At 57.7% G+C, this 56,360-nt stretch carries 54 protein-coding genes and 1 other RNA gene (2 of these 55 only partly in view); 26 read left to right on the top strand and 29 right to left on the bottom strand.

Annotated features, from left to right (window positions below; translation table 11 throughout):
- Nucleotides 1-22 carry the 5' end (the start) of a type 1 glutamine amidotransferase domain-containing protein gene (locus NWV12_RS19320; protein WP_048981198.1) on the bottom strand. It extends 497 nt beyond the left edge of the window, so only the first 22 of its 519 coding nucleotides appear in the window; the start codon lies at nt 20-22; the stop codon falls past the left edge of the window.
- A 128-nt stretch (nt 23-150) separates the two neighbouring features.
- On the opposite strand from NWV12_RS19320, the gene NWV12_RS19315 reads away from it, so the two are divergent.
- Both NWV12_RS19315 and NWV12_RS19310 read left to right on the top strand, forming a co-directional pair.
- On the top strand, nt 151-795 hold the full coding sequence (locus NWV12_RS19315; protein WP_033146736.1) for an NAD(P)H-binding protein: 645 nt from the start codon (nt 151-153) through the stop codon (nt 793-795).
- Between the two features lie 40 nt (nt 796-835).
- Nucleotides 836-1,873, top strand: a complete 1,038-nt coding sequence (locus tag NWV12_RS19310; RefSeq protein ID WP_048981199.1) for a permease — start codon at nt 836-838, stop codon at nt 1,871-1,873.
- Nucleotides 1,874-1,940: 67 nt separating this feature from the next.
- Here the strand turns inward: NWV12_RS19310 and dolP are convergent, their stop codons facing one another.
- Genes dolP through NWV12_RS19290 form a run of 4 tightly spaced genes read right to left on the bottom strand, consistent with a single transcriptional unit; the run spans nt 1,941 to nt 5,668 of the window.
- On the bottom strand, nt 1,941-2,516 hold the full coding sequence (gene dolP, locus NWV12_RS19305) for a division/outer membrane stress-associated lipid-binding lipoprotein (protein WP_029739641.1): 576 nt from the start codon (nt 2,514-2,516) through the stop codon (nt 1,941-1,943).
- Between the two features lie 9 nt (nt 2,517-2,525).
- Nucleotides 2,526-3,116 (bottom strand): DnaA initiator-associating protein DiaA, encoded by a 591-nt coding sequence (diaA, locus tag NWV12_RS19300; RefSeq protein WP_003861754.1) that lies wholly within the window; start codon nt 3,114-3,116, stop codon nt 2,526-2,528.
- A 21-nt stretch (nt 3,117-3,137) separates the two neighbouring features.
- Entirely contained in the window at nt 3,138-3,533 is a 396-nt protein-coding gene (locus NWV12_RS19295; RefSeq protein WP_025756731.1) for a YraN family protein, read from the bottom strand.
- Nucleotides 3,491-5,668 carry a penicillin-binding protein activator gene (locus NWV12_RS19290; protein WP_048981200.1) on the bottom strand — a complete coding sequence of 726 codons (2,178 nt, stop codon included), beginning with the start codon at nt 5,666-5,668 and terminating at the stop codon, nt 3,491-3,493. The genes NWV12_RS19295 and NWV12_RS19290 overlap by 43 nt, the downstream gene beginning before the upstream one ends.
- Nucleotides 5,669-5,730: 62 nt before the next feature.
- On the opposite strand from NWV12_RS19290, the gene rsmI reads away from it, so the two are divergent.
- On the top strand, nt 5,731-6,594 hold the full coding sequence (rsmI, locus tag NWV12_RS19285; protein WP_023309315.1) for a 16S rRNA (cytidine(1402)-2'-O)-methyltransferase: 864 nt from the start codon (nt 5,731-5,733) through the stop codon (nt 6,592-6,594).
- Nucleotides 6,595-6,747: 153 nt separating this feature from the next.
- Here the strand turns inward: rsmI and garD are convergent, their stop codons facing one another.
- Nucleotides 6,748-8,319 (bottom strand): galactarate dehydratase, encoded by a 1,572-nt coding sequence (gene garD / locus NWV12_RS19280; RefSeq protein WP_048981203.1) that lies wholly within the window; start codon nt 8,317-8,319, stop codon nt 6,748-6,750.
- Between the two features lie 373 nt (nt 8,320-8,692).
- On the opposite strand from garD, the gene garL reads away from it, so the two are divergent.
- The 9 genes from garL (at nt 8,693) to NWV12_RS19235 (ending at nt 18,950) form a co-directional block, all read left to right on the top strand.
- The gene (garL, locus tag NWV12_RS19275; protein WP_048974676.1) at nt 8,693-9,463 is read left to right on the top strand and encodes a 2-dehydro-3-deoxyglucarate aldolase; all 771 of its coding nucleotides are present in this window, start codon (nt 8,693-8,695) and stop codon (nt 9,461-9,463) included.
- Nucleotides 9,464-9,484: 21 nt separating this feature from the next.
- Complete coding sequence (gene garR, locus NWV12_RS19270; protein ID WP_048981205.1) at nt 9,485-10,375, top strand: 2-hydroxy-3-oxopropionate reductase; 891 nt, start codon at nt 9,485-9,487, stop codon at nt 10,373-10,375.
- A 59-nt stretch (nt 10,376-10,434) separates the two neighbouring features.
- Nucleotides 10,435-10,811, top strand: an RNA gene (gene rnpB, locus NWV12_RS19265) — RNase P RNA component class A.
- Nucleotides 10,812-11,487: 676 nt separating this feature from the next.
- Nucleotides 11,488-12,408: a transcriptional regulator TdcA gene (gene tdcA, locus NWV12_RS19260; RefSeq protein WP_008501504.1), complete on the top strand. Its 921-nt coding sequence runs from the start codon at nt 11,488-11,490 to the stop codon at nt 12,406-12,408.
- A gap of 100 nt (nt 12,409-12,508) precedes the next feature.
- Nucleotides 12,509-13,498: a bifunctional threonine ammonia-lyase/L-serine ammonia-lyase TdcB gene (gene tdcB, locus NWV12_RS19255; RefSeq protein ID WP_032640996.1), complete on the top strand. Its 990-nt coding sequence runs from the start codon at nt 12,509-12,511 to the stop codon at nt 13,496-13,498.
- A 9-nt stretch (nt 13,499-13,507) separates the two neighbouring features.
- Nucleotides 13,508-14,839, top strand: a complete 1,332-nt coding sequence (gene tdcC, locus NWV12_RS19250; protein ID WP_033146729.1) for a threonine/serine transporter TdcC — start codon at nt 13,508-13,510, stop codon at nt 14,837-14,839.
- Nucleotides 14,840-14,869: 30 nt separating this feature from the next.
- A complete protein-coding gene (gene tdcD, locus NWV12_RS19245; RefSeq protein WP_048981252.1) occupies nt 14,870-16,078 on the top strand; it encodes a propionate kinase in 1,209 nt (402 codons plus the stop codon).
- A gap of 15 nt (nt 16,079-16,093) precedes the next feature.
- The gene (gene pflB, locus NWV12_RS19240) at nt 16,094-18,388 is read left to right on the top strand and encodes a formate C-acetyltransferase (RefSeq protein ID WP_101744687.1); all 2,295 of its coding nucleotides are present in this window, start codon (nt 16,094-16,096) and stop codon (nt 18,386-18,388) included.
- Nucleotides 18,389-18,539: 151 nt separating this feature from the next.
- Nucleotides 18,540-18,950, top strand: coding sequence for a Spy/CpxP family protein refolding chaperone (locus NWV12_RS19235; RefSeq protein ID WP_047060283.1), 411 nt, complete (start codon nt 18,540-18,542; stop codon nt 18,948-18,950).
- An 81-nt stretch (nt 18,951-19,031) separates the two neighbouring features.
- Here the strand turns inward: NWV12_RS19235 and NWV12_RS19230 are convergent, their stop codons facing one another.
- Entirely contained in the window at nt 19,032-19,733 is a 702-nt protein-coding gene (locus NWV12_RS19230) for a pirin family protein (protein WP_048981207.1), read from the bottom strand.
- A 104-nt stretch (nt 19,734-19,837) separates the two neighbouring features.
- Here NWV12_RS19230 and NWV12_RS19225 point away from each other — a divergent pair, with 104 nt between their 5' ends.
- Nucleotides 19,838-20,740, top strand: a complete 903-nt coding sequence (locus NWV12_RS19225; RefSeq protein WP_029739659.1) for a LysR family transcriptional regulator — start codon at nt 19,838-19,840, stop codon at nt 20,738-20,740.
- A gap of 46 nt (nt 20,741-20,786) precedes the next feature.
- On the opposite strand, the gene NWV12_RS19220 is transcribed toward NWV12_RS19225, so the two are convergent.
- The 11 genes from NWV12_RS19220 to NWV12_RS19170 all read right to left on the bottom strand — a co-directional run bounded on the left by NWV12_RS19220 (nt 20,787) and on the right by NWV12_RS19170 (nt 28,087).
- Nucleotides 20,787-21,152 carry a DUF805 domain-containing protein gene (locus NWV12_RS19220; protein ID WP_048981208.1) on the bottom strand — a complete coding sequence of 122 codons (366 nt, stop codon included), beginning with the start codon at nt 21,150-21,152 and terminating at the stop codon, nt 20,787-20,789.
- A 106-nt stretch (nt 21,153-21,258) separates the two neighbouring features.
- Nucleotides 21,259-22,245 carry a glutathione S-transferase family protein gene (locus NWV12_RS19215; RefSeq protein WP_048981210.1) on the bottom strand — a complete coding sequence of 329 codons (987 nt, stop codon included), beginning with the start codon at nt 22,243-22,245 and terminating at the stop codon, nt 21,259-21,261.
- 71 nt (nt 22,246-22,316) lie between these two features.
- The gene (locus tag NWV12_RS19210; protein WP_023309292.1) at nt 22,317-22,709 is read right to left on the bottom strand and encodes a DoxX family protein; all 393 of its coding nucleotides are present in this window, start codon (nt 22,707-22,709) and stop codon (nt 22,317-22,319) included.
- A 253-nt stretch (nt 22,710-22,962) separates the two neighbouring features.
- A complete protein-coding gene (locus tag NWV12_RS19205) occupies nt 22,963-23,259 on the bottom strand; it encodes a YqjK-like family protein (protein WP_033146723.1) in 297 nt (98 codons plus the stop codon).
- Between the two features lie 2 nt (nt 23,260-23,261).
- Complete coding sequence (locus tag NWV12_RS19200; RefSeq protein WP_023333540.1) at nt 23,262-23,654, bottom strand: phage holin family protein; 393 nt, start codon at nt 23,652-23,654, stop codon at nt 23,262-23,264.
- A gap of 1 nt (nt 23,655) precedes the next feature.
- A complete protein-coding gene (locus tag NWV12_RS19195; RefSeq protein ID WP_008503141.1) occupies nt 23,656-23,961 on the bottom strand; it encodes a YqjD family protein in 306 nt (101 codons plus the stop codon).
- Nucleotides 23,962-23,992: 31 nt separating this feature from the next.
- On the bottom strand, nt 23,993-24,361 hold the full coding sequence (locus tag NWV12_RS19190) for a DUF1090 domain-containing protein (RefSeq protein WP_023309291.1): 369 nt from the start codon (nt 24,359-24,361) through the stop codon (nt 23,993-23,995).
- Nucleotides 24,362-24,503: 142 nt separating this feature from the next.
- Entirely contained in the window at nt 24,504-24,887 is a 384-nt protein-coding gene (gene mzrA / locus NWV12_RS19185) for an EnvZ/OmpR regulon moderator MzrA (protein ID WP_048981211.1), read from the bottom strand.
- A gap of 2 nt (nt 24,888-24,889) precedes the next feature.
- Nucleotides 24,890-25,552, bottom strand: a complete 663-nt coding sequence (gene yqjA / locus NWV12_RS19180; RefSeq protein WP_024906405.1) for a DedA family general envelope maintenance protein YqjA — start codon at nt 25,550-25,552, stop codon at nt 24,890-24,892.
- A 344-nt stretch (nt 25,553-25,896) separates the two neighbouring features.
- Complete coding sequence (exuR, locus tag NWV12_RS19175; RefSeq protein WP_023309288.1) at nt 25,897-26,673, bottom strand: transcriptional regulator ExuR; 777 nt, start codon at nt 26,671-26,673, stop codon at nt 25,897-25,899.
- A gap of 115 nt (nt 26,674-26,788) precedes the next feature.
- Complete coding sequence (locus NWV12_RS19170) at nt 26,789-28,087, bottom strand: MFS transporter (RefSeq protein ID WP_023309287.1); 1,299 nt, start codon at nt 28,085-28,087, stop codon at nt 26,789-26,791.
- A gap of 475 nt (nt 28,088-28,562) precedes the next feature.
- Between NWV12_RS19170 and uxaC the strand changes: the two genes are divergently transcribed.
- The gene (uxaC, locus tag NWV12_RS19165; protein WP_048981213.1) at nt 28,563-29,975 is read left to right on the top strand and encodes a glucuronate isomerase; all 1,413 of its coding nucleotides are present in this window, start codon (nt 28,563-28,565) and stop codon (nt 29,973-29,975) included.
- A 17-nt stretch (nt 29,976-29,992) separates the two neighbouring features.
- Nucleotides 29,993-31,480 (top strand): UxaA family hydrolase, encoded by a 1,488-nt coding sequence (locus NWV12_RS19160; protein ID WP_048981215.1) that lies wholly within the window; start codon nt 29,993-29,995, stop codon nt 31,478-31,480.
- A 135-nt stretch (nt 31,481-31,615) separates the two neighbouring features.
- Here NWV12_RS19160 and sstT read toward each other — a convergent pair whose 3' ends face one another.
- The 4 genes from sstT to NWV12_RS19140 form a co-directional block, all read right to left on the bottom strand.
- Nucleotides 31,616-32,857: a serine/threonine transporter SstT gene (gene sstT / locus NWV12_RS19155; protein WP_029739668.1), complete on the bottom strand. Its 1,242-nt coding sequence runs from the start codon at nt 32,855-32,857 to the stop codon at nt 31,616-31,618.
- 219 nt (nt 32,858-33,076) lie between these two features.
- Nucleotides 33,077-34,045 (bottom strand): TerC family protein, encoded by a 969-nt coding sequence (locus tag NWV12_RS19150; protein WP_029739669.1) that lies wholly within the window; start codon nt 34,043-34,045, stop codon nt 33,077-33,079.
- A 251-nt stretch (nt 34,046-34,296) separates the two neighbouring features.
- Nucleotides 34,297-35,295, bottom strand: a complete 999-nt coding sequence (locus NWV12_RS19145) for a Gfo/Idh/MocA family protein (protein WP_048981216.1) — start codon at nt 35,293-35,295, stop codon at nt 34,297-34,299.
- 70 nt (nt 35,296-35,365) lie between these two features.
- Complete coding sequence (locus NWV12_RS19140; protein ID WP_023333531.1) at nt 35,366-35,869, bottom strand: YgjP-like metallopeptidase domain-containing protein; 504 nt, start codon at nt 35,867-35,869, stop codon at nt 35,366-35,368.
- An 83-nt stretch (nt 35,870-35,952) separates the two neighbouring features.
- Here NWV12_RS19140 and rlmG point away from each other — a divergent pair, with 83 nt between their 5' ends.
- Nucleotides 35,953-37,089 carry a 23S rRNA (guanine(1835)-N(2))-methyltransferase RlmG gene (gene rlmG / locus NWV12_RS19135; RefSeq protein ID WP_048981218.1) on the top strand — a complete coding sequence of 379 codons (1,137 nt, stop codon included), beginning with the start codon at nt 35,953-35,955 and terminating at the stop codon, nt 37,087-37,089.
- Nucleotides 37,090-37,209: 120 nt separating this feature from the next.
- Here rlmG and NWV12_RS19130 read toward each other — a convergent pair whose 3' ends face one another.
- The 3 genes from NWV12_RS19130 to lsrR form a co-directional block, all read right to left on the bottom strand.
- Nucleotides 37,210-39,231, bottom strand: a complete 2,022-nt coding sequence (locus NWV12_RS19130; RefSeq protein WP_048981220.1) for an NADPH-dependent 2,4-dienoyl-CoA reductase — start codon at nt 39,229-39,231, stop codon at nt 37,210-37,212.
- Nucleotides 39,232-39,437: 206 nt separating this feature from the next.
- Entirely contained in the window at nt 39,438-41,036 is a 1,599-nt protein-coding gene (gene lsrK, locus NWV12_RS19125; RefSeq protein WP_069303331.1) for an autoinducer-2 kinase, read from the bottom strand.
- Between the two features lie 32 nt (nt 41,037-41,068).
- On the bottom strand, nt 41,069-42,040 hold the full coding sequence (gene lsrR, locus NWV12_RS19120) for a transcriptional regulator LsrR (RefSeq protein ID WP_039260477.1): 972 nt from the start codon (nt 42,038-42,040) through the stop codon (nt 41,069-41,071).
- Between the two features lie 215 nt (nt 42,041-42,255).
- Between lsrR and lsrA the strand changes: the two genes are divergently transcribed.
- The 6 genes from lsrA to lsrG are packed head-to-tail and all read left to right on the top strand — an operon-like array spanning nt 42,256 to nt 47,941.
- Nucleotides 42,256-43,743, top strand: coding sequence for an autoinducer 2 ABC transporter ATP-binding protein LsrA (gene lsrA, locus NWV12_RS19115; protein WP_048981224.1), 1,488 nt, complete (start codon nt 42,256-42,258; stop codon nt 43,741-43,743).
- Nucleotides 43,740-44,771: an autoinducer 2 ABC transporter permease LsrC gene (lsrC, locus tag NWV12_RS19110; RefSeq protein ID WP_048981226.1), complete on the top strand. Its 1,032-nt coding sequence runs from the start codon at nt 43,740-43,742 to the stop codon at nt 44,769-44,771. The genes lsrA and lsrC overlap by 4 nt, the downstream gene beginning before the upstream one ends.
- Entirely contained in the window at nt 44,772-45,749 is a 978-nt protein-coding gene (gene lsrD, locus NWV12_RS19105) for an autoinducer 2 ABC transporter permease LsrD (RefSeq protein ID WP_048981228.1), read from the top strand. It begins immediately after the preceding gene.
- Between the two features lies 1 nt (nt 45,750).
- Nucleotides 45,751-46,752 (top strand): autoinducer 2 ABC transporter substrate-binding protein LsrB, encoded by a 1,002-nt coding sequence (gene lsrB, locus NWV12_RS19100; protein WP_033146708.1) that lies wholly within the window; start codon nt 45,751-45,753, stop codon nt 46,750-46,752.
- Between the two features lie 11 nt (nt 46,753-46,763).
- Entirely contained in the window at nt 46,764-47,651 is an 888-nt protein-coding gene (gene lsrF, locus NWV12_RS19095; protein WP_048981229.1) for a 3-hydroxy-5-phosphonooxypentane-2,4-dione thiolase, read from the top strand.
- Nucleotides 47,648-47,941, top strand: a complete 294-nt coding sequence (gene lsrG, locus NWV12_RS19090; RefSeq protein ID WP_033146706.1) for a (4S)-4-hydroxy-5-phosphonooxypentane-2,3-dione isomerase — start codon at nt 47,648-47,650, stop codon at nt 47,939-47,941. The genes lsrF and lsrG overlap by 4 nt, the downstream gene beginning before the upstream one ends.
- A gap of 55 nt (nt 47,942-47,996) precedes the next feature.
- Here the strand turns inward: lsrG and NWV12_RS19085 are convergent, their stop codons facing one another.
- Both NWV12_RS19085 and NWV12_RS19080 read right to left on the bottom strand, forming a co-directional pair.
- The gene (locus tag NWV12_RS19085; RefSeq protein WP_048981231.1) at nt 47,997-48,845 is read right to left on the bottom strand and encodes a dihydrodipicolinate synthase family protein; all 849 of its coding nucleotides are present in this window, start codon (nt 48,843-48,845) and stop codon (nt 47,997-47,999) included.
- Between the two features lie 12 nt (nt 48,846-48,857).
- Nucleotides 48,858-49,544 carry a B3/4 domain-containing protein gene (locus tag NWV12_RS19080; RefSeq protein ID WP_033146704.1) on the bottom strand — a complete coding sequence of 229 codons (687 nt, stop codon included), beginning with the start codon at nt 49,542-49,544 and terminating at the stop codon, nt 48,858-48,860.
- A gap of 42 nt (nt 49,545-49,586) precedes the next feature.
- Here NWV12_RS19080 and NWV12_RS19075 point away from each other — a divergent pair, with 42 nt between their 5' ends.
- Nucleotides 49,587-50,189, top strand: coding sequence for a helix-turn-helix domain-containing protein (locus tag NWV12_RS19075; protein ID WP_039260488.1), 603 nt, complete (start codon nt 49,587-49,589; stop codon nt 50,187-50,189).
- Nucleotides 50,190-50,272: 83 nt separating this feature from the next.
- Here NWV12_RS19075 and ygjG read toward each other — a convergent pair whose 3' ends face one another.
- Nucleotides 50,273-51,652 (bottom strand): putrescine aminotransferase, encoded by a 1,380-nt coding sequence (ygjG, locus tag NWV12_RS19070; protein WP_048981233.1) that lies wholly within the window; start codon nt 51,650-51,652, stop codon nt 50,273-50,275.
- A 435-nt stretch (nt 51,653-52,087) separates the two neighbouring features.
- On the opposite strand from ygjG, the gene NWV12_RS19065 reads away from it, so the two are divergent.
- Both NWV12_RS19065 and NWV12_RS19060 read left to right on the top strand, forming a co-directional pair.
- Nucleotides 52,088-53,608, top strand: a complete 1,521-nt coding sequence (locus tag NWV12_RS19065) for a PAS domain-containing methyl-accepting chemotaxis protein (protein ID WP_048981235.1) — start codon at nt 52,088-52,090, stop codon at nt 53,606-53,608.
- 336 nt (nt 53,609-53,944) lie between these two features.
- Nucleotides 53,945-55,504, top strand: coding sequence for a methyl-accepting chemotaxis protein (locus NWV12_RS19060; RefSeq protein ID WP_101744686.1), 1,560 nt, complete (start codon nt 53,945-53,947; stop codon nt 55,502-55,504).
- On the opposite strand, the gene NWV12_RS19055 is transcribed toward NWV12_RS19060, so the two are convergent.
- Nucleotides 55,501-55,995 (bottom strand): PadR family transcriptional regulator, encoded by a 495-nt coding sequence (locus NWV12_RS19055; protein ID WP_029741394.1) that lies wholly within the window; start codon nt 55,993-55,995, stop codon nt 55,501-55,503. The two genes, NWV12_RS19060 and NWV12_RS19055, sit on opposite strands and share 4 nt — an antisense overlap.
- 146 nt (nt 55,996-56,141) lie before the next feature.
- Here NWV12_RS19055 and NWV12_RS19050 point away from each other — a divergent pair, with 146 nt between their 5' ends.
- Nucleotides 56,142-56,360 carry the start of a siderophore-interacting protein gene (locus NWV12_RS19050; RefSeq protein ID WP_048981239.1) on the top strand. The gene runs 546 nt beyond the window's last position, so the window shows 219 of its 765 coding nt (coding positions 1-219); its start codon is at nt 56,142-56,144; its stop codon lies beyond the right edge, outside the window.

Here is a 56,360-nt window from a genome sequence, read left to right as displayed (position 1 = left end):
AGACTGCGATTTTCTTGCCCATGCTTCCTCCGTTGTTTTGGCTTCAGACTGATTTTTCTCCGCTTGTGGTAAATACTTACCTGTAACAGACTTCTAAGTGTGGTCGACGACGCTGAGTTCGCAAACGGACAATTCTGTAAAGGGGAAAAGATGAGTCAGGTATTGATTACGGGTGCTACCGGGTTAGTGGGCGATCATCTGCTGCGGCTGCTGATTCAGGATCGCCGCGTGAACTATATCGCCGCCCCGACGCGTCGACCGCTGGCGGACTTATCCGGCGTCTTTAATCCGCACGATCCTCAGCTGACCGACGCGCTGGCGCAGGTGCAGGATCCCATTGATATCGCCTTTTGCTGTCTGGGCACCACGCGGCGGGAGGCGGGCAGCAAAGAGGCCTTTATCCACGCCGACTACACGCTGGTGGTGGATACCGCACTCACGGCGAAAAAGCTGGGGGCCAAACATTTTCTGGTGGTCAGCGCGCTGGGCGCCAGTGCCGGGTCGCCTTTCTTCTACAACAAGGTAAAGGGCAAGATGGAGGATGCGCTGATTGCGCAGAAATGGGAGCAGCTGACGATAGTGCGCCCTTCGATGCTGATCGGCCACCGGGATGAACGCCGGTTTAACGAGTCGATATTTGCCCCGCTGTTTCGCATTCTTCCCGGCAACTGGAAATCCATCGAGGCGCGGGACGTCGCGCGCGCGATGCTAAAAGAGGGGCTGGCCCCGTCGAAAGCGGGTGTTAACATTATCCCTTCGGCAAAACTGCGTGAAATCGCGCAGGGCGAGGCGTAAACTCCCCCGGCTAATAACCTAATACTCTCCGGGGAATGCTATGACTGGTCAGTCTTCATCTCAGGCGGCAACACCTGTCCAATGGTGGAAGCCCGCACTCTTCTTTCTCGTGGTCATTGTTGGCCTCTGGTACGTGAAATGGCAGCCGTACTACGGCAAAGCCTTCACCGCCGCCGAAACGCACAGCATCGGTAAATCTATTCTCGCACAGGCTGATTCCAGCCCGCTGCAGGCGGCGTGGGACTATGCCATGGTCTACTTCCTTGCCGTCTGGAAGGCCGCCGTTTTAGGCGTCATTCTGGGCTCGCTGATTCAGGTGCTTATCCCCCGTAACTGGCTGGTGAAAACCCTTGGGCAGCCGCGCTTTCAGGGCACGCTGCTGGGGACGATTTTCTCCCTGCCGGGGATGATGTGTTCCTGCTGCGCCGCGCCCGTGGCCGCAGGGATGCGGCGTCAGCACGTGTCGATGGGCGGCGCGCTGGCGTTCTGGATGGGGAACCCGCTGCTCAACCCGGCGACGCTGGTGTTTATGGGCTTTGTGCTGGGATGGCATTTTGCGTTCATCCGCCTGGTCGCCGGGCTGCTGACCGTGCTGGTGGTGGCGACGCTGGTGCAAAAACTGGTCAAGGATTCTGCCGCAGAACCCGCAGCCGTTGAGCTGGACGTCAGCGAACCGCAGGGTGGCTTCTTTGCGCGCTGGGGCAGGGCGCTATGGCAGCTTTTCTGGAGCACCATCCCGGTCTATATCCTGGCGGTACTGGTGCTGGGGGCGGCGCGCGTCTGGCTCTTCCCGCATGCGGATGGCGCTATCGACAACACGCTGATGTGGGTCATTGCGATGGCCGTTGCGGGCTGCCTGTTTGTGATCCCAACGGCGGCGGAAATCCCGATTGTTCAGACCATGATGCTGGCCGGTATGGGCACCGCGCCGGCGCTGGCGCTGCTGATTACGCTGCCGGCGATAAGCCTGCCGTCGCTTATCATGCTGCGTAAGTCGTTCCCGGCGAAAGCGCTGTGGCTGACCGCAGGGCTGGTGGCGTTGAGCGGGGTGATGGTGGGCAGTATTGCGTTGATGTAAAAAAAGCCCGGTGGCGCTGGCGCTTACCGGGCCTACAAAAAAATCCCCTCAAGCGAGGGGATTTTTTTTATTTGATGTAAGTAAACGCGGTGGTGACGTGCTTCACGCCGCTCACCCGGCTGGCGATATCCGCCGCCGCTTTCCCTTCACGGTCGGTCACCAGACCCAGCAGGAACACTTCGCCGTTTTCAGTCGTCACTTTCACGTTGGAGGATTTCACCTGGTCCGAGCCCAGCAGCTGGGAACGCACTTTGGTGGTGATCCAGGTATCGGAAGAGGCGTCACCCAGGCCAATTGGCTTGCCCTGGCGCACTTCGTTAAACACCTCTGTGGTCCCTTCGACGCCCATCGCAATCTGTTTCGCGCGAGAGGCGAGCTCCAGATTTGGCGCCTGGCCTGCCAGCAGCACTTTGCCCTGATAAGCCGTCACGTTGATACGCGCTTCTTTCTTGATTTGTTCGTCTTTCGACAGCGCACTGTTGACGCGCAGCTCCAGCGTACCGTCATCCACCTGTGTCCCCACGGTGCGTGGATCGGTTGCCGCTTTGGTGCCTACCGCGGCGGTACCCACAACGGCCGCAGCGATACATCCCTGAAGCAGTAATGCAGACATAAGGACTGCGAGGGTCGATAAAGCCTTCATAAGAACTCCTTAATCATCCTGGTGAGGGAAAAGCGTGTTATCGATCAAATCACATAAGCAGTTCACCGTAAGCATATGCATCTCCTGAATACGCGCGCTTCGGTGAGAAGGAATGCGGATTTCCACATCCTGCGGCCCAAGCAGACCCGCCAGCTCACCCCCGTCATAGCCGGTTAAGGCCACGATGGTCATGTCGCGGGTGACGGCGGCTTCAACGGCTTTGACAATGTCCCGGCTATTGCCGCGCGTGGAGATGGCCAGCAGCACATCTCCCGCATGACCCAGGGCTCGCACCTGCTTTGCGTAAATTTCGTCATGCAGACGATCGTTAGCAATTGCCGTTAAGACCACATTATCGGTATTAAGTGCAATGGCGGGTAAACTCGGGCGTTCTGTTTCAAAGCGATTGATCATGCTGGCAGCAAAATGCTGTGCGTTGGCGGCTGACGTGCCGTTGCCACAACAGAGGATTTTGTTGCCATTAAGCAGGGATTGCACCAGCGTCATTGCGGCACGCGAGATAGCATCCGGAAGGGCTTCCGCCGCGGCAATCTGAGTCTGGATGCTTTCTGTGAAGCACACTTTAATTCTTTCGAGCACGTTATCCCTTTTAAATCTTAATTATGCGTCTTCGCCAAAAGCGTTTTTAAGCCATTCGATCTCATTTCCGGTGAAGGCTATCACATCGAACCGGCAATCCACAGTATCAAAGCTCCCATTATGGCGGGCAAGCCACAAGTGGGCAGTCTGTAATAATTTATGTTGTTTGGCGAGCGTCACGCTGGCGGCAGCACCGCCAAAACGGGAGGACTGTCGAAAACGGACTTCTACAAACACGATGACCTGACCCTCTTTCATGATCAGATCAATTTCGCCGCCGCGCCCGCGGACGTTAGCGGCGATAAAGCGCAGTCCTTTGCCTTCAAGCCAGCGACGCGCCTTTAACTCCCACGCATCGCCGGTCTCTTTACGGCTTAACTGGCCGGGACGATTTGCCCCTGCTGGTATTTGAGCCATGATAACTTCCTGTTGATCACGCAGTCCTGAGTCGCGGTCAGATCGCCGGTGTTGCCGTTAAGCTCAAAGCCCGGCACCTGACGCATCTGGGTAAAGTGGTTCGCCAGCGCCCATGCATCGACACCCATCGCATACAGACGCGCCAGCGAATAATCGTTACGTACGGTACTCAGCGCCTGCTGCATCAGCGCCGGGTTGCTGCCTGCCAGCATCGGGATTTCGCTGTACTGCAGACCGTCCATTTCCAGACGGAAATCCGGGCCTGCGGTGCCCTGCGCGCTGCGCGAGCTGGCGTAGAGCGTTGCGCCGCTCTGGCTGCCGTTACGCATTGCGATCATCGGTTTGATAAAGGCGATCTCCTGAGGCGTGGCAACGATATAGGCCGCATCCACTTTACCGCCACCGCTAATCTGCGCGTCGGTAGGCGGGGCAGGGATCGTCAGGCCGCCAATCGTCACGCCCTGCTGCGGCGGCAGACTCGCGGTGACAGGGCTGCCGTTGAGCGCGATACCCGCTCCACCGTTTACGCCCGCGCGCAGTTCAGAGACGGAACCGAATTTCTGCTGCAGCACCACGCCGCCGCCCAGCTTCTGCCACTCATCGGCAAAGGCGTTAGCCACGCGATCGCCCAGCGCGCTGCGTGGGATGAGCAGCAGCGGAGCCTGCTTACCCTGCTCGTGAATATGGCGCGCCGCATCGCGGGCTTCATCTTCAGGGGAAAGCGCGAAGTAGCAAATATTGGCCCGGTTCTGAACCTGCTCAGGCTGGTTGAGCGCCAGCACGTTCAGCGTGGTATTGCTCTTCATCAGCTCTTCCACGTTGTTTTTCAGCAGCGGACCGACAACGATGCTGGCCCCGTCCTGCTGAACCTGCGCCAGAACCTGGTCAAGCGGCTGCGAGCTGGTGTCGTAAATTTTTACCTCAGCGCCCGGGTTGGCGCTGGTGGTTGCCACGGCCTGCGGCTGAGCGGCAGGCTGGGCTGCGGGTTGCGCAGGCTGCTGTTGAGGCTGTTCTGCTGTCGCTTCAGGTGCTGGTGCCACTTGCGTCTCGGCCGGAGCCTGAGTCGCTGGTGCTGTAGTAGCCGGGGCTGCCGCAGCAGGTGCTGCTGTAGCCGGAGGCGTCGTCGGGGCCGTCACCGGGTTTTGCATCGTACCCTGCGCCGGCGCTTGCGCCGTGGTCAGATCGCTGGTCTCCGCTGCGGACGGGCTGACCACATCATTCACGTTAGCCGCCTGGGCCGCCTGCGCGGGAACCGCGCTGCCGGTTACCGAAGTGGTACCGTTTTTCGCGGCTTCAAAGCCCTGCTGAATGGTACGGCCAAACACCGCCGCCTGGCCGTTGAGCGGCAGAAGCAGGGCGATTTTGCTGGTGGACGCTGGCTTAAAGTTCTGCACGTTTACCAGCTGGGTTGGCAGCATTTTCGCCCCCGGGTTTTGCGGGTAGCGCGTCTGCCAGTCCGTAATACCGGCTTTCAGCATCTTTGGATCGCTGCGGTTGTTAAACCACATCTGCTGCAGATCCAGCCAGCCCTGAAGGACGTTTTCATCGGCGTTGATGACCAGAGCCTGCGCCTGTTCCTGAGTCATCGAGGCAAGCGCTTGCCAGGTGGCATCAATATTTTTCTGCTTATCGGCACCGCCGAGCAGCGGCTCTTGCGCGACGAGGGCACGGAGCAGCGTGAGAGAAGGACGTCCCTGCTCAGCGGTAATGCCCGCCTGCCAGAAGCGAGCCTGCTGATTTTTATCCAGCGCGCTCACGTCAATGTCACCGAGGGTCTTCTTCGCGGCGGCGTAATCTTTCAGCGCGACCTTCTGCTCGGCAGAGAGCAGGCTCTGCTCACGACGCTGGGCGTCGTTAAGATCTTTTGGCAACTGGTTAAACAGTTCGGCTGCCTGCTGGGTTTTACCCTCTTTCAGCAGTGCACGAATGGCGAGTAATTGCCAGTTGGTCTTGGTATCATTTGAACTCTGCGACATTTGTTGCAGATAAAAGCCAGAATCAGCCTGAGCAGATCCCTGAAGATGGGCGGTGCTCTGGTCAGGTGCCTGGGTGCCACAGCCTGCAAAGATCAGGGCTGCCAGCAGAAGTGGCACGCTGCGCGTGGCTTTTTTTCGAAGAAACGTTAACGGTACCATACTGTATCCAGTGATTTTTTTTACGCAATGCTCAATATTAAATCGGCAATACGGACGAAACAATGAAACAACACGAAACGGCAGATAATTCTCAAGGCCAGCTTTATATTGTACCTACTCCTATCGGGAATTTGTCTGATATTACCCAACGTGCGCTCACCGTACTGCAGGCTGTTGATTTAATTGCTGCTGAAGATACCCGCCACACCGGTCTGCTGCTGCAACATTTCGCGATTAACGCCCGTCTGTTTGCTCTGCACGATCACAATGAGCAACAAAAAGCCGAAACGCTGGTGGCGAAGCTGAAAGAGGGGCAGAACATTGCCCTGGTCTCCGACGCCGGTACGCCGCTGATCAACGATCCCGGCTATCACCTGGTGCGTACCTGTCGTGAAGCCGGTATTCGCGTTGTGCCGCTGCCGGGTCCGTGCGCCGCCATTGCTGCGCTGAGCGCCGCAGGTCTGCCGTCTGACCGTTTCTGCTATGAAGGCTTCCTGCCTGCTAAATCCAAAGGCCGCCGTGACGTGTTAAAAGATCTGGAAGCGGAACCGCGCACCCTGATTTTCTACGAATCCACGCACCGCCTGCTGGAGAGCCTGGAAGATATGGTGACCGTCTGGGGAGAAGCCCGCTACGTGGTGCTGGCGCGCGAGCTGACCAAAACCTGGGAAACCATTCACGGTGCGCCAGTGGGTGAACTGCTGGCGTGGGTGAAGGAAGACGAAAACCGCCGCAAGGGCGAAATGGTGCTGATTGTCGAAGGGCATAAAGCGCAGGAAGACGCGCTCCCTGCCGACGCGCTGCGCACGCTGGCATTGCTGCAGGCGGAACTGCCGCTGAAGAAGGCCGCTGCGCTGGCGGCGGAAATTCACGGCGTGAAGAAAAATGCGCTGTATAAGCATGCGCTGGAGCAGCAGGGGGAGTAAGCCCCTGCCGCCTGTTTTGCCGGGTGGCGGCTGCGCCTGACCCGGCCTGCAGATCGCTATGCGTCTTTTAGTCAACAGGTATCGCCTCAACCTGGACGGTTTGCGGCGTGTCCGGCGAGTTACCTGAATGCGGGATAGATGTGGTGCGAAAAATCACGTCACCGGTGCCGGGTTAAACACCGCCAGCTGATTATGTAATCCCCATTGATCCGAGAAGGTTTTCTTCCGCCCGCTGGCGACATCCAGAATGAAGTGGAACAGTTTCCAGCCCACGTCCTCAATGCTCTCTTCTCCGGTGGCGATGGTGCCCGCGTTGATGTCCATTAAGTCATACCAGCGGTTTGCCAGCTCGGTGCGGGTCGCCATCTTGATCACCGGCACCGCCATCAGGCCGTACGGCGTGCCGCGCCCGGTGGTAAAGACCTGTACCGTAATGCCGGACGCTACCTGCTGAGTACCGCAGACGAAATCGCTGGCCGGCGTTGCCGCGTAGATCAGGCCGCGCCTCGTCGGGCGCTGGCCCGGAGAGAGCACTTCCACAATCGCGCTCTGGCCGGATTTGGCAATGGAGCCGAGCGCTTTTTCCACTACGTTTGCCAGGCCGCCTTTTTTGTTCCCCGGAGACGGGTTGGCGCTGCGGTCGGTTTTGCCCATATCGAGATAGCTATCGTACCAGGCCATCTCCTCAAGCAGGCGCTTGCCGACCTCTTCATTAACGGCGCGCGGCGTAAGCAGATGGATGGCGTCACGCACTTCGGTTACCTCGGAGAACATCACCGTGGCGCCGCAGCCAACAAGCAGGTCGGACGCATAGCCCACCGCCGGGTTGGCCGTTACGCCGGAGAAGGCATCGCTGCCGCCGCACTGGGTTCCCACCACCAAATCAGACGCTGGGCAGGTTTCGCGCTGGCGCTTGTTGAGCTTATCCAGATGGCGTTCAGCCACCTGCAGGATATCGTCGACCATTGAGCGGAAACCCACGTGGCGTTCGTCCTGCAGACGCACGATGCTGGCCTCGTCTGCCGGAATGGCTTTGACATCTTCGGTGCCCTGCAGCAGGCGCTCTGGCTGCAATTTTTCACACCCCAGACCGATGATCATCACCTCGCCGCCAAAGTTCGGGTTGAGGGCGATATTGTGGATGGTACGGATAGGCACCACGGCAGCGGGGGCGTTAATCGCCACGCCGCAGCCGTAGAGGTGGTTCAGGCCCACCACGCCGTCGACGTTCGGGTATTTCGGCAGCAGATCGCGTTCGATGATTTTCACCACGTAATCCACTACGCCCGCCACGCAGTGCACGCTGGTGGTAATGCCGAGCAGATTCTTGGTGCCGACGCTGCCGTCCGCGTTGCGGTAGCCTTCGAAGGTATAGCCCTCCAGCGGAGGAAGCGGTTCCGGCACGCGGGTCGCCAGCGGAAGCGTGTTCAGCGGCGGCGCTTCCGGCAGCGCCACCAGCGACTCCTCAACCCAGCTGCCCTGCGGTATAGAGCGAACGGCATAGCCGATGACTTCACCGTAACGTACGATTTCGCTGTTAGCAGGGATATCCACCAGGGCGACTTTATGTCCCTGCGGAATATGCTCAATCAGTTCCAGCCCGTCCGGGAAGCGGGTGCCTGCTTTTAAGCCATTGTCGTTGACAATTATCGCCACATTATCGGTGTCGTGGACTTTTATATAAAACGCCGTCGGCGATGCCTGTCGAATTTCAATGTCGGCCATTGTTCAGTATTCTCCAGCAAAGTGTCTGATAATAAATTCAGCCAATTTTCTAATGGTAGAAATAAATACGCGGCTTTCAGAAATAAAGCATGTCAGCATAGGGGATATGAAAATGTGATCGCGATCGCTCCAGAACCAGTAATGCCTGATTCTGTGCATTAGCGCCCAGCGCCTTGTGCATATGCAAAAAAATTTATCGAAGTGTAACGCAATACTTGAGCATTAAAACAATGTGCGGTCGTGGATTGCGTCTTATACTGAATGACGATTTTATAACGCCAAAATACGTCGGAATAATAAATATAATGCTGGTGCGGTGTCTGAATAAATAAAATGATGCTGATATAGGCTGCGAATTAAAAAGGTAAATATGATGAGTAACGATATCTTCCCGAATAAATTTAAAGCGGCCCTCGCGGCACACCAGATTCAGATTGGCTGCTGGTCCGCGCTGGCAAACCCAATCAGCACCGAAGTGCTGGGCCTGGCAGGTTTTGACTGGCTGGTGCTGGACGGCGAACATGCGCCGAACGATATCAGCACCTTTATTCCGCAGCTGATGGCGCTGAAAGGCAGTCCCAGCGCCCCGGTAGTGCGCGTGCCAACTAACGAGCCGGTAATTATCAAGCGCCTGCTGGATATCGGTTTCTACAACTTCCTGATCCCGTTTGTGGAGACGGAAGAACAAGCGGCCCTGGCCGTAGCCTCAACGCGCTATCCGCCAGAAGGGATCCGCGGCGTTTCCGTTTCGCATCGCGCCAATATGTTTGGCACCGTGCCGGACTACTTCACGCAGTCGAATAACAACATCACCATTCTGGTTCAGATCGAGAGCCAGCAGGGCGTTGATAACGTTGACGCGATTGCAGCCACAAACGGCGTGGACGGTATCTTCGTCGGCCCAAGCGATCTGGCGGCCGCTTTTGGCCATCTGGGTAACGCCAGCCACCCTGACGTGCAGCGCGCGATCCAGCACATCTTTGCCCGCGCTAAAGCACACGGCAAACCGTGCGGCATTCTGGCACCGGTTGAGGCTGACGCCCGTCGCTATCTGGAGTGGGGAGCCACGTTTGTTGCCGTCGGCAGCGACCTCGGGGTATTCCGCTCGGCCACGCAGAAATTAGCCGACGCTTTTAAAAAATAACCATCATTGAGGAAACAGATTATGACGCTAAAAGTGGGTTTTATTGGCCTGGGGATCATGGGTAAACCAATGAGTAAGAACCTCATCAAAGCGGGTTACTCACTGGTGGTATCCGATCACAATCCGCAGGCCGTGGCAGAGGTGATAGCGGCGGGCGCTGAAACGGCCACCACCGCGAAGGCCATTGCCGAGCAGTGCGATGTCATCATCACCATGCTGCCCAACTCCCCGCATGTTAAAGAGGTTGCGCTGGGTGAGAACGGCATTATCTACGGTGCGAAGCCGGGCCTGGTGCTGATTGATATGAGTTCTATTGCGCCGCTTGCAAGCCGTGAAATCAGCGAGGCGTTAAAAGCGAAGGGCGTCGATATGCTGGATGCGCCGGTCAGCGGCGGTGAGCCGAAAGCGATCGACGGCACGCTGTCGGTGATGGTCGGCGGTGATAAAGCCATTTTCGATAGATACTACGACCTGATGAAAGCCATGGCGGGCTCGGTGGTGCATACCGGGGACATCGGGGCGGGTAATGTGACCAAGCTGGCAAACCAGGTGATTGTGGCGCTGAACATTGCCGCCATGTCCGAAGCGCTGACGCTGGCAACCAAAGCGGGCGTTAATCCGGACCTGGTTTATCAGGCCATTCGCGGCGGTCTGGCGGGCAGTACCGTGCTGGATGCCAAAGCGCCGATGGTGATGGATCGTAATTTCAAGCCGGGATTCCGCATTGACCTGCACATTAAAGATCTGGCGAACGCGCTGGATACGTCACATGGCGTGGGCGCACAGCTGCCGCTGACCGCGGCGGTCATGGAGATGATGCAGGCGCTGCGTGCGGATGGCCTGGGCACGGCCGACCACAGCGCGATTGCGTGCTACTACGAAAAACTGGCGAAGGTGGAAGTGGCGCGTTAATCACGCCTTGCCCACACCTTAGGGTGACAGCGGCGCGCAAACCCTCTATACTGCGCGCCGAAGCTGACCAGACAGTCGCCGCTTCGTCGTCGTCCCTTTCGGGGGAGACGGGCGGAGGGGAGGAAAGTCCGGGCTCCATAGGGCAGGGTGCCAGGTAACGCCTGGGGGGGAAACCCACGACCAGTGCAACAGAGAGCAAACCGCCGATGGCCCGCGCAAGCGGGATCAGGTAAGGGTGAAAGGGTGCGGTAAGAGCGCACCGCGCGGCTGGTAACAGTCCGTGGCACGGTAAACTCCACCCGGAGCAAGGCCAAATAGGGGTTCACATGGTACGGCCCGTACTGAACCCGGGTAGGCTGCTTGAGCCAGTGAGCGATTGCTGGCCTAGATGAATGACTGTCCACGACAGAACCCGGCTTATCGGTCAGCTTCAACTTCTTAAAAAACCCCGCTTCGGCGGGGTTTTTGCTTTCCGGGTGTTGCTGACCGGGTAAGCGCAGCGCCGGACAAACGACATCAATTCTCATATTTGCGACATTAAGCACATTTCACTGTTTTTATCCCTTCAGTATCGCTTCTGCATCTATAGACGATCGCCATCACAAAATTTCACGCTAAAAAACAGGTGATTTTCAGTATTGATAATTTGTTATTTTTGTTACCTATATGATCGAGAATCTTTTCTCGTTTGATATGCATATATTGAAATCAAATACATTTCTCCCGTGAATATGTGACGAATTCCACTCTTTTCCGCAAACCTGAAAATTCGCATCGGAAAAATTTAATAAACTGAAAGAATGTTTCAAGCAAATAGCGGTTATTTATTGGTCTTTAATTGCCTGAAAGATCGTCTTTATTGATTTTTTTAACGCTGAAAAATTTATCAAGGTTATCGCCATAAAATAAATTTATTACTACTGCTTTTATTGATCGATATCAGCGTAATGGTGTGGCTGTATTTATTCATGTTATTGATAATAAATGCATTTTTTGGTTGTCGTTGTTCCTGTGAAGCGTGCGAAAAAGCAAATTGTGAGTGACAGCACATACCCCCTTAAACACTATTAGGTAGAATTCGCTCCGTCATAGGGAAATAAGCGCAGAATATTATGAACACTATTATTCTACCGAAAACACAGCACCTCGTGGTATTTCAGGAAGTCATTAAAAGTGGCTCCATAGGTTCTGCAGCAAGACAGCTTGGCCTGACGCAACCCGCCGTCAGCAAAATCATCAGCGATATTGAGTCCTACTTCGGCGTGGAAGTGATGGTGCGTAAAAACACCGGCGTAAAACTCACTGCCGCGGGCCAGGTTCTGCTCTCGTACTCTGAGTCGATCACCCGCGAAATGAAAAACATGGTGAGTGAGATTAACAGCCTGAGCTTCAGTACCGTTATGGACGTCTCCTTTGGCTACCCGTCGCTGATCGGCTTTACCTTCCTGTCCGAGATGATCAAAAAATTCAAGGAAGTGTTCCCGAAAGCACGCGTCTCGATGTATGAAGCCCAGCTCTCCTCTTTCCTTCCGGCCATTCGCGACGGTCGTCTGGATTTCGCTATCGGCACGCTAAGCGATGAAATGCTGCTGCAGGATCTGCACGTCGAACCGCTGTTTGAGTCCGAGTTTGTGCTGGTCGCCAGCAAAACGCGAACGTGCACCGGCCCGACGACACTGGCATCGCTCACGCACGAGCAGTGGGTGATGCCGCAAACCGATATGGGCTACTACAAAGAACTTCTGACTACCCTGCAAGACAACCACATCAGCATCGAAAACATCGTCCAGACCGATTCCGTCGTCACCATTTATAACCTTGTGCTGAATGCCGATTATCTGACGGTCATTCCCCGCGACATGATTGCGCCGTTCGGTTCTGACCAGTTTATTGTGCTGCCCGTAGAAGATGAATTACCCGTGGCGCGTTATGCCGCCGTGTGGTCAAAAAATTACAGGATTAAAAAATCGGCGTCAGTATTAGTTGAGCTGGCGAAACAGTATTCGTCGATGAATATCGAAAGACGACGATGAATAATAAGTAATCATTTTAAAAACACCCAGAGCTTATCTCTGTAACGCTCTGATACCCTGACTTTGCCTGAAAAGAATGAATTATTATAACGAGGATATTATGCATATTACCTACGATCTCCCGGTAACGATTGAAGATATTCAGGACGCCAGAAAACGACTGGCAGGAAAAATATATAAAACAGGTATGCCGCGCTCGAATTATCTTAGCGAACGCTGCAAGGGCGAAATATTCCTGAAGTTTGAGAACATGCAGCGTACCGGCTCGTTTAAGATCCGCGGCGCGTTTAACAAATTAAGCTCGCTGACCGACGCTGAAAAACGCAAAGGCGTTGTCGCCTGCTCCGCGGGAAACCACGCGCAGGGTGTGTCCCTCTCCTGCGCGATGCTTGGCATCGACGGCAAAGTGGTGATGCCGATGGGCGCGCCGAAATCCAAGGTGGCCGCGACGCGCGACTACTCGGCGGAAGTGGTGCTGCACGGCGAGAACTTCAACGACACCATTGCCAAAGTCAGCGAAATCGTCGAGATGGAAGGACGTATTTTTATTCCGCCGTACGATGACGCCAAAGTGATCGCCGGGCAGGGCACCATCGGTCTGGAAATTCTCGAAGATTTATACGACGTGGATAACGTTATTGTGCCTATCGGCGGCGGCGGTTTAATTGCCGGGATTGCGACGGCAATTAAATCCATCAACCCCACCATTAATATCATCGGCGTGCAGTCAGAAAATGTTCACGGCATGGCGGCATCGTACCAGGCCGGGGAAATAATGAGCCATCGCGTTACCGGCACGCTGGCCGACGGCTGTGATGTTTCTCGTCCCGGTAATTTACCGTTCGAAATTGTTCGCGAGCTGGTTGATGACATTGTGCTGGTCAGCGAAGACAACATTCGCGACAGCATGATCGCACTTATTCAGCGAAATAAAGTGGTGACGGAAGGCGCCGGCGCGCTGGCCTGTGCCGCGTTATTAAGCGGCAAGCTTGACCACTATATTCAGGGGCGTAAAACCGTCTGCATTATTTCCGGCGGCAATATCGATCTCTCCCGTGTTTCCCAAATTACCGGCTTCGTTGACGCATAAAGGTGACCTATGAGCAACACAGAAAGCATTATCGTTGGCCAGACAAAAACGTCCTCCTGGCGTAAGTCTGATACCACATGGACGCTCGGCCTGTTTGGTACCGCCATTGGCGCAGGCGTGCTGTTCTTCCCCATTCGCGCAGGCTTTGGTGGATTGATCCCTATCCTGCTGATGCTGGTTCTTGCGTTCCCGATTGCGTTTTACTGCCACCGCGCGCTGGCGCGTTTGTGCCTCTCCGGCAGCAACGTCTCCGGCAACATCACCGAAACGGTGGAAGAGCACTTTGGCAAAACCGGTGGGGTGGTGATCACCTTCCTCTACTTCTTCGCCATTTGCCCGCTGCTGTGGATTTACGGCGTCACCATTACCAACACCTTTATGACCTTCTGGGAAAACCAGCTCCAGCTGCCTGCGCTGAACCGCGGCGTGGTGGCGCTGTTCCTGCTGCTGCTGATGGCCTTTGTTATCTGGTTTGGTAAAGACCTGATGGTGAAGGTCATGAGCTTCCTGGTGTTCCCGTTTATCGCCAGCCTGGTGCTGATTTCCCTGTCGCTGATCCCTTACTGGAACTCGGCGGTGATCGACCAGGTCAACCTGAGCGATATCGCCTTTACCGGTCATGACGGCATTCTGGTCACGGTTTGGCTGGGTATCTCCATCATGGTCTTCTCCTTCAACTTCTCGCCTATCGTCTCCTCGTTTGTGGTCTCCAAGCGCGAAGAGTACGAGCCGGAGTTCGGGAAAGCGTTCACCGAGCAGAAATGTTCCAAAATCATCGGTCGCGCCAGCATGCTGATGGTGGCCGTGGTGATGTTCTTCGCCTTTAGCTGCCTGTTTACGCTCTCTCCGCAGAACATGGCGGACGCCAAGGCGCAGAACATTCCGGTGCTCTCCTACCTGGCGAACCACTTTGCGTCAATGTCAGGAACCAAATCGACGTTCGCAACGGTACTGGAATACGGTGCCTCCATCATCGCGCTGGTGGCTATCTTCAAATCCTTCTTCGGTCACTACCTGGGCACGCTGGAAGGGCTGAACGGCCTGATCCTCAAGTTTGGCTACAAGGGCGATAAGAAGAAAGTCTCCGTTGGCAAGCTGAACACCATCAGCATGGTGTTCATCATGGGCTCCACCTGGGTTGTGGCCTACGCCAACCCGAACATTCTGGACCTTATTGAAGCCATGGGGGCGCCAATCATTGCCTCTCTGCTGTGCCTGCTGCCGATGTATGCCATCCGCAAAGCACCGGCGCTGGCGAAGTACAAAGGGCGTACCGAGAACATCTTCGTTACCGCGGTCGGCCTGCTGACCATTCTGAATATCGTTTACAAACTGTTCTAACCCATTGCTCAGGAAGAGCGGAGTCACATGATGATTGAGTTTCCGGTTGTACTGGTTATTAACTGCGGATCGTCCTCTGTTAAGTTTTCGGTGCTCGATGCCAGCAGCTGCGATGCCCTGATGACGGGCATTGCAGACGGGATCAACACCGAGAAGGCCTTTATTTCCGTGAACGGGGGTGAGCTAGCCAGACTGGCTCACCAGGACTACGAAGGGGCGCTGGCTGCCATCGCCCTGGAGCTGGAGAAGCGTAACCTGATGAGCAGCGTGGCCTTAATTGGCCACCGCATTGCGCACGGGGGAAATCTCTTCAGCGAGTCGACCCTGATCACGGAAGAGGCGATCGCGCAGATTCGCCAGGTCTCCCCGCTGGCACCGCTGCATAACTACGCCAACCTGAGCGGCGTGGAAGCGGCAGAGCGCCTGTTCCCGGGCGTGCAGCAGGTCGCGGTATTTGATACCAGCTTCCACCAGACGCTGCCGCCGCAGGCGTATCTGTACGGATTGCCGTACCGCTATTTTGAAGAGCTGGGCGTGCGCCGCTACGGCTTCCACGGGACCTCTCACCGCTACGTGGCCGCACAGGCGCATACGCTTCTCGGGCTGTCCCCCGACGACAGCGGCCTGGTGATTGCCCATCTCGGCAACGGGGCGTCCATCTGCGCGGTGCGCAACGGCGAAAGCGTCGATACCTCGATGGGGATGACGCCGCTGGAAGGGCTGGTGATGGGGACGCGCTGCGGCGATGTGGACTTCGGCGCGATGGCGTGGATTGCCCAGCAGACCGGCCAGTCGTTTGAGGATCTGGAGCGCGTGGTCAATAAAGAGTCCGGGCTGCTGGGGATTTCCGGCATCTCCTCCGATTTACGTGCGCTGGAGAAAGCCTGGCACGAAGGCAACGAGCGGGCGCAGCTGGCTATCCATACCTTCGTGCACCGCATTGCGCGACATATTGCCGGCCACGCGGCGTCGCTGCACCGCCTGGATGGGGTGGTCTTTACCGGCGGCATTGGCGAAAACTCGAAGCTTGTCCGCACGCTGGTGGCGGAACATCTGAAAGTCTTCGGCATCATCCTCGACGACGCCAAAAATGCCCTGCCGGGGAGCGCGGGTGAGCGCGTGATCTCCACCGAATCGTCCCGCGTGGCCTGCGCGGTTATCCCTACCAACGAAGAAAAAATGATCGCGCTGGACGCCCTCCGTCTTGGAAAGGTTACCCCGGCCGCGGCTTACGCCTGATAAAGCGAGAATCACATGAAAGTAACAATCGATACGGGCGTCGCGCCCTACAGCGACGCATGGGCCGGGTTTCGCGGTGAAGAATGGAAAAACGCCGTCAACGTCCGCGATTTTATTCAGCATAACTACACCCCTTATGAAGGCGATGAAGCTTTCCTCGCGCAGGCGACGCCAGCAACGACGGCGCTGTGGCAGAAGGTAATGGTCGGCATTCGCCAGGAGAACGCCACCCACGCCCCGGTGGATTTTGATACCAACATCGCCACCACCATTACGGCCCACGGGCCGGGCTATATCGACCAGGATCTGGAGACGATCGTCGGCCTGCAAACCGATAAGCCGCTCAAGCGCGCGCTGCACCCGTATGGCGGGATCAACATGATCCGCAGCTCGTTCGAAGCCTATGGCCGGGAGATGGATCCGCAGTTCGAATACCTGTTTACCGACCTGCGCAAAACCCACAACCAGGGCGTGTTTGACGTCTATTCGCCGGAGATGATGCGCTGCCGTAAATCCGGCGTGCTGACCGGCTTGCCGGACGGCTACGGGCGCGGACGCATCATCGGTGACTATCGCCGCGTGGCGCTATACGGGATCGCTTATCTGGTGCGCGAGCGCGAACTGCAGTTTGCCGATCTGCAGGGCAGGCTGGAACGCGGTGAAGATCTGGAGGCGACGATCCGCCTGCGTGAAGAGCTGGCGGAGCACAGGCGCGCGCTGCTGCAGATCCAGCAGATGGCGGCGAACTATGGCTTTGATATTTCACGTCCGGCGATGAACGCCCAGGAAGCGGTGCAGTGGGTCTATTTTGCCTATCTTGCAGCGGTGAAATCCCAGAACGGCGGGGCGATGTCGCTAGGGCGCACGGCCTCGTTCCTCGATATCTACATTGAACGCGACATGCAGGCAGGAAGGCTGAATGAAGTCCAGGCGCAGGAGCTGATCGACCACTTCATCATGAAGATCCGCATGGTGCGCTTCCTGCGCACGCCGGAGTTCGACACGCTCTTCTCCGGCGATCCGATCTGGGCGACGGAAGTGATCGGCGGCATGGGGCTGGACGGGCGCACGCTGGTGACCAAAAACAGCTTCCGCTATCTGCATACCCTGCACACCATGGGGCCTGCGCCGGAGCCGAACCTGACGATCCTCTGGTCTGAACAACTGCCGATCGCGTTCAAGAAATACGCCGCGCAGGTGTCGATCGTCACCTCTTCGCTGCAGTATGAGAACGACGATCTGATGCGTGCGGATTTCAACAGCGACGATTACGCCATTGCCTGCTGCGTCAGCCCGATGGTGATCGGCAAGCAGATGCAGTTCTTTGGCGCGCGCGCCAACCTCGCCAAAACGCTGCTGTACGCGATCAACGGCGGGGTGGACGAGAAGCTGAAGATCCAGGTCGGCCCGAAAACCGAGCCGCTGCTGGACGACGTGCTGGATTACGATACCGTGATGGCGAGCCTCGACCACTTTATGGACTGGCTGGCGGTGCAGTACATCAGCGCCCTGAACCTCATTCACTACATGCATGATAAGTACAGCTACGAAGCTTCGCTGATGGCGCTGCACGACCGCGACGTCTATCGCACCATGGCCTGCGGCATTGCCGGGCTGTCGGTGGCGGCGGATTCCCTGTCGGCCATTAAATACGCCACGGTGAAGCCGGTGCGCGACCACATCGGTCTGGCGGTCGATTTCGTGATTGAAGGAGACTATCCGCAGTACGGCAACAACGACGACCGCGTGGACAGCATCGCCTGCGACCTGGTGGAGCGCTTTATGAAGAAAATTCAGGCGCTGCCAACCTACCGCAACGCGGTGCCAACCCAGTCGATCCTGACCATCACCTCCAACGTGGTTTACGGCCAGAAGACCGGGAACACGCCGGACGGACGCCGCGGCGGCACGCCGTTTGCGCCTGGCGCGAACCCGATGCACGGCCGCGACAGAAAAGGGGCCGTGGCCTCGCTAACGTCGGTGGCCAAGCTGCCGTTCACCTACGCGAAAGACGGGATCTCCTACACCTTCTCCATCGTGCCGCAGGCGCTGGGCAAGGACGAGCTGGTGCGCAAAACCAACCTGGTGGGGCTGCTGGACGGGTACTTCCATCACGAAGCGTCCATTGAGGGCGGGCAGCATCTGAACGTCAACGTCATGAACCGGGAAATGCTCCTCGATGCCATCGCGCATCCCGAGAATTACCCGAACCTGACGATCCGCGTTTCAGGCTATGCGGTGCGTTTTAACGCCCTGACGCGCGAGCAGCAGCAGGATGTGATTTCGAGGACGTTTACGCAATCTATCTGACGACATTCAGGTCTCATGCCCCCTCACCCTGGGGGCATTTTTTTGCCCGCTAAACATACAAAATTGTTTATATAATTACTCACACATATTCATCCGCTCTTGAAAAACAATACGCCTGCTTTTCCCTATCACAGCATGTAAGGACAGTAAGATGATGAAAATGACCCGTATTGCGCTGGCCGCCGCCTCGCTGGCAGCGTGCAGCTTAACGGCACATGCCGCGAACGTTGAGGCTGCCCCGTCTCCCTCGCAGGATCCGCTGGTACAGCACCTGAAGCTCAGCAATGAGCAGGTTAAAAAGATTGAGGATCTGCATAAGCAGCTGGAACAAAATGTCAGCAAGATCCCGATGACAGGGGTGAAGGACGGCGCGCTGATCGACATGTTCCAGGCGGGTAAATGGGACGAAAGCACGGTGAAAAGCCAGCTTGCTGCCTTTAGCAAAATTGAAGAGCAGACCCGCTATTACCGCGTGAAATATTACTTCGACGTCAGCCAGGTGTTGACGCCGGAACAGCGTAAGCAGATTAGAACCGATATGGCTAACGCGCTGGCAGAGTGATTTCTTACGGCGCCGGATGATTCTGCCGTGGCTCGATCGGTTCCCTCTCCCATTGGGAGAGGGTTAGGGTGAGAGCATTCTCTAAACCGGCAAATCAATCAGCAGCGCGCGCAGCGGCGTATCCGCCACCAGGGTGATATTCGCTTCATCACGAATAAACGCCCCGTCGCCGCAGGTGAGCGCTTCTTTCTCTTCCGTGTGCGTCACCGCATGTACCGTACCGTGAATAGACTGCAAATAGGCGCGCGGACCATGAAGCTGGAAGCTCGCCTGTTCACCTTTCTTCAGTTCGATATGGTGCAGCCACACCTGCTGGCGCAGCTGCAGGCTACCTTTACTGCCGTCCGGCGATGCAATCAGATGCTGCTTATCGCCCGTTAAATCTAACTTCTGTACCAGCGGATTTTCCCGCTCGGGGCAGGCGTCCAGCCACAGCTGCATACGGGTCAGCGTTTTGTCTTTGCTGAGGTTATGCTCGCTGTAGCTGATGCCCGGCTGCGTGGAAATTAACAACGCTTCGCCAGCCTTTGCCTGGACATGATTGCCCTCGCTATCGCGGTATTCTGCCTCGCCTTCCAGGATCAGGTTCAGGATATCGACTTTCGGGTACGTACGCGGCTGGAAGGAGGCGCCCGGGGCGAGCACTTCCTGGTTTAACACGCGCAGTGAAGCGTAACCGAGGAGTTTAGGGTCAAAGTAGTGTCCAAAGGAAAAGGTGTAGCGGGCCTGCAGCCAACCGAAATCGGCTTGTCCGCACTGTTTAGCTGTTCTTGTCGTAATCATAAACTTGACCTCTCTTTACACTAAAACAATGGTAAAGGTATGGACGCTGCATTGTTAGCCAGATATTCTGCCCGGTATGTTCAAATTTCCTGAATGAGAACGAGATGGCTAAAGAGAGAGCATTGACGCTTGAGGCGCTTCGCGTCATGGACGCGATTGACCGGCGCGGCAGTTTTGCGGCGGCGGCAGATGAGCTGGGGCGCGTTCCGTCTGCGCTAAGCTACACCATGCAGAAGCTGGAAGAAGAGCTGGACGTGGTGCTGTTTGACCGCTCCGGTCATCGAACAAAATTCACCAACGTGGGGCGAATGCTGCTGGAGCGCGGCCGCGTGCTGCTGGAAGCGGCGGACAAGCTCACGACGGACGCCGAAGCGCTGGCGCGCGGCTGGGAAACCCATCTGACGTTAGTTACCGAAGCGCTGGTGCCGACAGAAGCGCTGTTCCCGCTGGTGGACCGCCTGGCGGCGAAGGCCAATACGCAGCTGTCAATCATCACCGAGGTGCTGGCAGGCGCGTGGGAACGTCTGGAAACGGGCAGGGCGGATATTGTGATTGCGCCGGACATGCACTTCCGTTCCTCATCGGAAATCAACTCGCGCAAGCTCTACAGCGTGATGAACGTCTATGTTGCCGCACCTAATCACCCGATTCACCAGGAGCCGGAGCCGCTCTCTGAAGTGACGCGCGTGAAGTATCGCGGCGTGGCGGTAGCGGATACCGCGCGCGAGCGTCCGGTGCTGACGGTGCAGCTGCTGGATAAACAGCCTCGTCTGACGGTGACCTCGCTGGAAGACAAACGGCAGGCGCTATTGGCCGGTCTGGGCGTGGCGACCATGCCGTACCCGTTTGTCGAAAAAGACATTGCAGAAGGGCGGCTGCGCGTAGTCAGCCCGGAATATAGCCACGAGGTGGATATTATTATGGCGTGGCGCCGTGACAGCATGGGCGAAGCCAAATCATGGTGTTTACGCGAAATTCCGAAGCTTTTCACGCAATACAATAAATAAAATCGTAATTTGTAGGCCCGGTAAGCGAAGCGCCACCGGGCTTTTTTTATGCGCCGATCTTAGGATCCTGACCAAAGCGGTTTTCGCCCGGCGTCCCGCTCTGGCAGTTGAAAATTAAAATCACGATCCAGCCAATAATCGGGATCAGCAGCAGCAATAACCACCACGCTGAACGATCGGTGTCGTGCAGTCGACGGAACAGCACCGCCCACGATGGCAGCAGGACCAACAGGCCATAAATGGTGGTCAGCACGCCTTCACCGCCAGCGCGCTCCCAGCCAAGAATTTTATCCACAATACCCAGCACCATAATGAGAATGAAGTTCACCAGAACGAACATCCAGTACTCTTTGCGGCGGGCACGGCCACCAAATCCAATGTAGTTACGCAGTACTTTTAAATACCAGTCCATTTTCCTTGCCTCATTAGTCAGTCAATCACTTGTTTTCTAAGCGATCGAGGTAAGGATAGATGGAGATTGTGAATTAAAAAAGGGCATCTGGTGATGCCCTTCGTATTTATCCAAATCGGACGTCGCGCCCGTGAGGTTCATCCAGATCCTGCCACGGCCCAATGGAGATAATGCCCGTCGGGTTGATGGTTTTGTGGCTGCGGAAATAGTGGGTGCGAATATGGTCGAAGTCGACCGTGTCGGCAATACCCGGCATCTGGTAGATGTCACGCAGGAAACCATGCAGGTTCAGGTAATCGCTGATGCGGTGTTTGTCGCACTTAAAGTGGGTGACATAGACCGGATCGAAGCGAACCAGCGTGGTCCACAGGCGGATGTCCGCTTCCGTCAGGCGATCGCCCGTCAGGTAGCGATGCTGGCCCAGGATCTGCTCGAGACGCTCAAGCGATTCAAACACCTTTCCGACCGCTTCGTCATACGCTTCCTGGCTGGTGGCGAAACCGGCCTTGTAGACGCCGTTGTTGACGTTGTCGTAAATCCAGCCGTTCAGCTCATCAATCTTATCGCGCAGTTCAACCGGGTAGTAATCCCCGGCGCGGGCGCCGTGCGCGTCAAACGCGGTATTGAACATGCGGATGATTTCCGCAGACTCATTGCTGACAATCGTCTGGTTTTTCTTATCCCACAGCACCGGTACGGTAACGCGCCCGGTGTAGTGAGGATCGGCGCGAAGATAGAGCTGGTAAAGGAAATCGTGGTGGTAGAGATCGTCGCCGGTCGCCGCGGGGAAATCACTGTCAAACGTCCAGCCGTTTTCCAGCATCAGCGGGTTCACGACCGAAACCGGAATTAAGGATTCGAGACCTTTAAGCTTGCGCACAATCAGCGTGCGGTGTGCCCACGGGCAGGCAAGCGAAACATAAAGATGATAACGGTCTTTCTCAGCCGCGAAGCCGCCTTCGCCGCTCGGGCCTGGCGCGCCGTCGGCGGTCAGCCAGTTACGGAAGGCCGAAACTGAGCGCTTGAAGCGACCTCCGGTGGATTTGGTGTCATACCAGACATCCTGCCATACGCCGTCTACGAGTTGTCCCATTTTTTCTCCTCCGTCAGATAGCAAAAGCGAGGAGATGTCTCCTCGCTTTGTGTTCATTCAGTATAGCGTGCTTACCACTTCTTATTCAGAACGCGGTCGATGCTGTATGCGCCCGGACCAGTGACGGCCAGCAGCAGGAAGCCACCCGCGATGGTCAGGTTTTTCATGAACATCAGAGAGTTCACGCCTTCCGCAAAGTTGCTGTGGAAGATGAACGCCGTCAGCACGGTGAAGCCTGCGGTAAACAGCGCGGTAGTACGGGTCAGGAAGCCGAACAGTACCGCCAGGCCGCCGCCGAACTCAAGAAGAATGGTCAGCGGCAGCAGGAACCCCGGAACGCCCATGGCTTCCATATACTGCTGGGTACCCGCATAACCGGTGATTTTTCCCCAACCTGCCACGATGAACAGAATTGGCATCAGAATACGCGCGACCAGTACACCAACATCTTCTAATTTTTTCATTTTACTCTCCAGGAAACCACATGAGCGGCTGAACATTATTTGTCTGCAATTCCGGGTAGATACCGCGGCGTTGCTGTCGATGGAGAGGATAATAAACGGGGCGGGTGGTAATTGTTAGCAAGGAAAACTGTCAATCTTCTTCAAAGATATTGAGTAAGGGGGCGTGCGCGCTGGTGCCCTGATCCCAACCCTCTCCCGCAGAGAGAGGCCGCAAAAACAAAAAACGGTAACCAGGGTTACCGTTTTGCTTTTATCACCGCAGCTGCTGCTGCCGTAACGTTGCTTTCACCAGACGCCAGGCGCTCCAGGCGCCGAATCCACGACGAGCCCAGCGGATCAGCATGTTCGGATGACGAACCGTCCAGATCGCCATCACGCTGCTGCCGACCAGCGCCCACGAACGCAGGCTCAGGACGGTATTCCAGCCCCGGTCAAACCGTCGCGTCGCGTCGATCCAGTCGCGACGACTGGCTGACAGATCCAGCCGTTGCTGCTGGATCTGGCTTAACAGGTACGCTTTTCGCTTTTGACGTTCGGCTTTATCGCTCACGGCTAGTCATCCTCCAGCAGAGCGCGATCGTTCGCCAGCTCCTGACGCGTATGGCGCAGGAAAGTGGATTTGCGCGCTTTACGCAGCGTCCAGATACCGCCTATCAACGCAGCGACCAGCAGAACGACGGTGGTGGCAATCATCGCGTTAAGACGATACTGCGGATCGATGGCCCAGATGATTAACACCATCAGGCTCATCAGACCAAACGCGGCAAAGAGCATGGTCAGCCCGAGCATTAGCAGCATCTGGAAGAGGTTCGCTTTCTCCTCTTCCAGCTCCACCACTGCCAGCCGGACGCGCGTTTCGGCAATCCCGACCAGCGTCGTTAAAATACGCTGGCCGATGCCGAGGACGTTGTTAGCAGGCCCTTGTGCGTGACGAGGATCTTCCATATCAACGACGCGTCAGAAGGACACCCAGTACCACACCCACTGCGGCACCAATCCCTACACCCGTCCATGGATTATCACGCACATATTCGTCCGCGCGCGCAGCCGCTTCGCGGGTCTGTTTCGCCAGCGCATCACCGGTTTCACCCAGGCGATAGCGGCTCTCTTTCAGCGCCTGCTCCGCCTTGCTGCGCAGCTTGCTGACCTCTTCTTTTGACTTGTCAGCAGAGGAGTTCAGCACCTCTTCAAGGGTATCGGCCAGGGATTTCAGTTCAGCGCGCAGATGTTCAGACGTCGTATCTTTTGACATGATTCTCTCTCCTGTTGAGATTTCCGTTAACTCAATAATCGCGAGCTTCCAGCGCTTTCAGGTCGTCCTGCGCTTCTTTCAACTTCTTCTCGCGCTTAGCAATTTTTTCCGCATCTCCTTTCTCTTTCGCTTCCTGCAGGTCGCGACGGCGCTCGGCTATCTCGTCCTTCTGTTCAGCGATTTTCTTCTTGTGGTCGGCACGAAGCTTGCTGTCTGAACAGTTCGCTTTCACTTCGCTCAGCGCTTTTTTAAGACCATCAACACGGTGCTGATTGTTATGCTTTTCGGCATAACCGATCTCACGCTGAATATCCTGTTCTTTCTCCTGACAGAGAGAGTTTGCGAAGGATGCTGTGCTTAAAGAAAAAAGGGCCAGAGCCAGAGTCATGCGGAATTTCATTATCGAAACCTTCCATTGTGTTGCGGCGTTAGCCGCTATCCAAAGTTATGCGGAGTACATCGAGGGGTGCTCCGCGTACTTAAGCATAGTAAGTAAACGGGGGATTCACCAAAGTGAGTGAAAAGATTCGGAATCCTGGAAGTTATCCAAACCGATGCGACGTATCGCGAATCAATGACAGCCAGGCTGCAGGCTGGCTGTCATCTTCCTGCTGGGCAATGATATACCCGTGCGGCAGGGTACGGTCGAGAACCACTTTCGCGGCGGCACTTTGCGCACGGGAATCAAACTTGATCAGTAAAACATCGTCCTGCGGGGTAATGCTCTTAAAGCGGATCCCGTTCGCGTCCAGATGATGCCAGACAGAAAAACCGTCAGGCACGCTGGCGCCCTGGTTTACCGGGCGAATAGCCAGCGTCGATTCCTGATGCGAAAGCGCGCTCCATGCCAGCAGCATGGCGCTGAGGACGATCAGCGTAATCACGGCAAGGGCAAAACGGCGCAGGGCGAGCGGTGAGATAGCCATCGTTAGCCTCTGGCTCCGTATTTCTTCTTCCACAGGACAACCAGTGAGCCAATCAGGCCGAAGACCAGCAGAACCACAGGCAGCAGCATCAGGCAGGACATCAGCTGATCTTCATATTTCATAAAGACCGGCGTTTTACCCAGCGCATAGCCGAGCGTCGTCAGAATTAGCACCCATAGCAGGCCGCTCATCCAGTTAAAGAACTGGAAGCGCGTGCTGCTCAACCCCGACAGACCGGCAATGGTCGGCAGCAGGGTGCGAACAAAGGCGATAAAGCGGCCAATCAGCAGCGCGGAAAGCCCGTGCTTGTGGAAAAGGTGGTGCGCCCGCTGGTGATAATGCGCGGGAAGATGAGAGAGCCAGTTCTGGACGATCCGGGTATTGCCCAGCCATCGTCCCTGGATATAGCTCACCCAGCAGCCGAGGCTTGCCGCAACGGTCAGTAATAAAATGGTGTGTGGAAACGCCATCGCCCCTTTGGCACACAGCACGCCGACAAGCACCAGCAAACTGTCACCGGGCAGGAAGGCTGCAGGCAGCAAACCGTTCTCAAGGAACAGGATCATAAACAAGACGAAATAGAGCATGCCAATCATGGAAGGGTTGGCCAGCGTTTCAAAATCCTGCGCCCAGAGGGCATGCAGCAGTTGGGTCAAAAGTTCCATTCAGTGTTCCTGGAAATCGGTTAACGTCACGCCTGTTATCCGGGACAAACAGCACGGCGACATTGTTGTGATTTCATTATGGTCGCTCGCGGACACATTGCGGTGTGGCCAACACTGTTCCCTGTTAATTGGCTGGTTAGCAAGCACTAACTTACAAAATAAGGAATTGAATCCAATTGTAACAAAGCCCAACGTTCTGCGTCACAGAATTTGCAGGGGTGAGTTGATTTTGGCGTAAGCCCAGGAAGTGAGCGAGGGGATTTACAAAGGCTGACACTATATATGTTTTGCTTACTCCTGTAAGCCGGAAGGCGCGACGTAGCGCCTGCCGGCAGAAAGGTCATCTATTTTGCGGCACTGGAAGCCGTATCGAGATGAACAACCGGATTATCGGCAAAAAGATAGCGGTCAGCGTTAAATTCGAAGTCATCGCTGGTTTCGTTGAACAGCATCTGCTTGGTGTTTTCCAGATGCTGCCACATCGCCAGCTTGGCGGCATGCGGATCTTTACGAATCAGCGCCTTAAGGATTTGGTCGTGATCGTCGCACCAGTTGTCGACGGTACGGGAATCGATATGGTCGTGCAGTTTTTTCCAGTACGGGTTGTGAACGCGCTGAGTCCACATTTTTTCAACGATTGCCGCCAGGGCCGTATTTTGGGTTGCCAGGGCGACCTGAACGTGGAACTGCAGATCCCACTCTGAATCGCGGAAACATTTTTCCTTACGGGCATTCTCCTGGATCTCCATCAGCTTCATGATGTCCTGCTTGGTCACCTGCGTCGCCGCAAACTCAGCAATATTGCTTTCGATCAGCTGGCGAGCCTGGAGCAGCTCGAACGGACCATAGCTGGCGAATTCCAGACTTTCGTCCGCGACGGGAGAGTGTTTCGGCAGATTAGAAATCACGTGAATGCCGGAGCCTTTGCGTACCTCAACGTAGCCTTCCACTTCCAGCATGATAATCGCTTCACGCACCACGGTGCGGCTGACGCTTTTTTCATCCGCGATAAAGCGCTCGGCGGGAAGTTTATCACCGACAAGATAGACCCCTTGCTCGATGCGATCTTTCAGCTCCGCAGCAAGTTGTTGATACAAACGACGTGGTTCGGTGATTTCCATATGCGCTCCAGGCAGGGTACGGCAGATGATTTGTTATACCACTTTTGCGTGCCACTCTCCAGATTTTGCCATTAAAAAAGCCGCCCGGAGGCGGCTTCGGCGAAACGTATTTTCGCTAACTCTGCGTCGCCGGTTTCCCGAGAGACTCTTTCGCCAGCTCTTCTGCGGATTTGCTTTTCAGCACCGTCCAGATAACCACCGCACCCATCAGGTCGAAGATCGCCAGCACCGCGAACAGCGGGCTGAAGCCGATGGTATCCGCCAGCGCGCCGACCACCAGTGCAAACATGGTGCTCGCGGTCCAGGCGGCCATGCCTGTCAGGCCGTTGGCGGTTGCCACTTCGTTACGACCAAAGACGTCAGACGAGAGCGTAATCAGCGCGCCGGACAGGGACTGGTGCGCAAAGCCACCGATGCACAGCAGGGCAATGGCGACGTACGGGCTGGTGAACAGGCCGATCATGCCTGGGCCTATCATCAGCAGTGCGCCCATGGTCACCACCATCTTACGGGAAACGATCAGGTTCACGCCAAACCAGCGCTGGAACAGCGGTGGCAGGTAGCCGCCCACGATACAGCCCAGGTCAGCGAACAGCATGGGCATCCAGGCGAACATCGCGATCTCTTTCAGGTTAAAGCCGTAGACTTTAAACATGAACAGGGGGATCCACGCGTTAAAGGTACCCCAGGCCGGTTCAGCCAGGAAGCGCGGCAGGGCGATACCCCAGAACTGACGGGTGCCCAGGATCTGCCAGACGGTCATTTTTTTGCCGTTGTTGGTCTGATGCTGCGCTTCCTGACCGCCAATGATGTATTCACGTTCTTCTTCGGAGAGTTTTTTCTGATCGCGCGGGTGTTTATAGAAAACCAGCCACGCCATCGCCCAGGCGAAGCTCAGCACGCCTGAGATGATGAACGCCATCTGCCAGCTGTGCATCACGATGGCCCACACCACCAGCGGCGGCGCTATCATCGCCCCAATGGACGAGCCCACGTTGAAGTAGCCGACCGCAATGGAACGCTCTTTCGCCGGGAACCACTCGGAGCTGGCCTTCAGGCCCGCCGGGATCATCGCTGCTTCAGCCGCACCGACCGCACCGCGCGCCAGCGCCAGTCCACCCCAGCTGCCTGCCAGCGCGGTTGCACCGCAGAACACCGCCCAGGCGATGGCGAAGAAGGCATAACCGATTTTGGTACCGAGAATGTCCAGCACATAGCCCGCAACAGGCTGCATGATGGTATACGCCGCGGAATAGGCGGCAATGATGTAGGAGTATTGCTGCGTGGAGATATGCAGCTCTTCCATCAACGTTGGCGCTGCTGCTGCCACGGTGTTACGCGTCAGGTAGCCCAGCACGGTGCCTAACGTCACCAGTGCGATCATATACCAACGTAACCCTTTAATTTTACGCATCTAAAACCTCATCGTTATGTTATTTCCGCGCCAGAGCACGGCAACCTCTCAACCGTTTCCGGGAGCAGTTGTGTAACGGGAGGGGCGTAACCAGGAGCATGTCCCGGAACGGCCCGAACCTTGCCATAAGTAAGCGTGCATAAGTCGGTATCCGTACCGTTAAACCCGATGTCTCTCACACCGGTAATGCATTCCGTCGGCTGAGTGTTTGCGACGGCGAAAAGATAACTTGTCATACAACTTTAAAAGGTGAGTGACATCACAAATGTATGATTCTTTGTGGGGACATTAATCGTCGCGCGCAAAGCCAGTATTGGCGCGGTCTGCAGAAGGGTTTGCTTCATTGAGGGTAATTTATTTGTTGGCGTTTATTGATCTCACTCACGAAAAAAGCTTCGGTTGGTGGAAATTGGTGTGATAACTTTGCAGCATATGAACATACGCTTTCTGCGCTCCCGTAATGAGGAAGACGATAATGACGCCGTTTATGACCGAAGATTTTCTGTTAGATACCGAATTTGCTCGCCGCCTGTACCACGACTACGCAAAAGACCAGCCGATTTTCGACTACCACTGCCATTTACCGCCGCAGCAGGTTGCCGAAAATTATCGCTTCAAAAACCTGTATGACATCTGGCTGAAGGGTGACCACTATAAATGGCGTGCCATGCGCACCAACGGCGTGGCGGAGCGCCTGTGTACCGGCGATGCGACCGACCGCGAGAAGTTTGATGCCTGGGCGGCAACCGTTCCGCACACCATCGGCAACCCGCTTTACCACTGGACCCATCTTGAGCTCCGCCGTCCGTTTGGCATCACCGGCAAGTTGCTTTCCCCAACGACCGCGGATGAAATATGGGATTGCTGCAACGCGTTGCTGGCGCAGGATAACTTTTCCGCGCGCGGCATCATGAAGCAGATGAACGTGAAGATGGTGGGCACCACCGACGATCCGATCGACTCCCTGGAGCATCATGCCGTTGTCGCGAAAGACACCTCTTTTGATATCAAAGTGCTGCCAAGCTGGCGCCCGGACAAAGCCTTCAACATTGAGCAGGCCACCTTCACCGACTACATGGCGAAGCTGGCGGAAGTGTCGGATACCGATATCCGTCGTTTCGCTGACCTGCAAACCGCGCTGACCAAACGTCTGGATCACTTCGCGGCGCACGGCTGTAAAGTGTCTGACCACGCGCTAGACGTAGTGCTGTTTGCGGAATCAAACGAAGCCGAGCTGGACAGCATTCTGGCGCGTCGTCTCTCTGGCGAAGGCTTAAGCGAGCACGAAGTGGCGCAGTTCAAAACGGCGGTGCTGGTATTTCTCGGTGCGGAATACGCGCGTCGCGGCTGGGTACAGCAGTACCATATCGGTGCGCTACGCAATAACAACCAGCGCCAGTTCAAACTGCTCGGTGCTGACGTGGGCTTCGACTCCATCAACGATCGTCCGCTGGCGGAAGAGCTGTCAAAACTGCTGAGCAAACAGAACGAACAAAACCTGCTGCCTAAAACCATCCTGTACTGCCTGAACCCGCGCGATAACGAAGTGCTGGGTACCATGGTCGGCAACTTCCAGGGCGAAGGGATGCCGGGCAAGATGCAGTTCGGTTCCGGCTGGTGGTTTAACGATCAGAAAGATGGCATGGAGCGTCAGATGACGCAGCTCGCGCAGCTGGGCCTGCTGAGCCGCTTTGTCGGCATGCTGACCGACAGCCGCAGCTTCCTGTCCTATACCCGTCATGAATATTTCCGACGCATTCTGTGCCAGATGATTGGCCGCTGGGTACACGCGGGCGAAGCGCCAGCGGATATCCAGCTGCTGGGCGAAATGGTGAGAAACATCTGCTTTAACAATGCGCGTGACTACTTCGCCATTGAACTGAACTAAGGCCGTTTGAGGTTGATATGCAATACATCAAAATCCATTCGCTGGATAACGTGGCCGTCGCGCTGACGGATCTCGCTGAAGGCGACGTGGTGACCGTTGATAACCAGAGCGTCACCCTGCGTCAGGCGATCGTCCGTGGACACAAGTTTGCCCTGATCCCCATTGCGAAAGGGGAGAACGTGGTGAAGTACGGTTTGCCCATCGGCCATGCGCTGGCGGATATTGCGCCGGGTGAATACATTCACTCACACAATACCCGCACCAATCTGAGCGATCTGGACGAGTACAGCTATCAACCTGATTTACCGGCGGAAGAGCGTCAGGCGGCGGATCGTGAGGTGCAGATCTACCGTCGCGCCAACGGTGCCGTGGGGATCCGCAACGAGCTGTGGATCCTCCCGACCGTCGGCTGCGTCAACGGAATTGCGCGCCAGATCCAGACGCGCTTCCTGAAAGAGACCAACAACGCCGAAGGGACTGACGGCGTGCATCTGTTCAGCCACACCTACGGCTGTTCCCAGCTCGGTGACGACCACATTAACACCCGCACCATGCTGCAAAACATGGTGCGTCATCCGAATGCGGGCGCGGTGCTGGTGATTGGCCTGGGCTGCGAGAACAATCAGGTTGACGCCTTCCGTGACACGCTGGGCGAGTTCGATCCCGAGCGCGTGCATTTTATGGTGTGCCAGCATCAGGACGACGAAGTGGAAGCGGGCGTTGAACAGCTTCACCAGCTTTATGAGGTGATGCGCCACGACAGGCGCGAGCCGGGCAAGCTGAGCGAGCTGAAGTTTGGGCTGGAGTGCGGCGGGTCAGATGGCCTTTCCGGCATTACCGCCAACCCGATGCTGGGCCGCTTCTCGGATTACGTGATTGCCAACGGCGGCACGACGGTGTTGACCGAAGTGCCGGAAATGTTCGGCGCGGAGCGTATTCTGATGAGCCACTGCCGCGACGAAGAAACCTTTGAGAAGACCGTCACCATGGTGAACGACTTCAAACAGTACTTCATCGCCCACAATCAGCCGATTTACGAGAACCCGTCGCCGGGCAACAAAGCGGGCGGGATCACCACGCTGGAAGAGAAATCCCTCGGCTGCACTCAGAAAGCGGGCGCGAGCCAGGTGGTCGACGTTCTGCGCTACGGCGAGCGCCTGAAAACTCACGGTCTGAACCTGCTGAGCGCACCGGGCAACGATGCGGTCGCCACCAGCGCGCTGGCGGGTGCTGGCTGTCATATGGTGCTGTTCAGTACCGGTCGCGGCACGCCGTACGGTGGTTTTGTGCCGACGGTGAAAATCGCTACCAACAGCGAGCTGGCGGCAAAGAAAAAGCACTGGATCGACTTTGATGCGGGCCAGCTGATTCACGGCAAAGCGATGCCGCAGCTGCTGACGGAGTTCGTGAATACTATCGTGGAATTTGCTAACGGCAGGCAGACCTGCAACGAGAAGAACGACTTCCGCGAGCTGGCGATCTTTAAGAGTGGTGTGACGCTTTAATCGGTGCGGCCTGATGCCCTCACCCTGACCCTCTCCCACGGGGAGAGGGGACAAACACTAAAAACGGCAACCGTTGGTTGCCGTTTTGCATTTACCCTGTCGGCCCGGTAAGGCGTAGCCACTGGGCTTTTGTTGTTAACTGCGCAGGGCGTTCTTCGCTAAACGCGCGTCTTCCGCCTGACAGGCCGCTGCGGTAAACAGCACGTCGGTAGAGGAGTTCAGCGCTGTTTCGCAGGAGTCCTGCAGCACGCCGATGATAAAGCCGACGGCCACAACCTGCATCGCAATCTCGTTCGGGATGCCGAACATATTACACGCCAGCGGGATCAGCAGCAGCGAACCGCCCGCTACGCCGGATGCGCCACAGGCGCACAGTGACGCCACCACGCTCAGCAGCAATGCGGTTGGCAGATCCACCGGAATGCCCAGCGTATGCACCGCCGCCAGGGTCAGCACGGTAATGGTGATTGCCGCGCCCGCCATGTTTACGGTTGCGCCCAGTGGGATCGACACGGAGTAGGTATCGCGGTCCAGGTTCAGCTTCTCCGCCAGCGCCATGTTAACCGGAATGTTCGCCGCAGAGCTGCGGGTGAAGAAGGCATACACTCCGCTCTCGCGCAGGCAGGTCAGCACCAGCGGATACGGGTTGCGGCGGATCTGCCAGAACACCAGCAGAGGGTTGATCACCAGCGCCACCAGCAGCATACAGCCGACCAGCACAACCAGCAGCTGCGCGTAGCCCCACAGCGCGTCGAAACCGGTGGTTGCAAGCGTAGAGGAGACCAGCCCGAAAATACCGATTGGCGCAAAGCGAATCACCAGCTTCACCATAAAGGTCACGGCGTTGGACAGATCGTTGACCAGGTTTTTCGTGGTGTCGTTACCGTGACGCAGCGCGAAGCCCAGGCCAATCGCCCAGACCAGGATGCCAATGTAGTTTCCGCTCATCAGCGCGGTGATGGGGTTAGAAACCATGCTCATCAGCAGTCCGCGAAGCACTTCGACAATGCCGGATGGCGGCGTGATGTCACCGGCCGCGCTGGTCAGGTGTAGCGTGGACGGGAACAGGAAGCTAAACACCACGGCCGTTAAGGCAGCCGAGAAGGTTCCCAGCAGATACAGGAACAGAATGGGGCGAATGTTGGTTTTTTGTCCGTGCTGGTGGTTGGCAATTGACGCCATGACCAGCATCAGAACCAGTACCGGTGCCACGGCCTTCAGTGCGCCAACGAAAAGGGTCCCGAGCAGCCCCGTAGCCTCCGCAGCAGGTTTTGACACCATCGCCAGCAGAATACCCAGCACCAGCCCGACCAGAATTTGTTTAACGAGGCTGCCCTGCGCCAGGCGCGCGAACAGTCCGCTTGATTGTGTGCTCATACGTATTTCCTGAGTGAAATTGCGTTCCATCCCGGATGTGCTCTTAGTCACATTTATGTCCGGATGTAAGTAAATGTTTGCCTGGTCGAGTATAGGGAATGCGCGAAAGGAAGGAAGCGTAAAATGCTGGATTTTACGTGTTGCATCATATTTTTTAACTGCTGCGTTACAAAAGTGTGTTCACCCTCTCCCTGCGGGAGAGGGCCGGGGTGAGGGGGATTACTCCACCTGCTGCTTCTTATCGTGCTGGCGGTTAACCCAGGTATTGATAATCAGCGTCACGATCAGAATGCCAAACACAACGCCGAGCGAAATGGCGATCGGGATATGGTAGAAATCGACGATCAGCATCTTGATGCCGATAAACACCAGGATCACCGACAGACCGTACTTCAGCATCGAGAAGCGCTCCGCCGCGCCTGCCAGCAGGAAGTACATCGCACGCAGGCCGAGAATGGCGAACAGGTTTGAGGTCAGGACGATGAACGGGTCGGTGGTCACCGCGAAGATCGCCGGAATGCTGTCCACAGCGAAAATCACGTCGCTCAGCTCAACCAGAATCAGCACCAGCAGCAGCGGGGTGGCGAACAGCAGGCCGTTCTTGCGCACGAAGAAGTGCTCGCTCTCGATCTTGTCGGTCATGCGCAGATGCCCACGGATCCACTTCACCAGCGGGCGATCGCCAATCGCGGAGCCGTCTTCTTTCGCCAGCGCCATTTTGACCCCGGTGAACAGCAGGAACGCGCCGAAGACGTACAGCAGCCATTCGAACTGGGTAATCAGCCAGCTGCCGGCGAAGATCATGATGGTACGCAGGATAATCGCGCCCAGCACGCCGTACACCAGCACGCGTCGCTGCAGGGCAGCAGGCACGGCAAAGTAGCTGAACAGCATCAGCCAGACGAAGACGTTATCAACCGCCAGGGCTTTTTCAATCAGATAACCGGTGAGGAAGGCGAGCGCCTGAGGGTCGGCCACCGCGCGGCCTTCGGTCGACGCCAGGTACCACCAGAAGGCGGCACAGAACAGCAGGGAGAGGGTGACCCACACCAGAGACCAGGCCGCAGCCTGTTTGATGCTCATGCCGTGTGCGCCGCGACGCCCCTGCAAAAAGAGGTCGATCGCCAGCATGATGAGCACGACAACCGCGAATCCGCCCCACAACATTGGAGTGCCGACAGAATGCATACTATTTTCCTTACACATAAAAAAACAAAAACGGCCATGGTCAGAAGACGATAGCCGTTAGCTTTTTATGCATAGACCTCGCCTTCCGGCAAGGTCTCACTTACAACCACGAAGGTTGCCCGGCGACCGGATGCGTGTTTAACGCATCGTAATGACGATCCACCGGCGAAGAAGTTACTCCCCTTTGCAGGTAACAAAATATGTCAGACCATTGGTTTCGTCAATGGTCTGCGCCGTTTCATTACACAGCTTTACGCGATCGCTTCCGCGCTCACGCCGTCTGCCGGGAATACCACGCCGGTCTGGCGACGGATCTCCGTTTGCAGCTTCGCCGTGGTGCGGCTCACCGCGAGGCCGGGGTGATTCACTTCGTTGTCTTCCACCAGACGGGCGAAGACCTCTGCCTCATAGAGCATAGTGTTAATATGCTGAGGCTGCGTCAGCTCCTGCGCTTTGCCGCCGCGCGGCACAAAGCTCACTTTCTGGCACTCGGAGATCTTCTCGATAACCAGCGAGCCCGCTTCGCCCTGAATTTCGCTCGGCAGCACGGAGTCGCTCACCTTGGAGTGCTGCAGCGTGACGCTGAAATCACCGTAATCCAGCACCGCTACACCGTGCGCATCCACGCCGCTCTCCAGCAGGCTGGCGGTGGCGCTGACGCCGTGCGGTTCGCCCCACAGGGCCACGGCAGAGGCCAGGCAATAGAAACCGATATCCATAATCGAGCCGTTCGAAAACGCCGGGTTAAAGGTGTTGGGGTTCTCGCCGTCCAGGTAGCGCTGGTAGCGCGACGAGTACTGGCAGTAGTTGATAAAGGCTTTACGCACTTTGCCAATTTTCGGCAGGGACTGCTGCAGCAGCAGGAAATTCGGCAGGCTGGCGGTTTTGAACGCTTCGAACAGCACCACCTGGTTTTCGCGGGCAAGCGCAATGGCCACTTCCACTTCCTCAATATTTGACGCCAGCGGCTTCTCGCAAATCACATGCTTTTTATGGCTGAGGAACAGCTTCGTTTGCGGGAAGTGCAGGGAGTTCGGGCTGGCGATATACACCGCGTCAATGGCGTCGCTTTGCGCCATGTCATCAAGCGAAGTGAAGAGATGCTCAACGAGGTAATCGTTGGCAAAACTCTGCGCCTGCTCAAGGCTGCGGGAATAGACTGCGGTAAGCTTAAGTTTGCCGGTTTCGTGGGCGGCGTCGACGAACTGGCGCGTGATCCAGTTCGTACCAATGACTGCGAAACGTATCATAAACGTTTACGTACTCCGTAGCGGGGAACCTTTAGCCACTGTAGCACGTCATCATGACAATTCGCGTGCGCTATTCCGCATTACCATTTAACGATAAATGCGTAAGCCACAGGCGGGTATCAAACTCCAGCTGGTGGTACTGCGGCTCCATGTGGCAGCACAGGGAATAGAACGCTTTGTCGTGCTCTTTCTCTTTCAGGTGCGCCAGCTCATGGACGACGATCATCCGCAGAAAGGCTTCCGGCGCGTTACGGAAAACCGTCGCGACGCGGATTTCGGCCTTCGCTTTCAGCTTGCCGCCCTGTACGCGAGAGATGGCGGTGTGCAGGCCGAGCGCGTTTTTCAGCACGTGGATCTTGTTGTCGTACATCACCTTGTTGATCGGCGGCGCGCTCTTCAGATACCGGCTTTTCAGATCCTGCGTATACTGCCAGAGGGCCTTATCTGTCGCGAAATCGTGCGTGCCGGGATAGCGTTTTTCCAGCACCGCGCCGAGCTTCTGCTCGGCAATCAGGCTGCGAACCTGAGTCAGTAAATGCTCCGGATAGCCCTGGAGATAAGTAAGTTGGTTCATCAAAAGCCCAAATTAATGCGAAAACGGGTATACTCACGCACCCTTTTCAGGGATACGCCAAATTTTACCATTCAGGAGGGCCGATGAGCCACTTAGACAACGGTTTCCGTTCACTCAACCTTAAACGTTTCCCGGAAACGGACGACGTTAACCCGCTCATGGCGTGGGAAGCGGCGGATGAATATCTGCTGCAGCAGTTGGATGAGACTGAAATCCGCGGCCCGGTTTTGATCCTGAATGACGCCTTTGGCGCGCTGGGCTGCGCCCTGGCGGAGCACACGCCATACAGCATCGGCGATTCCTACCTGAGCGAGCTGGCGACGCGTGAAAACCTGCGCCATAACGACATCGAAGAGTCCAGCGTGAAGTTCCTCGACAGCACCGCGGACTACCCGCAGGCGCCGGGCGTGGTGCTGATCAAAGTGCCAAAAACCATGGCGCTGCTGGAGCAACAGCTGCGCGCGCTGCGTAAGGTCGTGACGCCGGAAACGCGCATCATCGCGGGCGCTAAAGCGCGCGATATCCACACCTCGACGCTCGAGCTGTTCGAGAAAGTCCTCGGCCCGACCACCACGACGCTGGCCTGGAAAAAAGCGCGCCTGATCAACTGCACCTTCAGCGCGCCGGAGCTGGCCGACACGCCGGAGACCCTGAGCTGGAAGCTGGAAGGCACCGACTGGACCATCCACAACCATGCAAACGTCTTCTCCCGCACCGGGCTGGATATCGGGGCGCGTTTCTTTATGGAACATCTGCCGGAAAATCTGGAAGGTGAGATTGTCGATCTGGGCTGTGGTAACGGCGTGATTGGCCTGACGCTGCTGGCAAAGAACCCGGACGCCAGCGTGGTGTTCAGCGACGAATCGCCAATGGCGGTGGCCTCCAGCCGTCTGAACGTGGAAACCAACATGCCGGAAGCGCTGGACCGCTGCGAGTTTATGATCAACAACGCGCTGTCCGGCGTAGAGCCGTTCCGCTTCAACGCCGTGTTCTGCAACCCGCCGTTCCACCAGAAGCACGCCCTGACGGATAACGTCGCGTGGGAGATGTTCCACCACGCGCGCCGCTGCCTGAAAATCAACGGCGAGCTGTACATCGTGGCGAACCGCCACCTGGACTATTTCCACAAGCTGAAGAAGATTTTCGGCAACTGCGTCACCGTTGCGACGAACAATAAGTTCGTGGTGCTGAAGGCGGTGAAGCTGGGACGTCGTCGGTAAGATTGGGGATGTGCGGCCTGATGCCCTCACCCCGGCCCTCTCCCACAGGGTGAGGGAGCAAACGCTAAAAACGGCAACTGGGTTGCCGTTTTGCTTTTACCCTGGCCGCCCGGCAATACCCTAGATCGCCAGAGCCAGCTTCGTCCCCTGCGCAATTGCCCGCCGCGCATCCAGCTCCATCGCCACGTCGCACCCGCCGATCAAATGCACCGTTTTACCGGCTTCGCGCAGCGGATCCGCCAGATCGCGCTTCGGCTCCTGCCCGGCGCATAAAATCACATGATCCACACGTAACAGCTGCGGCTCGCCGCCGATCGTGACGTGCAGACCCTCGTCGTCGATCTTCTGGTAGCCCACCGCCGGGATCATCTTCACCCCGCGCGAGAGCAGGGTGGCGCGGTGGATCCAGCCCGTGGTTTTGCCCAGCCCTTCGCCCGGCTTGCTGGCCTTGCGCTGCAGCATCACGATCTGGCGCGGGCTTTTCGGCAGCTGCGGCCCTTCCGGGCGTAGCCCGCCGGACTGGTTCAGGCTGGTGTCGATACCCCATTCCACGCAAAACTCGGCGATGTTCTGGCTGGTAGCCTCGCCCGGCTGGCTTAAGTACATGGCGGTATCAAAGCCGATCCCGCCGCAGCCGATAATCGCCACCTTCTCGCCGACCGGCGTTTTGTCACGCAATACATCCAGATAGCTCAACACCCTCGGATGATCGATACCCTCGATCGCAGGCGTGCGCGGCACGATCCCGCTCGCCAGGATCACCTCGTCGAAACCGATCAGATCCGCCGCGCTGACAAACTGGTTAAGCCGAAGCTCGACGCCTGTAAGCTCGATCATCCGGCGGTAGTAGCGCAGGGTTTCATAGAACTCCTCTTTGCCGGGGATCTGTTTGGCGATATTAAACTGCCCACCAATCTCCGCCAGCGCATCAAACAGCGTCACGCTGTGCCCGCGCGAGGCGGCATTCACCGCAAACGCCAGGCCCGCCGGGCCAGCGCCCACCACGGCCAGGCGCTTTTTACTGACCGCCGGAACGACCGGCATTTTGGTTTCATGGCAGGCGCGCGGGTTAACCAGGCAAGAGGTGACCTTGCCGACGAAGATCTGATCCAGACAGGCCTGGTTACAGCCGATGCAGGTGTTGATCTCGTCCGCACGGCCGCTTTGCGCTTTGGAGAGCAGTTCGGCATCGGCCAGGAACGGGCGCGCCATCGACACCATGTCGGCGTCGCCGCGTGAAATCACATCGTCCGCTACCTGCGGATCGTTAATGCGGTTGGTGGTGACCAGTGGAACAGAGACTTTGCCTTTCAGCTTCCGTGTTACCCAGCTGAACGCCGCGCGCGGCACCGGCGTGGCGATGGTCGGGATGCGCGCCTCGTGCCAGCCAATCCCGGTGTTGATAATCGTGGCACCGGCGGCTTCAATCGCCTGCGCCAGCTGCACGGTTTCGTCGAACGTGCCGCCGCCTTCCACCAGGTCGAGCATCGACAGGCGGAAGACGATAATAAAGTCTGCGCCCGCACGTTCGCGCACCGCGCGCACCACCTCCACGGCAAAGCGCATCCGGCGGGCATAGTCGCCGCCCCATTCGTCGTCGCGCTGGTTGGTGCGGGCCGCGAGGAACTCGTTAATCAGATAGCCTTCAGAGCCCATCACCTCCACGCCGTCATAGCCCGCCTCGCGCGCCAGCGCCGCGCAGCGGGCAAAGTCGTCGATCAGCGCCAGGATCTCATCGTGGCTGAGGGCATGAGGTTTAAAGCGGTTGATTGGCGCCTGAATGGCCGACGGCGCGACCAGGTTCGGCTGATAGCTGTAGCGCCCGGTGTGCAGGATTTGCAGGGCGATTTTACCGCCCTCGCGGTGTACCGCGTCGGTCACAATGCGGTGGTGCGGCAGCTGTGACGCATCGTTCAGAACCGCGCCGCCCTCCATGCCCACGCCGGAAGGCGCCGGGGCCACGCCGCCGGTGACAATCAGCGCCACCCCGTGGCGGGCGCGCTCGGCATAGAAGGCTGCCAGACGCTCGGCCCCGTCCGGATGCTCCTCCAGCCCGGTGTGCATCGAGCCCATCAACACGCGGTTTTTGAGTGTGGTGAACCCCAGATCGAGGGGGGCGAATAACGACGGGTAGCGGCTCATAGTCTCTTCCAGTGTAAAATTATTGTTATGTGGTCGGATGAGTTACTAATTTAGCCAGCGGGAGCGGAAAGGTAAAAGCGGGATCGAATGATTGTGATAGATCTCAAAGAACTTCGCCCCTCACCCTAACCCTCTCCCCAAAGGGGAGAAGGGACTGGCTGGTGCGGTCTCAAAGAATTGGCTCGATCTGATTTTTCCCTCTCCCCTCAGGGGAGAGGGGCAGGGTGAGGGGTGTGGGTTTTTACTAACCCCGGTGCCTGCCACATCGACGTCGTCAGCCCGCTGTCCACCAGCCCGAGCTGGTCGGCGTACACCGCCTGCCATTTCTGCATCATGCCGTCGTACAGCTCGCGGTGCTGCGGGTTCGGCGTGAACTCGCGGCTCCACTTCACCAGCCGCTCGCCCGTCGAGGCCATATCCGCAAACAGCCCCGCGCCCGCACCTGCGGCAATCGCGCAGCCGAGCGCCGTCGCCTCTTTCACTTCCGGCACGCGCACCGGCAGCCCGGTGACGTCGCTTAAAATCTGGCTCCACAGGGCGCCTTTGGCCCCGCCGCCCGCAAACACCAGGCTTTCAAACGTCACGCCGGAGAAGCGCGAAATCTGCGCCAGGTTGCAGGCCGAGACAATCGCCGCGTTCTCCTCCAGGGCGCGGAACAGCGTCGCTTTGTTACACTTTTCCGGGTCGATGGAAAGGTTAATGAACGACGGCGCGGCGTGGTACCACTGCTTGAAATGCATCGCGTCGGAGAAGATCGGCATCACCCCGTGGGAGCCAGCCGGCACGCGGCTCGCCATCTCCTCCAGCAGGGAATAGGTGTCCATCCCCATCCGCTCGGCAATCAGCTTTTCCTCGGCGCAGAAGGCGTCGCGGAACCAGCGCATGGTCAGCCCGGTAAAGAAGCTGATCGACTCCGCCTGCGCCATGCCGGGGATAACGTGCGGGTTCACGCGGATGTTCATCTCGGGGTCGGTGCGCACCTGCGGCAGATTGACCACCTGCTGCCAGAAGGTGCCGCCCAGCACCGCAGTTTGCCCGGCGCGAACCACGCCCAGCCCCAGGCAGCCCAGCTGCACGTCGCCGCCGCCCATCACCACCGGGGTGCCTTCGCGCAGGCCACTCTGCTGCGCGGCCTCTTTGGTAATCGCGCCCAGCACGGTGCCGGTCTCTTTCACCGGGGAGAGGATATCTGCGCGCAGCCCGGCCATGTCGAGCAGCGCCGGACGCCAGTCGCGGGAGAAGAGATCCAGCATGCCGGTGGTGCCCGCGTTAGACGGGTCGACCGCCAGCTCGCCGGAGAGCTTCGCCGCCAGCCAGTCGCTGATCATGGTGATGGTGGCGGCTTTACGGTAGATGTCAGGACGATGGTGCGCCAGCCACAGCAGGCGCGGCATGGCGCTCAGCGCCAGCGTCTGGCCGGAAACCTCATACACCTGGGATTCAAAACGGTCGTCGTGGATCTCTTTGAGTTCGGCCACCTCGCGGCTGGCGCGGGCGTCGACGTTGGCGCAGGCCCAGATGGCCTCGCCGTTGCGGTCGTACAGCACGATCCCTTCGCGCATCGAGCAGCAGGCGACGGACTGAATATCCGCCGCGCTCAGGCGCGCGCGCTCCAGCGCCTGATGAATGCACCGGCAGGCCAGCTGCCAGTTGGTCTCCAGATCGAACTCCATCGATCCCGGCACGTTCTCCACGCTCAGGTGCTTCCACTCGGCCTGGCCGACGGCAATCTGGTTGCCCTGTAAATCGAAAATCACGGCGCGAACGCTGCCTGTCCCTGCATCTAACGCTAAAAGGTAACTCATGAGCTTGCCTCGTTGTTAGCGCAGGGCGGCTCTTAGTCGGCCAGAGCCAGCACCGCGCGGGCTGTCGTCTCCTCCGTCACCAGGCCATTGATACGGCGACCCTTCAGTGCGGCATAAATCGCATCGGCTTTCTCTTCTCCTCCGGCCACGCCAACGATGGTGGGCAGCTGCGCCAGTTCATCGAGCGTGACGCCCAGCAGTTCTTTGTGGATCTCCAGCTCCTCGACGCATTCCCCTTCGGCATTGAGGAAATAACCGAGAATGTCGCCGACCGCCCCTTTGCGGGCATACATCAGCTGTTCACCTTCGCTGATATAGCCGGAGCGCAGTATCGTGGCGTCACGGCGCTGGTTCACTGAACCAATGCCGACCACCGCCACGTCGGCGGCGGTGGCGGCGAGAATCACGTCCCGCACGCTGGTCTCGCGTTTTAATATCCCGGCAACTTCTGCGGATGACACGCGAAGCGGGGCGGGGATCATGCTGACGCTGCAGGCCGCGTCCAGCTGGCCAATACCGGTCATGTACGGCCCGACGCCGCCGGAGAGCGTCACCAGGCGGATCTGCTGCGAGCTGATAAAGCCGCTCAGGTGCTGCAGGCAGCTCATGGTGGTTTCACCAAACCCCACCGCCAGAAGCTGGCCGGGCTCCAGTACGCCCATCAGCGACTGCGCCGCGCCTATGCCCAGCCGCACGTTCATCGGCGGCGTATTTAACGCGGGCATCACGCGCACCAGCTTCAGGCCAAAGCGCTGCTGTAGCTCGGTCTCCAGCGCCAGGCAGCCCTCGTAGCGGGAGTTGATCTGCACGCGGATCACCCCGGACTGACGGCCTTTTTCCAGCAGGCGGGAGATCTTCAGGCGCGGCAGCCCGAGCCGCTCGCCGATGTCGTTCTGGGTTAATCCGTCGTGGTAGTAGCACCAGGCAACGCGTGCCACGAGCTCCTCTTCCGCCAGTGCCAGCCCGGCAAACCGTCCTTCTTCCGCAGTGCGTTTATCGCTCATAGTTGAACTCTTATAAAAATTTAGATCATATGTTCGTGATGGCGCGAAGGGAAAGTGTGAGCCACGCGACAAAACGGATCTTTTAGATCGTTTCTGGTTTATCTGTATCTCAATCGATAAAACTGTGATCCCTGCACGGTTGTAAATATAGTTCACCGTCTACGCTTTTGAACATTATTAAATCTAAAAATCATTTGTTCAATAGCGGAGCGATGATGACACCACTTCTCGACGCGCGGAATATCAGCAAGCAGTTCTCAGGCGTGCCGGTCTTAAAAGGCATTGATTTCACGCTGCTTGCGGGCCAGGTGCACGCCCTGATGGGCGGAAACGGCGCGGGAAAATCGACGCTGATGAAGATCATCGCCGGGGTCGAAACGCCGGACGGCGGTGAACTTTCTGTCGAGGGGCAGTCATATGCGCGGCTCACGCCCGCTCAGGCGCACGGGTTAGGCATTTATCTGGTGCCGCAGGAGCCGCTGCTGTTCCCCAACCTGACGGTGCGGGAAAACATCCTGTTTCGCCTGCCGCGCGAACGCGATCTGGAAAAGCGCCTGGCGGAGAAGCTCCAGCAGCTCCAGTGCCAGCTTAACCTCGACGCCGCCGCCAGCACCCTGGAAGTGGCGGATCAGCAGATGGTGGAGATCCTGCGCGGGCTGATGCGCAACGCGAGGATCCTGATCCTCGACGAACCCACGGCCTCCCTCACGCCCGGCGAAACCGAGCGGCTGTTCCGCCAGATCCGCGCCCTGCAGGCGCTCGGCGTCGGGATTGTCTTTATCTCGCACAAGCTGCCGGAGATTCGCCAGCTGGCAAGCCACGTCTCGGTGATGCGCGACGGCGCGGTGGTGCTGAGCGGTGAAACCGCGCAGTTTGACGACAGCGCCCTGATCGCCGCCATGACGCCGGTAAGCCGGGAGAAATCCCTCAGCGATACGCAAAAGCTGTGGCTGGCGCTGCCGGGCAACCGCCGCACCCAGGCGCAGGATTTCCCGGTGCTGCGGGTAGAGGATCTCACCGGGGAAGGCTTTATCGATCTCAGCCTTGAGATCTTCGCCGGCGAGATCGTCGGCCTGGCCGGGCTGGTGGGATCCGGGCGCACCGAGTTTGCGGAAACGCTCTACGGCCTGCGGCCGGTACGCTGCGGACGCGTCTGGCTGGAGAATCAGGACATTACCGCCGATCCGGTAAGTTCACGCCTGGAAAAAGGGCTGGTCTACCTGCCGGAAGACAGGCAGGTGTCCGGCCTGTTCCTCGACGCGCCGATCCGCTGGAACACGGTGGCGCTGAACGAGCCGTCGATTTGGCAGCAGCGCAAGCGGGAGTCGGCGGTGGTGGAGCGCTATCACCGGGCGCTGGGGATCAAGCTCAACCATGCGGATCAAACCGTGCGCACGCTCTCCGGCGGCAACCAGCAGAAGGTGCTGCTGGCGCGCTGTCTGGAGGCCAACCCCTTATTGCTGATCGTCGATGAACCGACGCGCGGGGTGGACGTCTCGGCGCGCGCCGACATCTACCAGTTGATAAAAAGCGTGGCGGCGCAGAACGTGGCGGTGCTGATGATCTCAAGCGATCTTGACGAGTTCCCGGGCCTTGCGGACCGCGTGCTGGTGATGCATCAGGGCGTGCTCAGCGGCGAGCTGCCGCGCCACGCCGTCAGCCTCGACAGGATGATGGCGCTGGCATTCGGAGGGCAGTCATGAAGACCTTGCTGAAAAACCGCGAGCTGAGCGCGTTCCTCGCCATTCTGGCGCTGTTCGCCGTGCTGGTGGCGCTGAATCCGTCCTACTTCAGCCTGCAGACGCTGGGGATGATTTTCGCCAGCTCGCAGATCCTGATCCTGCTGGCCATCGGTGCCGCGCTGGTGATGCTGACCCGCAATATCGACGTGTCCGTTGGCTCAACCGTCGGGCTGTCCGCCATTGCCGTCGGCGTGGCGCTGAACAGCGGCTACAGCCTGCCCATCTCCATTCTCTTCGCGCTGTCTGTTGGCGCGCTGGCCGGGGCGTTCAACGGGTTTCTGGTGGTGGGGCTGCGCATCCCGGCGATTGTCGCCACCCTCGGCACGCTGGGGCTGTACCGTGGCGCGATGCTGCTCTGGACCGGCGGAAAGTGGATTGAAGGGCTGCCGCCCGGGCTGAAATCCCTCTCTGAGCCTGCCGCCATCGGCATTTCGCCGCTCGGCATGCTGGTGTTGATTATCGCGGTCACGGGCGCGTGGACGCTCTCGCGCACCGCGTTCGGGCGTGATTTCTACGCGGTGGGGGATAACCTCGCCGCCGCGCGCCAGCTGGGCGTGGCGGTGAACCGCACCCGCATGATCGCCTTTACCCTCAACGGCATGCTGGCGGCCTGCGCCGGGATCGTCTTTGCCGCGCAGATTGGCTTTGTGCCCAACCAGACCGGCAGCGGGCTGGAGATGAAGGCCATCGCCGCCTGCGTGCTCGGCGGTATTTCGCTGCTGGGCGGCACGGGCACGCTGATTGGCGCGCTGCTCGGCGCCTTCTTCCTGACCCAAATCGACACCGTGCTGGTGCTGTTCAGGCTCCCGGCGTGGTGGAACGACTTTATCGCCGGGCTGGTGCTGCTGGGCGTGCTGGTGCTCGACGGGCGTCTGCGCCAGGCGCTGGCGCGCCATCAGCGGGCGCTGAAGTACGGCCGCTTCCAGCCGGGTAACAAAGGGGGAAAGCACGTCACCCCGTTTCCCAAACGCAAAAAAGAGGTGGCGTAAATGAGGCTTAACTGGGAAAGCGCGCTGCTGATTTTACTGGTGCTGGAGATCCTTCTCTTTGGCGCCATCAACCCGCGCATGCTCGACGTCAACATGCTGCTTTTCAGCACCAGCGACTTCATCTGCATCGGTATCGTGGCGCTGCCGCTCACGCTGGTCATCATCAGCGGCGGGATCGACATCTCCCTCGGTTCAACCATCGGCCTGTGCGCCATCGCGCTGGGCGTGATGATGCAGGCGGGGTGGCCGATGGCGGTCGCTATTCCATTGACGCTGCTGCTCGGCCTGCTGTGCGGGCTGCTGAATGCGGCGCTGATCCACTACACCGGCATTAGTCCTTTAGTCATAACCCTCGGCACGCTTTACCTCTACGGCGGCGGCGCGCTGCTGCTCTCCGGCATGGCGGGTGCGACGGGCTACGAGGGCATCGGCGGTTTCCCGGACGGCTTCACGGCGTTCGCTAACCTCACGGTGCTGGGCCTGCCGATCCCGCTGGTGCTGTTCGCGGTGATTACGGTTTTCTTCTGGCTGATTACCCACCGCGGGCGCTTTGGTCGTCATCTGTTTTTGATTGGGCAAAACCCGCGCGCCGCGCGCTATGCGGCGCTGTCGGTGAACGGCATGCCCTACGCGCTGTACGGGCTGGTGGGCGTGGCCTCGGCGATTGCCGCGCTGGTGATGGTCTCCTATTTCGGCTCCGCGCGTTCGGATCTGGGGCGTGATTTGCTGATGCCCGCGCTCACCGCCGCCGTGCTCGGCGGGGCCAATATCTACGGCGGGTCAGGTTCGGTTGTCGGTACGGCGCTGGCTGCGCTGCTGGTGGGGTATCTGCAGCAGGGTTTACAGATGGTCGGCATCCCTAACCAGGTGTCGAGCGCGCTGTCAGGGGCGCTGCTGGTTGTGGTGGTGATGGGACGTTCGCTGAGTCTGCACCGCGAGTGGGTGCGTTCTCTCTTTAGAAAACTATCCGGAGCGTAAGATGAAAACAAAACTGATAGTCCTGGCAATGGCCCTCAGCTTCGCCTCGGCGCAGGCGGCGGACCGCATTGCCTTTATCCCGAAGCTGGTGGGCGTGGGGTTCTTCACCAGCGGCGGCAACGGCGCGAAAGAGGCGGGAAAAGATCTCGGCGTGGACGTGACCTACGACGGCCCGACCGAGCCGAGCGTCTCCGGCCAGGTGCAGCTCATCAACAACTTCGTCAACCAGGGCTATAACGCCATCATCGTCTCCGCCGTGTCGCCGGACGGCCTCTGCCCGGCGCTCAAGCGCGCGATGCAGCGCGGCGTCAAAGTCCTGACCTGGGATTCCGACACCAAACCGGAGTGCCGCAGCATCTACATCAACCAGGGGACGCCGGAGCAGCTGGGCGGCCTGCTGGTGGAGATGGCGGGCAAACAGGTCACCAAACCGAACGCTAAAGTGGCGTTCTTCTACTCAAGCCCGACCGTCACCGACCAGAACCAGTGGGTGAAAGAGGCGAAGGCCAAAATCGAGAAAGATCACCCCCAGTGGCAGGTCGTGACGACCCAGTTTGGCTATAACGACGCCACCAAATCCCTGCAAACCGCCGAAGGGATCTTAAAAGCGTATCCGGATCTGGATGCGATTATCGCCCCGGACGCCAACGCGCTTCCAGCGGCGGCGCAGGCGGCGGAAAACCTGAAGCGGGAAGGGGTGGCGATTGTCGGCTTCAGCACGCCGAACGTGATGCGCCCGTACGTTGAGCGCGGCACGGTGAAAGCCTTCGGCCTGTGGGATGTAGTACAACAGGGCAAAATTGCGGTCAACGTCGCCGATCGCCTGCTGAAAAAAGGCGATCTTAACGTCGGCGACAGCGTGGACGTAAAAAATATCGGCGCGCTGAAGGTCGAGCCGAACAGCGTGCAGGGCTACCAGTATGAGGCGAAGGGCAACGGCATCGTGCTGCTGCCGGAGCGCGTGGTGTTCACCAAAGAGAACATCAGCAAATACGATTTCTGACGGGGGAGCAAATGGCTGATTTAGACGACATCAAAGACGGCAAGGATTTTGGCATCGGCACGGCGCAGCAGAATGTGCCGTACACCCTGAAGGGCTGCGGCTCGCTGGACTGGGGCATGCAGTCCAGGCTTGCGCGCATCTTCAACCCGCAGAGCAACCGCACGGTGATGCTGGCCTTTGACCACGGCTACTTTCAGGGGCCGACCACCGGGCTTGAGCGTATCGACCTCTCCATCGCGCCGCTGTTTGGCGAAACCGACGTGCTGATGTGCACCCGCGGCATCCTCAGGAGTCAGGTGCCAGCCGCCACGAACAAACCGGTGGTGCTGCGCGCCTCCGGCGGTAACTCGATTCTGGGCGAACTGTCCAACGAGTGCGTGGCGGTGGCGATGGAGGACGCGCTGCGCCTGAACGTCTGCGCGGTGGCGGCGCAGGTGTATATCGGCAGCGAGTTTGAGCATCAGTCGATCAACAACATCATCAAGCTTGTCGATGCGGGCGCGCGCTACGGTATGCCGACGCTGGCGGTGACGGGCGTGGGGAAAGAGATGGCGCGCGACGCGCGCTATTTCTCGCTGGCCAGCCGCATCGCCGCCGAAATGGGGGCGCAGTTCGTCAAAACCTACTACGTGGACGAGGGCTTTGAAAAAGTGACCGCCAGCTGCCCGGTGCCGATTGTGATCGCCGGGGGCAAAAAGCTGCCGGAGCACGAGGCGCTGGAGATGTGCTGGCGGGCTATCGATCAGGGGGCGTCGGGCGTGGATATGGGACGCAACATCTTCCAGTCCAGCGCGCCGCTCGCCATGCTGAAGGCGGTGAAAAAAGTGGTTCACGAGAACTGGAACGCCCGCGATGCGTTCCAGTTCTGGCAGGATGAGAAACAGGGAGAAGCAAAATGAACGTGACGCTGGTGGAGATCAACATTAAGCCCGAGCGGGTAGACGAGTTTCTGGAGGTGTTTCGCGCTAACCACGAGGGGGCAATCCAGGAGTCGGGAAACCTGCGTTTTGACGTATTGCAGGACCCGAGGGTGAAGACCCGGTTCTTTATCTACGAAGCCTATAAAGACGAAGAGGCGGTGCTGGCGCACAAGCAAACCCCGCACTATCTGGCGTGCGTGGATAAGCTCGAAGAGCTGATGTCGGAGCCGCGCAAGAAACGCAGTTTTGTGGGGCTGTTGCCGGAGTAACAGGCGTTATAAAGGTTTTGTAGGCCGGGTAAGCGCTAGCGCCACCCGGCGTTGTTCAAGCCAGCGCCAGATCCGCAAGTATCGTAGCAAGCGCTTCGCGCGGCTCACCCTGAAGAGCCTGAAGGGGGAAGGGTAGCGCGGGTGTTTCCACTTTCCCCAGCATTTCTGCCGCTGCCGCTACCACCCGCAAACTACCATAATGGCGGAACAGCGCCCAAAGCGGCTCCAGCCGCTCGGATTGTGCCGACTCTTTCGAACGGGCAATCGCCAGCGCTGTTTGCGGAAACAACCCGCCGACCACCGAGTACCAGACGTCAAACCCGGCCTGCAGGGCGGAGGCCGCTCGCCAGTCACCGGCGATGCCCAGCGTGACGGTATCAGGTAGACGAGCGCGTACCTGCAACAGGTCCTCCGGCACGCGGCCAAGCTTAATGGACCCTATATTCGGCAGGGCCGCGGCGGCAAATAACAGTTCATCGCTAAACGAAAAACCGGTTGTGGCGGGATTATCGTAAATGCACAGCGGTACTGAGAGCTGGCGGGTCACCGTTTCATAGAGAGTAAACACTTCGTCTTCCGTTAATCGCTGGTACGACACGGGTGCCAGCAGCACGCCGGAGACACCTGCCGATTGCGCGTCGTCAGCTAGACGCAGAATATCGTCCAGCCGCAATGCGCCGATGCTGACGATGACCGGAATGTCATCAGCATGCGCCACCGCGCAGCGTGCGATCCGACCGCGCTCTTCAACGGTCAGATAGGCGTAACTTCCCGTTGAGCCCAAAATGCCCAGTGAATCCATACCAGCGTCGACCACGGGGCGCAGAAGATTGATGAAGGAGTGCTCGTCAAACGTCCCCTCTTTCAGGGGGGTTAACGGAAACGCGCTTAACCCGTGAAACATCGTGTTGTCCTCCTACAGCGTCAGCAGCTGAACCCGAGCCGTGGCTCCCGGCATCAGCCGCTGCAGGTTGTTGACCAGTTCTTCTCCTGCCTCTTCCAGTGCCGCAAGGGGCATCGACGGCAGGCTTTCAAGAATAAACCACATGGATTGTGCCTGCCTGTCCAGACGGGTACGCACCCCCTGGCGCCAGTTCCAGCGGCGGCAGGTGACGCCGAGATCGTCGCGCCAGATAACCTCGCCCGGTTCCGGATGTTCCATCACTGGTTGTCCCTCTTTGAAGGTATCAAACGGCTCGCTGCCGTCGGCCAGCGTCAGACGCGGCGCACCCGAATACGCCGCGAGATTTTCCCCGCCCACCGGAATGGCATAGCGAATACTCACCGCGTTATAGATATCTACGACCGGATCCAGCGACGGCAGCGAACCGTCTTTCAGTACCCGCTTGCGCAGGGCAGATGCCGAGCAGGGCGTGCGTTTCGGTTTCGCGCCGAAGGCTTTAAACACCTCATCCCAGTCTGAAAGGTGTGCATCAGCCCATGGCACATCATCATTCAACATCTGCTGGCAGGCCTGCGCCAACGCGGCGGGCGCAACCTCGGGGTGGGTTATCGGCGCAGCTTCAACCAGAATGCTCAGCGCCCGAAAGCCCGGGGCAATCCCGGCAAGATGCGAATCTATTGACGGCGTAACGAGAGACATAAATAATCCTGTATTGACTGTTTTATACCATGGTAGTGACCAATGACTGATAAAGTCAATATAATGACTTCGCAGGGTGCCGATGTTGCCCTGGTAAGCCTGGCCGTGGCAAACCGCATACGCAACTGGCGCAAAGAGAAAAAGCTGTCTCTGGACGAGTTGTCCCGCCGGGCAAGCGTTAGCAAAGGCATGCTGGTGGAGATCGAAAAGGGCGCAGCCAACCCCAGTATCGCCATCTTGTGCAAGCTGGCCGCCGCGCTCGGCATCTCCGTAGCGGATATCGTCAACGTATCCAGCGAGCCGCTGGTGCACGTTATCGAAGAGGCTGCGATTCCGGTGCTGTGGCAGGGCGCACAGGGTGGACGCGCCAGACTGCTGGCGGGAACCGCAGGCCCGGATATGATTGAGCTATGGCAGTGGGAGATGCAGCCGGGAGAGCGCTTTACCTCTCCGGGGCACCCGGCGGGAACCTTTGAGCTGCTGCACGTGAACGAAGGCGTTTTAACGTTGACGGTGGATGAGACGGTGACCCAGGTTAACGCTGGCGCATCGGCGGTGGCGAAAACGGAAGCGGCGCACGGATATGCGAACGAAGGCGATACCGTGCTTCGCTTCACCATGACGGTGGCGGAATTTCACCGATAAAAAGCAGCCCGGTGGCGCTACGCTTACCGGGCCTGCATGCAGTATTTTGTAGGCCGGGTAAGCGTAGCGCCACCCGGCGTTGATTACGCCTCTTCCACACTTATTCGCAGCGCTGCCAGCGCTTTACGCGCCGCTTTCAGCACCTGCTCGCACTGCTCAATCGTCAGCGTCAGCGGCGGTTCAATGCGGATGGTTTTCGAGTTGTTGAGCGTTCCGGCGACCAGCACCCGCTGGCGGAACATCTCGCTCGCGAAGTTATAGCCGGTTTCGTTATCGACAAACTCAATCGCCATCAGCATCCCTTTGCCACGCGCGTCCTGCACCAGGTCCGGATATTCCCGGCCTAGCTGACGGAAGCCGTCCAGCAGCATGTCGCCTTTCTGCTCCGCCTGGGCGGGCAGGTTTTGCTCCAGCAGCACGTTGATGGTTGCCAGCGCGGCCGCGCAGGCCAGCGGGTTACCGCCAAAGGTGGTGGTATGCAGGAACGGGTTGTCGAACAGCACCGAGAACACCTCTTCAGTCGCAACCGTCGCACCAATCGGCATCACGCCGCCGCCGAGCGCTTTCGCCAGGCACAGGATGTCCGGCTGCACGTTTTCGTGCTCGCAGGCAAACATCTTGCCGGTGCGCCCCATCCCGGTCTGGACTTCGTCGAGGATCAGCAGCGCGCCAAACTCATCGCACAGCTGACGCACGGCGGGCAGATAGCCCTGCGGAGGGAGGATCACGCCGCCTTCACCCTGAATCGGCTCCAGGATCACCGCCGCCACGTCATCGCCGGTTTTACGGCATTCGCTCAGCACGGTGCGCATGGCGTTAATGTCGCCGAACGGCACGTGGCGGAAGCCCGGCAGCAGCGGCATAAACGGTTTGCGGAAGGTGGATTTGGCGGTAGCAGACAATGCGCCCAGAGATTTACCGTGGAACGCGCCGCTGGTGGCGATAAAGGTGAATTTCCCGCGCGGCGACTGGTACGCTTTGGCGAGTTTAATCGCCGCTTCGACCGATTCCGTGCCGCTGTTGCTAAAGAAGCTGTACTTCAGTTTGCCGGGCGTTAAGGCCGCCAGCGTTTTCGCGAGCATGGCGCGCAGCGGGTCGAGCAGTTCCTGGCTATGGAGAGGTTGTTTCGCAAGTTGATTCTGTACGGCGGAAACCACAACTGGATTACGGTGCCCCACGTTGAAGATACCAAAACCACCCAGGCAATCGATAAACTCCTGTCCCTGGGTGTCGACAAGCGTGTTAAGACTCCCCGCTTGCCACTCTACGGCTCCGTAATCCCCGCCGGCGGTAACAGATTTGCGATACTCCAGAAAACCTGGATTGACGTGCTCTTTAAAGTAATCGATGACCTCTCGGTTAAGTTGTTTCATCTCCTCATGATCGAGCGTTCGCTTCTCAATGAGATTCAGTGCGTGCGCGGTACAGGCAAGAGCCGAGGCGCTGGAAGGTAACCTGTTCAAAATGTGCTCCCGGGGATCGCGTATCACATGATACTGGTTTAAGTATTGCAGGGATTACGCCACTTCAGATGACTTAACGAAAATCGGGATAAATGCCAGGTTAAAATAATGTTGCACAATATTTAATCATGCCGGAGCAACCGAAACGGGATTTAGCGGTACAGGACAAAAAGGGTAAATGAGGCCGGAAAAGCGCATCTGCACTAAAGAAGTGCATTGGCTGCAACTTAAGTGGGCGTTAACTGGTCATGCTTTATAGGTAATTTCTTTTCGAAAGTATTTGAAATCAATGAATTATAAAATCGTACAAAAAGTATGGTTTAAGTGAAATCTGCGATCTTCATCAAATTTAACAACTAAAGATAAATTGTTTACCGCCGAAAAAACATTGACCCACAAAATTAACATTCAAATAACCTGCAAGGGATGCCCACGATGTCCTCTCCAACCTACGTCACCCAGAATGAATATTCTCTGGACGATGACACCACCTTAATGTCTACCACAGACGTCCACAGCTACATCACACACGCCAACGACACCTTTGTGCAGGTGAGCGGCTACCAGCTTGATGAGCTGACGGGCCAGCCGCACAATCTGGTCCGCCACCCCGACATGCCAAAAGCCGCGTTTGCCGATATGTGGTACACGCTGCAGCAGGGCGAGCCGTGGAGCGGAATTGTCAAAAACCGGCGCAAAAACGGCGACCACTACTGGGTGCGTGCGAATGCGGTGCCGATGGTGCGCCGCGGGCAGGTGACGGGCTATATGTCCATTCGCACCAAAGCCACAGCCGAAGAGATTGCGATCGTGGAGCCGCTCTACCGGGCGCTGAACGACGGGAGCTGTAAGAAACGCGTGCACAAGGGGCTGGTGGTTGGAAAAGGCTGGCTGGGTAAACTGCCGGCAATGCCGCTGCGCTGGCGCGTACGCAGCGTGATGGCGGCGCTTTTTGCCGTTCTCGCCGCCACGCTGATCGCGACTTCCGCCGGGTGGATGCCGCTCGTTGCTGCCGCGGTGGTGATGCTGCTGGGGACGCTGCTGTTTGAGCAACAGATTGTCCGCCCGGTAGAGAATGTGGCGCGACAGGCCCTGAAGGTCGCAACCGGTGAGCGCAACAGCGTGCAGCATCTGAACCGCAGCGACGAGCTCGGGCTGACGCTGCGCGCGGTCGGGCAGCTGGGCCTGATGTGCCGCTGGTTAATCAATGACGTCTCGAGCCAGGTGGTGAGCGTCCGTGACGGCAGCGACAGGCTGGCGCAGGGAAATGAAGATCTGAACGATCGCACGCGTCAGACCGTGGCGAACGTGCAGCAGACCGTTGCAACAATGAACCAGATGGCCGCTTCCGTTCAGAGTAACTCTGAAACTGCCGCCGAGGTGGATAAACTCTCCGTGGCCGCGAGCAGCGCGGCCACGAAAGGGGGCAACGCGATGCAGACCGTGGTCAAAACCATGGATGACATTGCCGACAGCACGCAGCGGATTGGCTCGATTACCTCCCTGATTAACGATATCGCTTTCCAGACCAACATTCTGGCGCTGAACGCGGCGGTTGAAGCGGCAAGGGCAGGAGAGCAGGGAAAAGGTTTTGCCGTGGTCGCGGGCGAAGTGCGCCATCTCGCCAGCCGCAGCGCCAGTGCCGCCAATGATATTCGTAAACTCATTGATGCCAGCGCCAGCAAGGTGCAGTCCGGCTCTGAGCAGGTTCACGCCGCAGGCCGCACGATGGATGATATTGTCGAGCAGGTGAAAAACGTGACGCAGCTTATCGCTCAGATCAGCCACGCGACCTCCGAGCAGGCAACCGGACTGTCAGAGTTGACCCGCGCGGTGGCCGAACTCGACAGCATCACGCAGAAAAACGCCGACCTGGTCGAGGAGAGCGCCCACATTTCTGCAATGGTGAAGCACCGCGCCGGACGCCTCAAGGATGCGGTGACTGTGCTCCACTGAGTCAGTAATGTTCCAAAAAAGCCGTTTATTCCGTAAGGAATAAGCGGCGTTTTATTTTTTGATTGTGACTATTAATGTGGTTTATTGTTAATTTAATATTAAATAACTAAAGAAATTGCCTCAGTTATTTATTCCTGCCTAAGTCAGTTCTTCAGAATGCTATTTCGAAAATACCCCGTTTGACGGTCTGGTAACGATCGATGAGGCCATATTAATAGCCTACACCTATGCATTGCGGGGGTTATTAAATAAAAAAACGATCAAACTCATAAAGTTAGCGAAATCGTTACCGATAACAGCGATCGTCTGAGAAATAATCACATCGATGGAGAAAATATGTTCTTACATGACGTAAAGATCGGCACGAAATTATTTCTGGCGTTCGGGTTCTTTATTGTCCTGATGGCCATCAGTGCGAGCCTGTCTCTGCTGAGTCTGGATCGGGCTAATAACGGGATGCAATCGATTATTACCAGCGATTATCCGACCACGGTAAAAGCGAACCAGTTAATCGATAATTTCCAGGAATTTATTAGCACTCAACAGCTGATGCTGCTGGACGAGCAGGGCACCTATACGGGGCAATCTCAGCAGCGCCTGAAAGAGATCAGCGAGCACATCACGGTGATCCTGGGCGAGCTGAACAACGCGTTGCAGGATCAGAAGTCTCAGCAGGTGCTGGCGGAAATCCGCAGCGTGCGCCAGCAGTATCTGGACTCGCGCTACCGCATTTTGCAGGCGGTGCAGAACAACAACCGTGCGGGCGCTATTCAGGAGATGATGACCACTACCCTCGCCGTGCAGCAGGCTTATAAAGCGAAGGTGAAGGAGCTGATTACCATTCAAAACAGCGAGATGCAAAGTGCAGGCGCGCAGGTGGAAGGGGATTTCAGGTCTAACCGCCTGCTGCTGATCCTGCTCACGCTCTTTAGCATTGCGGCAGGCAGCCTGATTGGCTGGTTTATCGTGCGCGCTATCACTCGTCCGCTCGGCGAGGCGGTGCATTTTGCAAAAGCCATTTCTGAGGGCGATCTGACGGGCAGCATCACGCCACACGGTAAAGACGAAACGGGTCTGCTGCTGCATGCGCTGATGGAGATGAAAACGCGACTGCTGGACATCGTGCAGCAGGTGCAAACCGGCTCGGAGAATATCTCCAGCGCAGCCGCGCAGATTGTCGCCGGGAACCAGGATCTGGCCGCGCGCACGGAAGAGCAGGCAAGTTCTGTAGAACAGACCGCCGCCTCGATGGAGCAGATCACCGCGACGGTGAAAAATACCGCCTCGCATACCGGGGAAGCGACCAACCTTTCGGCGGATGCCGCCACGGTGGTAAAAAACAACGGCGAGATGATGAAGCAGGTGACCAGCAAAATGCGCCTGATTAACGAGACGTCGAACCGGATGTCCGACATTATCGACCTGATCGACGCTATTGCTTTCCAGACCAATATTCTGGCGCTGAACGCGGCGGTGGAAGCGGCGCGCGCCGGCGAGCACGGTCGCGGCTTTGCGGTGGTGGCGGGTGAAGTTCGCCAGCTTGCCCAGAAGAGCGCGTCGTCTGCCAGCGAAATCCGCGAGCTGATTGAGAGCTCTACCAGCCAGACCCAGGACGGGATGAACCTGGTTGAAAAAGCGAGTGCACTGATCAACGGGATGGTCGGCAACGTGGAAGAGATGGACGTGATCCTGCGCGAAATCCGCCAGGCCAGCCACGAGCAGACGGAAGGTATCTCGCAGATTAACAGCGCGATTGGCCTGATTGACGCCACCACCCAGCAGAACTCCGCGCTGGTGGAGGAGTCCGTGGCGGCGGCAGCATCGCTTAACGAACAGGCGATGCACCTGAAGGAGCTGGTACGCGTCTTCCGCGTGAGCGAGCACGCTCCGGCTTAGTCCAGCTGGGAGATCTCGAGCGCCGCGCGGTCAATAACGCCGATAATCTGCTTGAGCTGCGCGTCGCTGAGCTCTCCCTGATTCACCTTCAGGTCTAACACCGCTTTGAAGTTATCCAGCGCCCGCTTCATCTGCGGGTTTTTGCGCAGCTGAAAACCGACGGAACGCGCTTTGATACGCACCTGGATCTGTTCCAGCTGTTCCCGGTTTTCGTCCAGCCAGCGTTGTCCTTCAGCGGTAATCGTAATCGTCTTACGACCGTTCTCTTCTTCCGTAATGGTGATAAAGGTCTGATCCTGAAGATAATCCAGGGTCGGGTAGATCACTCCTGGGCTCGGGGTGTAATTCCCCTGGGTCAGGTTCTCGATCTCTTTGATCAGCTCGTAGCCGTGGCTCGCGCTGCGGGTCAGGATATCCAGAATCACCAGCCGCAGATCGCCGTGGCCGAAAAAGCGCGGTCGGCGCCCGCCGCTGTCGTGTTCGTGTCGCATAGTAGCTCTCTTAATTTGATATATCTAAACTATATCTAAGATATATTCAGATGCAATCTAAAAGATCTTGCATTTTTACTTATTAGTAATCATTATCATTTGAAAATTGATTTAGATATATCGTATTCACCAGAGAGGGGCTAAAAATGGCATCTACCCGTTACCCACAGCGTGTTCGTAATGACCTGCGCTTTCGCGAGCTGACGGTGCTCCGCGTTGAGCGCGCCAGCGCGGGTTTCCAGCGCATTGTTTTAGGCGGCGAGCAGCTGGAGGGCTTTAGTTCCCGCGGTTTCGACGACCATACCAAAGTCTTTTTCCCGGCTCCTGGGGCGGTATTTGTACCGCCGGTGGTCACCGATGAAGGC

The organism is Enterobacter sp. Crenshaw, assembly GCF_024734705.1.
Lineage (GTDB): Bacteria > Pseudomonadota > Gammaproteobacteria > Enterobacterales > Enterobacteriaceae > Enterobacter > Enterobacter asburiae_B.
The sequence above is the reverse complement of the archived record's forward strand: the minus strand, read 5'-3'. Positions and strand labels throughout refer to the sequence as shown.

Bases quoted from the DNA above. Each gene is read 5' to 3' on its own strand.
- NWV12_RS19315 (WP_033146736.1), top strand. From the start codon at position 151: ATGAGTCAGGTATTGATTACGGGTGCTACCGGGTTAGTGGGCGATCAT.
- NWV12_RS19310 (WP_048981199.1), top strand. From the start codon at position 836: ATGACTGGTCAGTCTTCATCTCAGGCGGCAACACCTGTCCAATGGTGG.
- dolP (WP_029739641.1), bottom strand. From the start codon at position 2,516: ATGAAGGCTTTATCGACCCTCGCAGTCCTTATGTCTGCATTACTGCTT.
- NWV12_RS19295 (WP_025756731.1), bottom strand. From the start codon at position 3,533: ATGGCTCAAATACCAGCAGGGGCAAATCGTCCCGGCCAGTTAAGCCGT.
- NWV12_RS19290 (WP_048981200.1), bottom strand. From the start codon at position 5,668: ATGGTACCGTTAACGTTTCTTCGAAAAAAAGCCACGCGCAGCGTGCCA.
- rsmI (WP_023309315.1), top strand. From the start codon at position 5,731: ATGAAACAACACGAAACGGCAGATAATTCTCAAGGCCAGCTTTATATT.
- garD (WP_048981203.1), bottom strand. From the start codon at position 8,319: ATGGCCGACATTGAAATTCGACAGGCATCGCCGACGGCGTTTTATATA.
- garL (WP_048974676.1), top strand. From the start codon at position 8,693: ATGAGTAACGATATCTTCCCGAATAAATTTAAAGCGGCCCTCGCGGCA.
- garR (WP_048981205.1), top strand. From the start codon at position 9,485: ATGACGCTAAAAGTGGGTTTTATTGGCCTGGGGATCATGGGTAAACCA.
- tdcA (WP_008501504.1), top strand. From the start codon at position 11,488: ATGAACACTATTATTCTACCGAAAACACAGCACCTCGTGGTATTTCAG.
- tdcB (WP_032640996.1), top strand. From the start codon at position 12,509: ATGCATATTACCTACGATCTCCCGGTAACGATTGAAGATATTCAGGAC.
- tdcC (WP_033146729.1), top strand. From the start codon at position 13,508: ATGAGCAACACAGAAAGCATTATCGTTGGCCAGACAAAAACGTCCTCC.
- tdcD (WP_048981252.1), top strand. From the start codon at position 14,870: ATGATTGAGTTTCCGGTTGTACTGGTTATTAACTGCGGATCGTCCTCT.
- pflB (WP_101744687.1), top strand. From the start codon at position 16,094: ATGAAAGTAACAATCGATACGGGCGTCGCGCCCTACAGCGACGCATGG.
- NWV12_RS19235 (WP_047060283.1), top strand. From the start codon at position 18,540: ATGATGAAAATGACCCGTATTGCGCTGGCCGCCGCCTCGCTGGCAGCG.
- NWV12_RS19230 (WP_048981207.1), bottom strand. From the start codon at position 19,733: ATGATTACGACAAGAACAGCTAAACAGTGCGGACAAGCCGATTTCGGT.
- NWV12_RS19225 (WP_029739659.1), top strand. From the start codon at position 19,838: ATGGCTAAAGAGAGAGCATTGACGCTTGAGGCGCTTCGCGTCATGGAC.
- NWV12_RS19220 (WP_048981208.1), bottom strand. From the start codon at position 21,152: ATGGACTGGTATTTAAAAGTACTGCGTAACTACATTGGATTTGGTGGC.
- NWV12_RS19215 (WP_048981210.1), bottom strand. From the start codon at position 22,245: ATGGGACAACTCGTAGACGGCGTATGGCAGGATGTCTGGTATGACACC.
- NWV12_RS19210 (WP_023309292.1), bottom strand. From the start codon at position 22,709: ATGAAAAAATTAGAAGATGTTGGTGTACTGGTCGCGCGTATTCTGATG.
- NWV12_RS19200 (WP_023333540.1), bottom strand. From the start codon at position 23,654: ATGGAAGATCCTCGTCACGCACAAGGGCCTGCTAACAACGTCCTCGGC.
- NWV12_RS19195 (WP_008503141.1), bottom strand. From the start codon at position 23,961: ATGTCAAAAGATACGACGTCTGAACATCTGCGCGCTGAACTGAAATCC.
- NWV12_RS19190 (WP_023309291.1), bottom strand. From the start codon at position 24,361: ATGAAATTCCGCATGACTCTGGCTCTGGCCCTTTTTTCTTTAAGCACA.
- mzrA (WP_048981211.1), bottom strand. From the start codon at position 24,887: ATGGCTATCTCACCGCTCGCCCTGCGCCGTTTTGCCCTTGCCGTGATT.
- yqjA (WP_024906405.1), bottom strand. From the start codon at position 25,552: ATGGAACTTTTGACCCAACTGCTGCATGCCCTCTGGGCGCAGGATTTT.
- exuR (WP_023309288.1), bottom strand. From the start codon at position 26,673: ATGGAAATCACCGAACCACGTCGTTTGTATCAACAACTTGCTGCGGAG.
- NWV12_RS19170 (WP_023309287.1), bottom strand. From the start codon at position 28,087: ATGCGTAAAATTAAAGGGTTACGTTGGTATATGATCGCACTGGTGACG.
- uxaC (WP_048981213.1), top strand. From the start codon at position 28,563: ATGACGCCGTTTATGACCGAAGATTTTCTGTTAGATACCGAATTTGCT.
- NWV12_RS19160 (WP_048981215.1), top strand. From the start codon at position 29,993: ATGCAATACATCAAAATCCATTCGCTGGATAACGTGGCCGTCGCGCTG.
- sstT (WP_029739668.1), bottom strand. From the start codon at position 32,857: ATGAGCACACAATCAAGCGGACTGTTCGCGCGCCTGGCGCAGGGCAGC.
- NWV12_RS19150 (WP_029739669.1), bottom strand. From the start codon at position 34,045: ATGCATTCTGTCGGCACTCCAATGTTGTGGGGCGGATTCGCGGTTGTC.
- NWV12_RS19145 (WP_048981216.1), bottom strand. From the start codon at position 35,295: ATGATACGTTTCGCAGTCATTGGTACGAACTGGATCACGCGCCAGTTC.
- NWV12_RS19140 (WP_023333531.1), bottom strand. From the start codon at position 35,869: ATGAACCAACTTACTTATCTCCAGGGCTATCCGGAGCATTTACTGACT.
- rlmG (WP_048981218.1), top strand. From the start codon at position 35,953: ATGAGCCACTTAGACAACGGTTTCCGTTCACTCAACCTTAAACGTTTC.
- NWV12_RS19130 (WP_048981220.1), bottom strand. From the start codon at position 39,231: ATGAGCCGCTACCCGTCGTTATTCGCCCCCCTCGATCTGGGGTTCACC.
- lsrK (WP_069303331.1), bottom strand. From the start codon at position 41,036: ATGAGTTACCTTTTAGCGTTAGATGCAGGGACAGGCAGCGTTCGCGCC.
- lsrR (WP_039260477.1), bottom strand. From the start codon at position 42,040: ATGAGCGATAAACGCACTGCGGAAGAAGGACGGTTTGCCGGGCTGGCA.
- lsrA (WP_048981224.1), top strand. From the start codon at position 42,256: ATGACACCACTTCTCGACGCGCGGAATATCAGCAAGCAGTTCTCAGGC.
- lsrC (WP_048981226.1), top strand. From the start codon at position 43,740: ATGAAGACCTTGCTGAAAAACCGCGAGCTGAGCGCGTTCCTCGCCATT.
- lsrD (WP_048981228.1), top strand. From the start codon at position 44,772: ATGAGGCTTAACTGGGAAAGCGCGCTGCTGATTTTACTGGTGCTGGAG.
- lsrB (WP_033146708.1), top strand. From the start codon at position 45,751: ATGAAAACAAAACTGATAGTCCTGGCAATGGCCCTCAGCTTCGCCTCG.
- lsrF (WP_048981229.1), top strand. From the start codon at position 46,764: ATGGCTGATTTAGACGACATCAAAGACGGCAAGGATTTTGGCATCGGC.
- lsrG (WP_033146706.1), top strand. From the start codon at position 47,648: ATGAACGTGACGCTGGTGGAGATCAACATTAAGCCCGAGCGGGTAGAC.
- NWV12_RS19085 (WP_048981231.1), bottom strand. From the start codon at position 48,845: ATGTTTCACGGGTTAAGCGCGTTTCCGTTAACCCCCCTGAAAGAGGGG.
- NWV12_RS19080 (WP_033146704.1), bottom strand. From the start codon at position 49,544: ATGTCTCTCGTTACGCCGTCAATAGATTCGCATCTTGCCGGGATTGCC.
- NWV12_RS19075 (WP_039260488.1), top strand. From the start codon at position 49,587: ATGACTGATAAAGTCAATATAATGACTTCGCAGGGTGCCGATGTTGCC.
- NWV12_RS19065 (WP_048981235.1), top strand. From the start codon at position 52,088: ATGTCCTCTCCAACCTACGTCACCCAGAATGAATATTCTCTGGACGAT.
- NWV12_RS19060 (WP_101744686.1), top strand. From the start codon at position 53,945: ATGTTCTTACATGACGTAAAGATCGGCACGAAATTATTTCTGGCGTTC.
- NWV12_RS19055 (WP_029741394.1), bottom strand. From the start codon at position 55,995: ATGCGACACGAACACGACAGCGGCGGGCGCCGACCGCGCTTTTTCGGC.